The following is a 55,672-nucleotide window of genomic DNA, read 5'->3' on the forward strand; positions in this document are numbered from 1 at the left end:
GGACACCGCCCCGCCCACGCGGGAGATCGACTCGATCGTGCTCCTCCTCGGCGCCGAGGACGTCGGCGCGAGCAAGCGCTTCTACGTCGACCGCGGGCTCTCCGTCGGCAAGAGCTTCGGCAGCTACGTCGACTTCGCCATGCCCTCGAGCCCGATCGGCCTGGGCCTCTACAAGCGCCGTGCCCTCGCCAAGGACGCCGGCGTCGCGCCCGAGGGCAGCGGGTCGCACCGGATCCAGGTGAACGGCGACGGCGGGTCGTTCACCGACCCCGACGGTTTCGTGTGGGGATGACCTGCGGCATCCCTGCGGCCGTTCGAGGCGTCCGTGACTCGGGCTGGGGCGATGCGGCCAGCGGCTGACCGCTCCCTGTCGTAACGTACGGGCATGGGCACCTCAGCGAGCGAGAAGTACGACGTCAAGCGCGACCGGCGCGAGCTGTACGGGGCATCCGCTCGGGACTTCGCGATCGTGGATGTGCCGCCGATGCGGTACCTCGCGGTCGACGGGCGCGGCGACCCCAACACGGCGGCCGAGTACGCCGACGCCATCTCGGCGCTGTACGCCGTCGGGTACGCCGTGAAGTTCCGCAGCAAGCGCGAGCTGGGTCGCGACTTCGTGGTCGGCCCGCTCGAGGGACTCTGGCGGGCCGACGACCCCGAGACGTTCGTGACCCGCGAGAAGGATGCCTGGAGCTGGACCATGCTCATCGTCCAGCCCGACTGGGTCGACGAGGCGATCGTCGCCGACGCCGTCGCCGCCGCGCGCGCGAAGGGCGACCGGCCTGCGCTCGATCGGGTGCGGCTGCGGGAGCTGCACGAGGGGCGGTCCGCGCAGATCCTGCACATCGGCTCGTACGACGACGAGGCGCCGACGCTGGCGAGGCTCCACCACGAGTGGATGCCGCAGCACGGCCTCACCTTCGGCGGCGATCACCACGAGATCTACCTGAGCGACGCCCGCCGCACCGCGCCCGGGAAGCTCCGCACGATCCTGCGGCAGCCGGTTCGGCCGGTGTGAGCGGAGGCGCGTGGGAGGATCGCCGCATGAGCGGCACCGATCCGGCATCCGCACCCGACGCCGGGGTCGTGCCCGCGTGCGTCGTGGTCGACGTCGCCAACGTGGTGGGCTCCCGGCCCGACGGCTGGTGGCGGAATCGCGCCGGGGCGGCGACCCGGCTCTTGGGGGGCCTGGCCGGGTTGCGCGGGCGGGAGGCATCCGTCGACGCCGAGCGCGTGCGCATCGTGCGGATCGTGGCGGTGCTGGAGGGCGCCGCGAAGGCGGCGACCGCACCCGAGGGCGTGACCGTGGTGCGTGCCCCGCATGACGGCGACAGCACGATCGTGTCGACCGCGCACGGGCATCTCGATTCCGGCGAGCGGGTGGTCGTCGTCACCGCCGACCGTGGGCTGCGCGCTCGGCTCGCCGGTGGGGTGCTCGTGACCGGTCCGGGCTGGCTCAACGACCTCCTCGGCCGGTAGGAGCGTGGCCGGGTCCGGCGTCCGCCGGAGCCGAGCCGGCCTGACGTCAGCGTCAGGGAGTTGTTGCCGCTACGGAGAACTGGCCCCACCGCCGTCGCGGCGCGAGTAAGGTCCGAGTGAACGCGGGGCGCGCATCAAGGGGGCAACGAGATGAGACCACTTCGATACTCGATCAATGTCACGCTCGACGGCTGCTGCCATCACGAGGCTGGGCTCCCGCCGGACGAGGAGTCGATGCGCTATTGGACCGCTGAGTTGGAGCGAGCCGATGCCCTGCTCTTCGGCCGGGTGACCTACGAGATGATGGAGTCGGCGTGGCGGAAGCCGGCCACGGGCACGTGGCCCGACTGGATGGATGAGTGGCAGGTCCCGTTCGCCGAGACCATCGACCGGGCGAAGAAGTACGTCGTGTCGAGCACGCTGAGCGGCGTCGATTGGAATGCCGAGCTGGTGCGAGGCGACGTGGGGCCGGCGGTTCAGCGACTCAAGGAGGAGTCGGGCGAGGGCCTGTGGGTGGGTGGCGTGACGCTCCCCCTGGCGCTGGCAGATCTGGGACTGATCGACGAGTACGAGTTCCTTGTGCAGCCGGTCCTTGCCGGACACGGGCCGACGCTGCTCGCCGGTCTGCGCGAGCGCATCCAGCTCGATCTCGTGGACCGCCATGAGTTCCGGTCGGGGGCGGTCGCCCTGGGATACCGGCCCACGCCAGTCACGACGTGACGTGATTCGTCCTGGCACGCCGGCCGTGTCCGCGCCGGCCGTGACCTGCGCCGGCCTGCCTCGCCCACCCCGCTTCCGAGCTGTCAGCCCATCCCCAGCCGCGCGGAGTGACCCGCGGGTACCGTCGGAGTCATGGTCCCGTCGACCCCGAGTGCGACCCCGAGTGCACGCGCGACCGCGCGCGCGACACCGCGGGCGACTCCGCGCTTCCGCGTGCGCGGCCGCTCGACGCAGCCCGACGAGGAGCTGCCCGTCTGGACGCGAAAGCTCGCCGAGGGCGACGACGCCGGGTTCTTCGGCCCGGGCAGCGCCGTATGGGCGGTGAACGGCGCCCTGCCGACGCTCGTCGCGGGCATCCGTGCGCTGCTCCTGCAGACGCTGCATCCGGGCGCGATGGCGGGTGTGCACGATCATTCGCGCTACCGCGACGACCCGCTCGGGCGCCTCGACGGCACCATCCGCTGGGTCGCGACGACCACGTTCGGAGATCGTCGTCAGGCGACCGAGGCATCCGCGTTCGTGAGTCGCCTGCACGAACGGGTGCGGGGCACGTACACGGATGCCGCGGGCGCGACGCGTGCCTACTCGGCCGGCGACCAGGAGTTGCTGCGCTGGGTGCACGATGCGTTCACCGAGGCCTTCCTCGGTGCCCACGAACGGTGGGGGCGTCCGATCCCCGGCGGACCCGACGCCTACGTGCGCGAGTGGGCGCAGGCCGGGCGGCTCATGGGAGTCGTGGATCCGCCGACCAGCGTGGCCGCCCTGCATGCCGAGCTGGCGGAGTTCGTGCGCGACGCGAAGGTCGACGATCGAGTCCGTGCGGCGGTGCGATTCATCCGCCGTCCCGGGCTGCCAGGGCTCACCGGGTGGCTCTACCCGATCCTGTTCGGCGGCGCGGTGGCCTCGCTCGCGCCCGAGTACCGGCGCCTGCTCGGGTTGCGTCGCCCGTGGTGGCCGGCGGTCACGCTCACGCGGATCGTGCTCGCCGTGGGGGAGCGGGTGCTCGGTCGGATGTCGCCGAGCGAGCGTCATGCCCGCATGCGCATCGAGCGGCTCGAGGCCGCCGCGACGACGTCGGGGCGCTGACGGCTGCACGTGCGCGTCCGACGGTCGATGACACCTCGTGACATCCGATACGATCCGCTGGTGCGCATACTCCGTCGTGTGGTCGTCATCGTCGCCGTCCTCGTGTTGCTGGTCATCGCCGCGTTCACCGGTGCCTACCTGTGGCAGCAGCCGATCATCCTCACCGCCACGGGGTACGCGGCGCACAATGCGTGCGCCGTCACCGAAGTCGCCGGCCGCGACGACCCGGAATCCGACCTGCCGCCGAATCCGCTCGTGCCGTACCTGGAGGTCGCCGGACAGGGCGATCCCAGTGTCGGTTCCCTGCTCGGCGCGCTCGCGCGGCAGCGGGCGTGGTACACCGAGGGCTACGGCTGCACGCTCGCGACGGATCGCCCCGACTTCGGGGAGGCCACGCCGATCGAGAACGGCGCCAATCCCTTCGCGAATGCCCCGGCGCCGACGGCGGCGCCCGACGTCGAGGCGGCGATCGGGCGTGCCTTCGGCGACGATCTCTCCGACGCGGATGCCGCGGCGCTCGGCACGCGTGCCGTGGTGGTCGTGAAGGACGGCGAACTCGTCGCCGAGCGCTACGCCGAGGGGTTCGACGCCGACACCCGCCAGCTCGGCTGGTCGATGTCGAAGAGCGTCGCCGCCCTCCTGACCGGCGTGCTCGTGGAGCAGGGTGTCGTCGCGCTGGACGACGACCACCTCCGGCCGGAGTGGACCGACGACCGTGCCGACATCACCGTCGAGGACCTGCTGCGCATGACGAGCGGTCTCGAGTGGGACGAGACCTACGATCTCGGCACGCCGATCACGCGCATGCTGTACCTCGAGCCCGACATGGGCGGGTACGTCGCGAGTCTGCCGCTCGTACACGAGCCCGGTACCGTGCAGCAGTACTCGAGCGGCAGCACCAACGTGCTCTGCTCGGTGCTCGCCGAGCGGTCGGGCCTGGGTGCGGACCTGCCCCGGCAGGCGTTGCTCGCGCCGCTCGGCCTCAGCTCGGCGAACTTCGAACCGGATGCCGCGGGCACGCCGGTCTGCTCGTCGTACCTCTGGGCGACCCCGCGCGACTGGGCCGCGATCGGGCAGTTCGCCCTGCAGAACGGGGAGTGGAACGGCGAACAGCTGTTGCCCGAGGACTGGATGGCGCAGAGCCTGACGGTGCGCGACGTCGACGAGACCGACGACCCCGGCGCCGGAATGGCCTGGCGCGTCAATCCGCTGCCCGACGGCGAGCTGCGCTGGCCCGAGCTGCCCGAGGACACGTTCTACGCGGCCGGCCACGACGGCCAGAAGGTGCTGATCGTGCCGTCGGAAGGCCTCGTGGTCGTCCGCATGGGGTTCACGCCCGAGGTCGATGCAGACCCGTCGATCGTGCAGCTCGTCGACGAGGTCATCGCCGCGCTCGACTGATGCGTTGGCGTCCCGTTCGGCTAGGCGTGCTCGACCGCGCACTGGAGTCGCCGCCTCCACCGCTCTGAGTGGCGGCGCAGCGATGTTCCCTCCCGGGATCTCGGTGCCGTGGTGCCGCAGTGATGAAGTTGCGAAGTGCCGAGGTGCCGAGGTGCCGAGGTGCCGAGGTGCCGAGGTGCCGAGGTGCCGAGGTGCCGAGGTGCCGAGGTGCCGAGGTGCCGAGGTGCCGTGGTGCCGTGGTGCCGTGGCGCCGAAGTGCTGAAGTTGCGAAGTGCCGAAGTGGCGAAGTGCCGAAGTGCCGAAGTGGCGAAGTGGCGAAGTGCCGGAGTGCCGAAGTGCCGAAGTGCCGAAGTGCCGCAGTGCCGTAGTGGCGAAGTGGCGAAGTGGCGAAGTGCCGAGGTGCCGAGGTGCCGCGGTGCCGTGGCGCCGAAGTGCTGAAGTTGCGAAGTGCCGAAGTGGCGAAGTGCCGAAGTGCCGAAGTGGCGAAGTGGCGAAGTGCCGAAGTGCCGAAGTGCCGAAGTGCCGAAGTGGCGAAGTGGCGAAGTGGCGAAGTGCCGAGGTGCCGAGGTGCCGAGGTGCCGAGGTGCCGAGGTGCCGAGGTGCCGAGGTGCCGAGGTGCCGAGGTGCCGCGACGTCACGAAACTGAAACATCGTTCGGCCCAGAATGGTCGGGTGACGACCGCGACCGACATCCAGCTGGGCAACCTCGCCGACGAGCGGGTCATCCGCCTGCTCACCGACCACCTGAACGACATGTTCGCGACGTCGCCCGCCGAGAGCGTGCACGCGCTCGACGTGTCGGGGCTGTCGGTGCCCGAGGTCACGTTCTGGACCATCGGCGACGGCGACGCGCTGCACGGCTGCGTCGCCCTGAAGGAACTCGACCCCCAGCACGGCGAACTGAAGTCGATGCGCACGGACGCCGCCGCGCGCGGCCGCGGCCTCGGTGCGCGCCTGCTCGAGCACGTGCTCGCCGAGTCCGCACGCCGCGGGTACCGGCGGGTCAGCCTCGAGACCGGGTCGCAGGACTTCTTCCGTCCCGCCCGTACTCTCTACGCGAAGTACGGATTCCGCGAGTGCGGCCCGTTCGGCGACTACTCGCTCGACCCGAACAGCGTCTTCATGACCCTCGAACTCGAGCCGGCAGCGTCCTCCCGGACCGCGTGACGATCACGAGCGCGCCCGGCCCGCGCGACAGCGGACCGGGCACGCGCACGACGGGAACGCGAACGCCGGGGTCACGTACACCGGGCGTCACCGAGGGCGGCGATCACGCCGCCTCCGCGACCTCCTCGACCTCCTCGACCGGCGACGCGACGACCGGGACGACCCGCCCCGTTTGCGCGGAGACGGGGGAGGGGCCGCGGCGGCGGCCGAGGAACGGCACGATGCCGCCGACGACCGCGAGCACCGCGCCGAGCACGAATGCCGCGACGTAGCCCGACTCGGCCGGCAGGCCCGTCGCCCCGAGAGATGCGCCGATCGCGGCCGCGAACACGGTGGTGCCGATCGCCCCGCCGATGGTGCGGATGTTCGCGTTCATTCCCGTGGCGATGCCCACCTGGTCGGCCGGCACGCTGCGCACGATGAGGTTCGGTGTCGACGAGACGACGAGTCCGGTGCCGAGTCCGAGCGCGGCGGCCGCGACGGCGAGCTGCCAGACCTCGCCGTGGAACAGCGCGATCGAGAGCGACGAGGCCCCCGAGACGAACGCGCCCGTGGTGAGCTGCGCGGCGAACGGCACCACCCGGCTCAGGGGGCCGGCGACGAATCCGACCGACGCCATGACCACGAGCATCGGCAGCATCATGAGGCCCGCGGTGCTCGCGTCGATGCCGAGGCCGTAGCCGCTGCCGACCGGCGTCTCGGCGAGCCTCGGCAGGTAGCCCCACACGCCGAACATCGCGGCGCCGGTCAGCAATGCGGTGACGTTCGTGGTCCACACCGCGGGTAGCCGCATCATCCGCATGTCGACGAGCGGCGCGCGTGAGCGCACCTCCACGATGATCCAGGCGGTGGCGAGCACCACGGACGCCGCGAAGAGGCCGATCACGATCGGCGAACCCCAGCCCCACTGGTTGCCGGCGCTGAGCGGCAGGAGCAGGGCGACCAGCCAACTCGAGAGCAGCACGGCCGCGAGCACGTTGATGCGTCCGGTCGCGCGGGCGGGCGAACGGTCCAGGCTGAGAGAGCCGACCACGAGACCGGTGGCCGCGAGCGCGAACGGCAGCGCGAACAGGCCGCGCCACCCGATGGCGGATGCCACGGGCCCGGCGATCACCGTGCCGAGCCCGCCGCCGACCGCCATGATCGCCGACAACGCGCCGATCGCGCCGGCGATGCGGGCAGCCGGGAACGCGTCGCGGACGAGCCCGAAGCCGAGCGGGAACACGGCTCCGCCGAGTCCCTGCAGCACCCGGGCGATGAGCATCACGGTGAGGTTCGGGGCGAACGCGGCGAGCACGGAACCGAGGGCGACGGCGCCGAGCGCCACGAGGTACATCCGACGTCTGCCGACCAGGTCGCCGGCGCGGCCGAGCAGGGGTGTGGCCACCGCCGCCGAGATGAGCCACGCGGTGAGCATCCAGGTCTGGCCCACGGCGTCGGCGCCGATATCGGCGCCGATGGTGGAGAGCACGGGGATGATGAGCGACTGGAGGCTGGACACCGCGGTGAAGCTCGTGGCCACCGCGATGAAGGTGATGCGTGTGATGGACATCGATCGCCTTTCACGCCGGGATAGACCGGGATAGACTGGAGGGAGTCTCCGATCGGAGGCTGCCTCCGGTTACGTTATCGGAGGGTGCCTCCACTTCGCAAGTGAGGTGTTCTCCGTGACCGACCCCACGCTGAGCGCACTGCTCGAAGCGCGTCGCCCCACGCGCGCCGACGCGCGACGCAACTTCGACGCACTCGTCGAGTCCGGGCGCGAGGCGTTCGCCGAGCATGGCGTCGATGCGTCCCTCGAGGACATCGCCCGGCGCGCGGGCGTCGGCATCGGCACCCTCTACCGCAACTTCCCGACCCGCGACGCCCTCGTCGAGGCGGTGTACCTCGACGAGGTCGCCGGCGTCGCGTCGCTCGCCGACGAGCTCGGCGAACTGCCGCCCTTCGACGCACTGGCCGCCTGGCTGCGCCGGTTCGCCGACTACGCCAGCCGGAAGCGCGTGCTGATCGAGGGGCTGAACCGCGACTCCGAGCTGCTGCAGACCTGCCGCAACCTGATGTTCGAGTCCGGCGAGCCGCTGCTCCGACGCGCACAGGAGAACGGCGAGGTGCGAACCGGCATCGGCATCGACGACGCGGTGCGTCTGGTCGCGGGCGTCGCGAGTGTCGCGTTCCCCACGCCCGGGCAACGCGAGCGGGTCCTCGAGATGGCCCTCGACGGGCTGCGCACCCGCCCGAACCACGGCGGACCGTCGGTGTAACCGGCCGGACCGGTGCGCGCCATCGTCGGCGTGCGACGAGCGCTCAGCCGCGGCGACGGATCTGCAGCGCGCCGCGCCAGCCCGCCTCGAACCCGATGCGCTCCACGTCGACGCGACCGGTGCGCGCGAACTCCGCCCATGCCGCGCGCAGCGGCGTCCCGGCCGCGACGAGCGAGTCGGCGCCGTGCGGCGCCACGAGCGCCGCGCGCGACCAGGCCTGCTCGTTGGGGAACAGCAACGGCACCTCGATCGCATGGGCGGCGCCGAGGCCGCTGCCCTCGGGTCGCGCGTCGAACACGCCCTCGTGCACCGACGCACCGGCGCCGGCCATGAGTCGGGCGAACCGCCGGGCTCCGGAACGATAGACGCCGTTCGTCGTCGCCGCCACGATGACGCGACGCGCGATCGGCCCGATGACGGGACGGCCGAACAGTGCCTGCATCCGCGGCATCTGATCGAGGTAGAACATGGTCTCCTCGGTCGTGCGGGTGACGAGGAGCTCGAGACCGGGGGCGCGCCGGCGCCAGACGTCGACGATCTCCGGCTCGGCGGGCAGGGGTGCGTGACCGTACTGCGTGCAGAACGGCATGCCCGATCGCAGCCCGAACCCGGCGCTCGCCGCCCTCGCGCGGGCCTGCGCCGCGAACAGGTCGTCGATCGGGGCATCCGCGTCGAGGTCGCCGACGGCTCGGAGCATCCGCTCGTGCATGGCGTCGCGTCGCTCGCGGATGCCGAACGGCGCGCTCTGGATGATCGCGCGGGTCACGAGCCCTTCGGTGCCGTCGGCGGCGAGCACGTGCGCGATCGCGTCGGCGCCCGCGGACTGGCCGAACACCGTGACCCGGTCGGGGTCGCCGCCGAATCCGCCGATGCGTTCGCGCACCCAGCGAAGTGCCTCGATGATGTCGAGGAGGCCGAGGTTCGCGCCGCGTCGGGCGCCGTCGCCGACCCAGCCGAGCAGGCCCAGCCGGTACGTCACGGTGACCACGATCACCCGCTGCTCGCGCGCGAGTGCGGACCCATCGGTCCCGGGGATGTCGCCGGCGTTCGACGCGTAGGCGCCGCCGTGGATCCACACCATGACGGGCAGCGGTTCGTCGGCGTCGGCGGGACGGGTGATCGAGACGCGCAGGCAGTCCTCGTCGAACACCGCCCCGTCGAGCGGATCGCCCAGCACCGCCGCGGCGAGGCTCGGAGGCTGCGGGCAGGCGATGGTCGTGAACTGGAGGTCGGCGGACTCGTCGGCGTCGGGCTCGACCGGCTGCGGCGGCGCGAACCGGTCGGCGCGTGCGTAGCGGATGTTGCGGATACGCACGACGCCGTCGGATTCGACGGCGGGGAACGCGCCCCATGGCGTCGCGACGCGAAGGACGGCGGGCTCGTGCTGGGTGAGGTCGGTCACAGGACGATTGTGCACCCGAATGTCGTGCGTCGCCTCGGAGGGGCCCCGAGTCGGGCGATGGTCGATCCCGCCCGTACGCTGGAACCGAGGAGAGGGGCAGGGCATGCGCATCGCGGTTCTCGACGACTACCAGGGCGTCGCACTGGATGCCGCGGACTGGTCGGTGCTCGACGCCGACATCGAGGTCTTCCGGCAGCACCTCGGCGACGCCGACGCGGTCGTCGCGGCGCTCGCGGGGTTCGACGTCGTCGTCGCGATGCGCGAGCGCACGCCGTTCCCGCGCGGCGTGCTCAGCCGGTTGCCCGGGCTCCGGCTGCTCGTGACCACCGGCATGCGCAACGCCTCGATCGACCTCGCCGCGGCGACCGAGCTCGGCATCGTCGTCTGCGGGACGCGCAGCGGTGCCGCACCCACCGTCGAGCTCGCCTGGGCGCTCATCATGGGGCTCGTGCGCGACGTGGCATCCGACGATGCCGTCGTGCGCGCCGGGGGGTGGCAGACCACGGTGCCGGGCGACCTCGAGGGATCGACGCTCGGCGTCGTCGGCCTCGGCCGGCTGGGGCAGCGCGTCGCGACGATCGGCCGGGCCTTCGGCATGGACGTCATCGCGTGGAGCCCCCATCTCACCGAGGAACGCGCCGCGGCCGCCGGCGCGACCGCCGTGACGAAGGCCGAGCTGTTCGAGCGCGCCGACGTCGTCACGATCCACATGGTGCTCGGCGAGGCCACGCGCGGGCTCATCGGCGCCGACGACCTGCGCCGGATGCGACGCACCGCCGTGCTGGTCAACACGTCTCGCGCGCCCATCATCGACCAGTCCGCGCTGCTGCAGGCGGTCGCCGAGCGCTGGATCGCCGGGCTCGGCCTCGACGTCTACGAGACCGAGCCGCTCCCCGCCGACCACTGGATCCGGCACCCCGATGCGGCGGGCGGCACGCGCGTGCTGCGTTCGCCGCACATGGGCTACGTGACGCGTGCGAGCTACCGCACGTTCTACGGCGACGCGGTGGAGGATGTCGCCGCGTTCGCGGCCGGCACCCCGGTGCGGCAGCTCACGGGCTGAGCGCGTCCTACGCCTTCGCGGCGTTGGCCGGGTTCGTGGCGGCGCCGTCGAGCCACAGCATGTCCGACGGATCGCTGTGCGTGCCGTCGGTGCCGACGTGCTTGGTGCCGATCTGCGGGCCCTTGGTGATGACGTGCACGAGGGCCATGGCGTGGCCATGGCCGAGCCCGTACTCCTCCTTGAGCCAGGTGGCGATGGGCGTCGCCTTGGTCGTCTCGTCGAAGCCGCGCTCGTGGGCGAGTTCGACGAACTGCCGCGGGGTGAGTCCGGTCTTCTTCTCGATGTTGTCGAGGTATGCCTGGAATGACATGCGATGGTCCCTTCGGTGGCTTCGGTGATGGATGCCGCGGCGGCGTCCGATTGGGTTCAGCCTTCACCCCGAGGCGTCCGCTCGCCCACTCTTTCGACGTGGATCGAAACGTCACGGCGAGCGGCGAGCCGGCTCAGGCGTTCCAGAGCCGCAGCTTCTCGGGGTTGCGCGTGATCCAGAGGTGCGTGATGCGGTCGTGCCGCACGTCGACGATCGCGACGGTGTCGTGCGGGGGACCGGTCGTTTCGGTCTCGCTGCCCCTGAAGCAGTTCGCCGCGGCTAGGTTTCCGTCGCGTCGCCGGTGCCGAACGCCGCCTCGAGCACGCGGCGGCGCAGCGCGTTCGACCGCTCGGCGAACGCGCGCTGCCGGCGCACGTACTCGGCCTTGCCCTCGGGGGTCTCGATGCGCACGGGCTCGCCACCCCACGGCCGAACGTCGTACGGCGAGGCCTGCATGTCGAGGTAGCGGATGTCGCGGGCCAGCTCGAACGCGTCGAGCAGCACGTCGCCCGGCACGAGCGGGCCGAGCTTCACCGCCCACTTGTACACGTCCATGCCGGCGTGCAGGCACCCGGGCTGCTCGAGCTCGGGCTGCGTCTCGCGGGTGGGGGCGAAGCGGTTGCGGGGCGCGGCATCCGGCGTGAAGAACCGGTAGGCGTCGATGTGGGTGCAGCGCAGCTCGTGCGTCTCGACGACGGCGTCGGTCGCCGCCTGCCCGAGTCGCAGCGGCACGGCGTGCCGGTGCTCGGCCTGCCGGTACACCATCGCCCACTCGTGCAGCCCGAAGCAGCCGAACTGCGCCGGCCGCGCGGCCGTGCTGCGGAGGATGCGCTCGATCGCCCGGAGCATCGGCGCCTTCTCGCGCTCCATGGCGGCTCGGTCGACCCTGAGACCGTCGGGCGTGGCACCGCGCGCATACCAGCGCCAGGCCGCGCGTGGCGTGGCCGCGGCATCCGCCAGCTCGACGCCGGCGCCCGGATGCCACCGCCGCAGGAGGCCCGGCGAGTACGAGTAGTACGTGAACAGGAAGTCCTCGATCGGATGCTTCTCGCCGCGTGCCGCCCGCGCGCGGTGCCCGGCCGTGAGGGCGTCGGCGCGCTCGGCATGCGCCTGCTCACGGGCGTGCCAGTCGCCGGCGTCGAGGACGACGGCCGGGGCGGCGACGGTGGAGGCCGGATTCACGCAACGAGGATACGCCGTCGGGTCCGGCCTGGGCTCACGACGCGGGTGCGGCGAGCGGTCAGCCGTCGTCGCGTGGCGTCGCGGCGACCGCCTCGGCGATGTCCTCCTCGACGAGGTCGCCGTTGATGCCGCTGCCCGCGAGGTTCCCGGCCGCCATCGCTACCGGCACCGACGACTGGGCGGTCGCGATGTTGCCCGCGGCCCAGAGCCCGCGCACGTTGGTGCGGCCCGACGGGTCGACGAGCACCCAATCGACGCCGTTCTGACGGATGGTGCGTGCGCGCAGCTCGCGGAGCAGCCGGTCGTTCGGCACCTGACGCGGGGCGACGAAGATCGAGTCGGCCTCGTGCTCGGTTCCGTCGACGAGGCGGATGCCGCGGAGTCCACCCGTCTCGTCGTCGCCGACGATCTCGACGACCGTGCGCGACTCGATCGCGATGCCGCGGGCCTCGAGTCCGGTGCGTGCCGCGGCGGGGAGGTTCAGGCCCTGGCTGTAGAACGTGACCTGCGGCGAGAGCTGACGCATGAGCTGCGCCTGGTGGGCGTTCGTCGCGTCCGTGGCGATGACGGCGATCCGGCGATCGCGCACCTCCCAACCGTCGCAGTACGGGCACAGTGCGGCGTTGCGGCCCCACTGCCCGGCGAGGCCGGGGATGTCGGGGAGTTCGTCGCGCAGGCCGGTGGCCAGGAGCAGCCGTCGGGCCGTGTGGCGCTCGCCGGACTCGAGCACGACCTCGAAGCCGATGGCGTCGGTGTCGAGCGGGGTCGCCGAGACGACCGTGCCCGATTCGATGACGATGTCGTCGTAGCGCGTGAGCTCGGCGCGACCGGCGGCGAGCAGGTCGAGCGGCGACGAGTGGTCGTGACCCAGTACGCCGTGCATGTGCGTGGCGGAGCGGTTGCGCGGCTCGCCCGCGTCGACGACGAGCACGCGGCGGCGCGACCGGCCGAGCATCAGCGCGGCGCTGAGGCCCGCGCTCCCGCCGCCCACGATGATGACGTCCCATTCGGTTCGCTGCATGCGACCACTCTGCCAAGAATCGGGCTCGGGTGGGCAGTGCGTCGCCCGGGGCATCCGCTCAGTGGTACCGCCCGCTGTAGGCGTTGATCGCGGGCTGCCCGCCGAGGTGCGCGTAGAGCACGTTCGAGTCCTTCGGGATGTCGCCGCGCGAGACCAGGTCGATGAGCCCCGCCATCGACTTGCCCTCGTAGACGGGGTCGATGATCACGCCCTCGAGCCGCCCGGTGAGCCGCATCGCCTCGTCGGTCGACTCGACCGGGATGCCGTACTCGTCGCCCGCCCAGCCCTCGAGCACCGTGATCTCGTCGTCGCGCAGTTCGCGGCCGACCCCGATCAGCGACGCGGTGCGGCGGGCGATGCGCGCGACCTGGTCGCGGGTCTCGTCGATCTTCGCCGACGCGTCGATGCCGATCACGCGGCGCGGGCGTCCGCCGAAGTTGTGCTCGAGGTCGGCGAACCCGGCGATCATGCCCGCGTGCGTCGACCCAGTGACCGAGCACACGACGATCGTGTCGAAGAACACGCCGAGCTCGCGCTCCTGCGCGGCGACCTCGTGCGCCCAGTTCGCGAATCCGAGTCCGCCGAGCGGGTGGTCGGATGCCCCGGCCGGGATCGGGTACGGGGTGCCGCCCGCCTCCTCGACATCGGCGATCGCCTGCCGCCAGGACTCCTTGAAGCCGATGCCGAACCCGGCGGGGGAGAGCCGCACGTCGGCGCCCATGAGTCGCGACAGCAGGATGTTGCCGACCCGGTCGTTCACCGCGTCGGGCCAGTCGACCCAGTGCTCCTGCACGAGCACGGCCTTCATGCCGAGGTGGGCGGCGACCGCCGCGACCTGGCGCGTGTGGTTCGACTGCACGCCGCCGATCGACACGAGCGTGTCGGCGCCGTTGGCGAGGGCATCGGGCACGAGGTACTCGAGCTTGCGCGTCTTGTTGCCGCCGAACGCGAGGCCGGAGTTGACGTCCTCGCGCTTCATCCAGACCCGGGCGCCGCCGAGGTGCGCGCTCAGGCGGTCGACGGGGTGGATCGGGCTCGGCCCGAACGTCAGCTGATGACGCGGGAAGTCGGCGAGGGACGCGGGGTGCTCGGCGTGCGAGTCAGAGTGCAACATGCAATATATTGCACTGGGTTCGATCACTTCTGTCAAGGTCGCGAGGGACGAATGATCTACGCCGTGATCGAGTCGACGAACGCATGCGCGTCGTCGGTGATCGCGCGCCAGCGCCCCACGTCGTCGGTCAGGGGCACGCGCGCCCACTCGCGCATCGTGCGCCCGCCCATGACCATGCGGTCGAGCCCGAGCTCGTCGATGCGCTCGGTGGGCAGCTTCACGGCCAGGCTTCCGTCGTGGGCGGCGAAGGCGAAGACCTTGCCGCGCACCGAGAGCCCTTCGGTGCCGAACATGCGCTTCCAGGCGACGTCGGGTCTCGCGAGCAGGTCGGGTGCGAGCTCGTCGAGCCGCTCCCGACCGCGGGTGCGGTCGTCCATGCGGCCGACGATACTCCCGGCCGCCGACATCCGACGGCGACGGATGCCGCGTCGCCGACGTTCCCGCCCGGGACTCGGGACACCTGCCTCTCGTGTCCGGGCCCCAGGCGGGGGTGATACTGAACCGGTGACGAACGATGACCCGGCGCCGCCGGCCGAGGCCGAGCGGCGCCGCGCCGACCTCACGCCGGGGTTCTGGGCGGGCGTGGTGATCGTGGTGCTCGCGTGGCTGCCCGTCGTGGTCACGGTGATCGTCGTCACCGCCGCCGACCTCTCCTGGGACGTGCCGCTGCGGCTGGTCGTGGCCGCGCTGGTGTATGCGCCGGTAGCCGCCGTCGTGGTCACGCGGCGACATCCGTTGATCGCCGTCATCCTCGGAGCGCTCGCGATCAACAGCGGCTGGCTGGCGCTCGCCGTGGCGGCCGGGGCGGCCGGCCTCGGAGACCTGGAGGCGGCGCTCGACCTCGCGATCGCCTGGCCGCGTGCCGCCGAGACCGCGGCGCTCGCCGTGCTGCCCTGGCTTCTCGCGCGTCGGCGCGACCGCGTCTGGCGGATCGGCGTGCTGCTCGGGGCGGCGACGGTGGCGGCGGATGTCGCGATCTCCACCGTGTTCGCCATCTCGGGAGCGATGCCGCGCCCGCTGCTCGCGTCCACGTTCTACGCGTCGATCGTGCTCTTCGTCGCGGGCGCCGCGTACCTCGTCGGCGAATGGCGCCGCGGCACCGCGCGCGAGCGGGCGGCGCTCACGTGGCTCGGCGTCGGCGGCATGCTCCTCATGGTCGGGTACGTCCGCGTCGTGGTCGACCTGCCCGGTCCGCTCGCCACGCTCGGTGACGCCGCGTTCGTGCTCGCCCAGGGCGTGCTGCCGACGGCCGTCCTCGCGGTCGTGCTCGGCGGGGAGGAGCTCGGCACCGACCGCAGGCTCGCCGCCGGCGCCGTGTGGGCGCAGTCGATCGCGGTGGCGGTGAGCCTGTACCTCGTCGTCTTCGAGGCCGCCGGGTTGCTCGGGCTCGAGCCGGCCGTCGCCGGTGCGCTCGCTGCCGGCGCGCTCGCCCTCGCGTTCTCGTCGGTGAGTCGCGTGGTGCGCGCGCAGACCGAGCGCCTCATCGTCGGCGAGGCTCCCGACGCCCGCGAGGTGCTGGGCCGACTGGGCGAGCACCTCGCCGACACGCGGGAGGCGACGTCGGGCCTCCTGAGCCTCGCCGAGGGCCTGCGCGCCACCTGGGGCCTCGCGTCGGTCGAGATCGTCCCGGCCTCCGGCGGCGGTGCGGCCCGTGCGGGGTCGCCCGCGCCGGAGTGCGTGAGCGCGGACCTGCAGGCGGGCGGACGCACGGTCGGCACGATCGAGCTCACGAGCGCCGACGCGATCGTGCTCCGCGAGTCGGTTCGCCCGCTCCTGCACGAGATCGCCGGCCTCATCGCGGTCGCCGTGATCCTCGCCGACCTCAACCAGGAGGTGGCGGAGACGCGCCGGCGCATGCTCGGGGTGCGTCGCGAGGAGCGACGGATGCTCCACCACGAACTGCACGACGAACTGGCGCCGTCGCTCGCCGGCATCGGGTTCGGCATGGCGGCCGCGCAGCGCCTGGTCGCGAGCGGCTCGCCGGGTGCGCGGCCGGCGGTGGCGGCGTTGCGGCAGAACCTGGCGGAGCGCACCGACGACGTTCGCCGGCTCGCCCGGATCCTGCTCCCCGCGGCGCTCGACGAGGGGGATCTGGATGCCGCGCTCGGCGAGCTCGCGCAGCGGTTCGGCGCCGACGGCACGAGCGTCTCCGTCCGCGCCGCCGGCTCCGACGTGCTCGACCCCCGGGTGCAGCTCGCCGTGTACCTCGTGGTCGCCGAGGCGGTGCTCGGGCATCGCCGCGCCGTGGCCACCACGCGGATCGACATCGAGGTGACGATCGACGACGACGAGGTCGCCGTGCGCGTCGGTGCCGACGGCGAACCCCCCGCCCCGGCCGTCACCCCCCGCATGCTCGAGGCGGTCGGGCGCCGGGCGAGCGACGTCGGCGGAGTCGTGCGGATCGCCGAGGCTCCGCGGGGCCGGCGCGCACTCGAGGTGGTGATCCCGCGGTGAGCCGGGCGAGTCGGGGTCGGCGAGTCGCCGCGAACTCGGTGTGGGTCGTCTCGTGGGGGCTCGCGATCGCCTCGCTCGCCATCGCCTGGCGCGCAGGGCTCCCCGCGGAGCCCCTGCCCGGTGTCTTCCTCTCGCAGGCTCCCGTCGCGATGCAGTCCCGCTTCGACGACATCGGCGTGGCCGTCGCGCTCGTCTACGGCCCCGTCAGCGCGCTGATCCTCGCCCGCCGGCCGCACCCCGTGGGGGTCATCCTCGCGGTGCACGCCGTCGGCTCCGGCCTCGCGGCATTCGGCGTGCAGTACGGACTGCTCGGCGCACAGGTCCCCGACCTGCCGGCGTGGGGGTTCTTCGCCTTCGCCGCGGGCTGGGGCTTCGTGCCGGGCACGTTCATGACGGCGGCGCTGCCGCTGCTCGTCACGCGCGAGCGCGTGCCGGGCCGGCAACGCGTCATCGTCGTCGTCTGCGCCGTCGTGGCATCCGTCGCCTTCTTCCTCAGCCTCACGCAGCAGAGCGTGGCCGAACCGCGGAATCCGCTCGCCATCGACGACCCCGCCTACCAGGCGGCCGCCTCGGACGTGTACACGATGCTGTCGTTCGTCGCGGTGGCCATCTCGGTCACCTCGAGCGTGATCCTCGTCGTGCGCTGGGCGCGGGCGGCGCCGGGGGTGCGCGCCGGGCTCGCCTGGCTCACGCTCGGCCACGTGTTCCTCACCGCGTCGTACCTCTCGCTGGTCCTGCCCGACGGGGTCGACCTGCCGCCGTGGGTCATCGGCTTCGGGATGGTGGCACCGGTGCTCGGGCAGGTGCTCTATCCCGCTGCGATCCTGGTCGTGGTGCTGGGCCAGCGGCTCTGGGGCGTCGAGCTCGTCGTCAGCCGGCTCATCCTCTGGTCGCTGCTCACCGTCAGCGGCGTGTTCCTCTTCCTCCTGCTCGTCGTGCTCGTGCCCTCGATCGTGCCCGGTGGCGGCAGCGGGCCGATGCTGCTCACGCCGGTGCTCATCGCCCTCGCCGTGCAGCCGCTGCGGCGCTGGCTCCAGCGGCGAATCGATGCGCTCGTCTACGGCGAGGGCGCCGACCCCGCGCGGCTGCTCGCGCGCCTGGGCGACCGGATCGGTGAACTCGAACCGGGCGCCGCCGGGCTGCAGCAACTGTGCGAGGCGCTCCGCCGCGTGCTCCGCCTCGGCGCCGTCGAGGTGACCTCGGCCGTCGTGCCGACGCTCGCCGCGAGCTCGGGCCGGGCCGACGGCGTTCCGGTGCGGCATCCGCTGCTCGCCGGCGACCGCGTGATCGGCGAGCTCGTGGTGCGCGCCCGTGATGGGCAGCGCCTCGACCGGCGGACGCTCCGGGTGCTCGACGACATCGTGGGTCTCGTGGCGGCGGCGCTGCAGCTCGTCGAGGCCGGCCACGTGCTCGAGCAGGCGCGCGGCGACCTCGTCGCCCTGCGTGGCGAGGAACGCCGTGCCGTGCGTCGCGAGCTGCATGACGGGCTGGGTCCGTCGCTCGCCGGCATCGGGTTCGGGCTCGCCGCCGTCGAGAACCTCCTGCCCGCGCAGCCGGGCCGGGCCGAGCGGATGCTGCGCGAACTCGCCGACGACCTCAATCGCCGCGTCCGCGCCGTGCGCGACCTGGCGAACGAGGTGACCCCGTCACCGCTCGACGGCGCCACGCTCGGCGAGGCGCTCGACGAGCTCGCCGCGAGATTCGACTCGGCGCACCTGCGCGTCGGCGCCGTCGTGGACGAGGCATCCGTGCTCCCGGTCGCCCTGCAGGACGCGATCTACTTCATCGCCGCCGAGGCGCTCGCCAACGCGGCCCGGCACGCCGGTGCCTCCCGCATCGCCCTCCGCGTCGCGCTGCGCGGCGACGAGGCCGAGGTGCGCGTGGTCGACGACGGTGCGGGCATCGACGCGGGCGCCCCGCACGGCGTCGGGCTCCGGACGATGCGCGAGCGCGCCGAAGAGCTCGGCGGCACGCTCGAGGTGGCCTCGGGTCGGACGGGGACCGTCGTGACCGCCCGGATGCCCCTGCGGCCCGCGCCGCCGGCATCGGGACACGTCGCTCTGGCCGCCGGGACGCCGGACCCGTGAGGCTCGAGGCAGGCGCTAGCGTGGAACGACGCCGGGCGGGAACAGGAGAGGCGGCATGACCGAGGAGCGCATCATCACGGTCGCGGTCGTCGACGACCACCCGCTCTTCCGGCGCGGCATCATCTCGCTGCTCGAGACGCTCGACGGGGTCGAGGTCGTCGGGGATGCGGCATCCGTCGACGACGCCATCGACCTGGTCGACCGGGTCGTGCCGCACGTCGTCCTCATGGATCTGGACCTCGGAGGCGGCTCCGGCATCGACGCGACGAAGTCCATCGTGCGGCGGCATCCTTCGGTGGCGGTGCTCGTGCTCACCATGCTCGGCGACGACCAGTCCCTGTTCGCGGCCATGCGCGCCGGGGCCCGCGGCTACCTGCTGAAGGTCGCGTCGCCGCGCGAGGTGGAACGGGCCATCCATGCGGTCGCCGACGGCGAGGTGCTCTTCGGCGCGGATGTCGCGGCGCGCGCGGTGGCCTTCCTCAGCGGGTCCGCCTCCGAGCGTGCGGCCCGGCCGTTCCCCGAGCTCACCGAGCGCGAGACCGAGGTGCTCGAGCTCGTGGCGCGGGGGCTCGACAACGGCTCGATCGCACGCACGCTCGTGCTCACCAACAAGACGGTGCGCAACTACGTGTACGGCATCATCACGAAGCTCGGCGCGGGCGACCGCAGCGCACTCATCGTCATCGCCCGGGATGCCGGCTTCGGCGTGACCGCCTGAGTCGGACTCGGGATGCCCCGGCCCCGCGGTCTCGGGGATGACGCGGGCGCCCGAGTCCCGATCCGCGTCCCGGGCGGATCGAGGACAATCGCACCTGTGCGCCGGGCCGTCGGGCCGTCGAGCCTGAGACGGTGCCGCGACGTGCGGCCGCGCGGCCCACTGCGCCGCGCCCCTGCGAACGAAAGCGAGACCATGTCCTCCGCAGCCCGCTCGACCGCCGCGTCGGCGCTTGCCTCCCACGGTGCCGGCCCCGTGCGACCCACCCGATTCCGCGCCTGGCCGCTCTGGGCGGTGCTCGCCGGCGTCGCCGGCGCCGTCGGCACGATGTTCACCGACCTGCGACCCGACGCCGAACTCGAGGCGGTGGCGCGCGAGTCGTTCTACACCGTGACGCCCGCCGACATGGAGGGCCTCGATCCGACCATGGCCCGGTTCGGCTTCGCCGCCGGTGTCGTGGCCGTCGTCGCCCTGCTCGTCTTCCAGGCCGCGTGGCGGCGCAACGTCGAGACCGTCTTCACGCGCTCCACGGCCGCCCGGGTCGCGAGCGGCGGCATGATCGCGACGGCCGGTGCCGCGATGCTCGGCTACGGCTGGCGCGGTGGCCTCGCCACCTACCTGGGCCCCGAGGGATTCAACTACGACGAGCAGGGCAAGTTCGTCTACTACATGCTCAACGACTTCGGCGCCTGGATGCCGTGGTTCGGCATCGTCGCGGTCGCGGGCGCGCTCGGCTGGATGGCGTGGGTCGAACGCAGCGTCTCCCGCGTGCTCGGAACCTTCTCGGCGATCGTGGCGGTCGGCCTCCTCGGCGCCGTCATCGTGAGCGGCGTGCCCGGCCTGCCCGGCGGCGTCATGCCGATGTGGCTTGCGATCGCGGGCGTCTGGCTCGCCGTCGGACGGAGCCGCATCACGCAGGCGGACGACGTGCGCTGAGTTGCGGCATCCGCTGACGACGGCCGGTGCGGGAACCCCGCACCGGCCGCCGTCGGCATCGGCTGAGGCTCAGCGGTCGAAGCGAGCGCCCGCGGGGTCGGAGGGCAGGAGCACCAGGACCAGGAGGATGATCGAGCCGACGAACGGGATGAGGCCGAGGAAGAAGAACCCGCCCGACTTGTTGGTGTCGTGCAGGCGCCGCCAGTAGAGCGCGAGCGCCGGCACCAGCGTGGCGAGGCCCCAGAGCGCGATGAGCCCGTATCCGATCCAGTAGGCCGCGCCGAAGACGACCTGCCCGTCCGCCGTCAGCGTGGCGCCTGAGACGCCGAACGAGGCGATCACCGAGCCGACGATGCTGACCAAGACGCTCGCCAGCATCCACCACCAGAACTCGCTTCGGCTCGCTCGACCCGAGAAGTCCGCGTACTTCGTGAAGAAGCGCGACACGGCCTGGCCGAAGGACGCGCCGTACAGCGGCTGGGAGAGGGCGGCACGGTCGGTGGGCTTCGACTCGACGGACGGGGTTTCGATGGACACAGGACTCCTCTGATTCGGGTGCGATGGGCGTGGATCGAATGTGATCCGCGGGACATCCTGTCGGCCGCACCGCCCCCGGGGCAAGGGGTCTTCGAGCGTTCACCCCACGTCGGGGGGTGGTGGCAGACTGGCCCCGTGCTGCTCGACGAGCTCGTGACCACGGCCGAGGCCGTCACCGCCACCCGCTCGCGGCTGGCGAAGGTCGACGCGCTCGCGGCCCTCCTGGCGCGCCTCGACTCCGACGAGATCGCCCCCGCCGTCGGGTTCCTCGTCGGCAAGCCGCGGCAGGGCCGGGTCGGGGTCGGGTGGCGCGGGGTCGCCGCGGCGATGGGGGAGCACGCCACGGCCCCCACGCTGACCGTGGGCGAGCTCGACCACCTGCTCGACCGACTCGCCACGACGGCGGGCGCCGGGTCGGCGAGCGAGCGCGGCCGCGTGCTGCTCGAGTTCACGGCCCGGGCCACCGAGCGCGAGCAGGACTTCATCCGTCGTGTGCTCCTCGGCGAGATGCGCACCGGCGCGCTCGAGGGCGTGGTCACCGACGCGATCGCGCGGGCCGCGGGGCGCCCCGGCGAGGTGGTGCGCCGCGCCGCGATGCTCTCGGGCGACCTCGGCGAGACGGCACGCCTCGCCCTCACCGGCACCGAGGCCGAACTCGAGGGCGTCGGGCTCGTGGTGGGTCGACCCGTGTTGCCGATGCTCGCCGCGACCGCCGCCACCCCCACCGCCGCGATCGAGGCCGTGGGCGAGGCATCCGTCGAATACAAGCTCGACGGTGCGCGCATCCAGGTGCACCGCGCCGGCGACGACGTGCGCGTGTTCACCCGCAACCTCGCCGACATCACGCACCGCCTGCCCGAGGTCGTCGAGGTCGTGCGACGCATGCCGGTGCGCGACGTGATCCTCGACGGCGAGACGCTCTCGCTCGACGAAGACGGCGCGCCGCGCCCGTTCCAAGAGACGATGTCGCGATTCGGTGCGGATGCCGCGCGCGAGACGCTGCTGCATCCGTGGTTCTTCGACGTGCTGCACGTCGACGGCCGCGACCTGCTCGACGAGCCGCTGTCGACCCGGCTCGGCGAGCTCGAGCGCATCGCCTCGGCCCACCGCATCCCGGGCGAGGTCACGGCCGATCCCGAGGTCGCCGAACGGGTCTCGCGCGACGCGCTCGCCGCCGGACAGGAGGGCGTCGTCGTCAAGGCGATCGGCTCGCCGTACGCGGCCGGCCGGCGCGGGTCGAGCTGGATCAAGGTGAAGCCCGTGCACACGTACGACCTCGTCGTGCTCGCGTGCGAGTGGGGGTCGGGCCGTCGCACCGGATGGCTCTCGAACCTGCACCTCGGCGCGCTCGACCCGACGGGCGAGTTCGGCGAGCCCGGCGGCTACGTGATGGTGGGCAAGACGTTCAAGGGGCTCACCGACGCGCTGTTGCGGTGGCAGACCGAGTACTTCCCGCAGATCGAGGTGCGCCGCACCGCCAACACGGTGTGGGTGGCGCCCACGACCGTCGTCGAGATCGCGATCGACGGCGTGCAGCGGTCGACTCGCTACCCGGGCGGCATCGCGCTGCGCTTCGCGCGGGTCAAGCGCTACCGCGACGACAAGCGCCCCGAAGACGCCGACACCATCCAGACGTTGCGCGCGCTGCTGCGCGGGTGACGATGACCGGTGACCGCCTCGGGAACCGCCCTAGCGTGCCTCGCGGCGTGGTCGGTGCCGGCCACGTCCCAGGCGCGCGACCACCTCGTCGGTCGTCGTCATGAGGAAGTCACCCGATTCCTCGGCCAGCCAGCGCTCTGCCACGAGCTTCAACGGATAGAGGAGCGTCTGCCGTCGGGGCGCGTAGAGCGCGAGCTCGGTACCGTGCTCGTCCTCGGCGAGCATCCACGCGAGCGGGGTGCTGCGCGCCAGGTGTTCCCCGAACGCGGTCGCGATCGCGTTGATCAGCACCCTCGGGTCGGCACGCTCGGGCGGATTGATGCGGCGCCACCGCCCGGCCGCCTGATCGTAGAAGGCCCGGAGCTGGTGAATGTCGTCGAGATGCGCGCCCGTTCGCGTGACGATCTCGGTGTGGGCGTCGATCCACTCGCGCTCGGGGTCGCCGATGTCGCTCAGGCGCGGCAGCCGCGATCCCGCCCCGCCGGCGGATCGCTTGGAGAGGATTCCCACCCGGACATTCTCACCTGTCGGAGGGACGGTCGCGCGCGCTCGTGACCGAGTTCGCGCCCCCCGAACTGGTGCACGCGTGCGACCCACTCGGGCCTCGCCGGGTCACCCGTGCCGCACCGGCTCGGTCGACAGCGGCAGTCGCGATCGCCGCCAGACCGGCACGAACGCCACGGCGGCCATGACGGCGACGACGCTCGCCGCGGTCAACGCGGCGCCGACGCCCGCGAGCGTCGCGACGAGTCCCGCGAGCGCCGAGCCGAGGGGGAGCGCACCCCACCCGATCACACGAGAAGCGGCGTAGACCCGCCCGAGCAGCTCGGGCGGAGTGGCCCGCTGCCGGATCACGGCGACGAGGATGCGCCAGACGCTCGACCCGGCGCCCGCGATCACGAGGCCCGCGGCCACCACCCAGAGGTCGGCGCCGAGCGCCGAGGGCAGCACGAGAGCGACGGTGCCCAGGCAGTCGACGAACAGCAGCGCGCCCGTGCCGAACCGTTGCTGCAGCGCGCTCGTCACGAGCGAGGCGGCGACGCCGCCCGCGGCCATCGCCGTGAGGAGCCAGCCGTAGCCCGCCGGCGTGAGCGCCAGCGGACCGGGGGTCACGGCGTGCACGACGAAGACGGCTGCCCAGGCGCTCCACACAAGATTCATCGCCGCCGTCAGCAGCGTGAGGTCGCGCTGCAGCGGATGCCGCCAGAGGAACGCGAGCCCCTCGCGCACGCGTGCGCGGGGTGCCTCAGGCGCGCGGACGCGGGCCGGGACCCGGCGCACGAGTACGAGTGCGGCGAGCGCGGCGAGCGCGTAGAGCCCGCTGCCGGTGGCGGCCGCGGCCACGGCGGAGACGCCCACGAGGAGCCCCGCGAGCGGCGGCCCGGCCAACTGGTTCGCCACGTTCACGGTGGCCTCCATGCGAGCGTTCGCCGCCGTGAGCGACGACGGGCGAACGACCGCGGGGATGACCGCGATGAGCGACGTGTCGACGAGGGTCTCGGCGACGCCGTAGACGAGCGCGGCCGCGAGCACGAGCGGCACGACCGGACCGTCGAGGGCGATTCCGACGGCGAGTGTCGCGACCGCCGCGACGCGTCCGAGATTCGCGAGCACGAGGAGTCGCGGCACCGGGATGCGGTCGACGATCCACCCGGCGTGCAGGCCGAACACGGGCCAGGCGAGCGTCATGAGCGTCGTCACGAGTGCGATCTCGCCGGGCGACGCCTGCCCCGAGTGCGATGAGGGGGAGGGCGGTGAGCACGAGTCCATCGCCGAGATTCGCCGCTCCCGCGCCGAGCCAGAGCCAGCGGAAGGCCGCGCTCAATGGTGAGACTTTACCGGTCATCGTCATGTCACTGGTGAGGCTATCTTCGCGCGGTGTAACCTGTCAACTGTCGTTCAGTGGTAAAGGGAGGAGCGCATGATGTTCGAGCACGTCGCCAACGCGTGGTGCCTGGAACTCACGAACTCGGTGCCCGACCGACACGTCGCCGATCGCGACTGGCTCGCCGATGCCGAGACCGCCTGCGCCTGGGCGGACTCGCTCGGGTTCGAGCTCGCCGATCCGCTTCCCGATGCCGGGCGCACGGCGCTCATCGACCTGCGCGAGACGATCTTCGCCATCTTCGAGGCGCACGTAGCGGGGGCATCCGTCGACCAGCGCGCCCTGCACGCCCTGACCCGCGAACACGCACGCGGACTCGAGCGCCACGGCTACGTCGCCGACGGCAACGCGTTCCGGCGCGACTGGCCGTCGGCCTGGGACGCGCCGACCCTGCGTGCGGCGTTCGCGAGCTCCGCCGTCGAACTCCTGACCGACCCCCGGCTCGATCGGGTCAAGCAGTGCCCGGGGTGCGGGTGGCTCTTCGTCGACACCAGCAGGAACCGCAGCCGGCGCTGGTGCTCGATGGAGATGTGCGGCGGGCGCGACAAGGCGCTCCGGCACTACCGACGGCAGCGGGACCAGGCGCGCGGGTGAGCCGGGCCGGCGACCGTCAGCGGTTCCACGCCTCGAGCTTGTCGGGGTTCATCACGATCCACACGTCGCGAATGCGCCCGGCGTCGGTGCCGAGCGCCACGATGCCGACCACGTCACCGCCCCTGCCGACCACGAGCCCCGGCTCGCCGTTCACCTCGTGCTCCTCGACCGTGATGTCGGTCGCCTTCTGCAGGATGCCGAGGATGAACCGGGCCACGTTGTCGGCGCCCACCACCGGACGGAGCGCGGCCCGCACCTTGCCGCCGCCGTCGCTCACCGACGTGGCCTCGGGGTCGAGGATGCCCACGAGCGTGTCCAGGTCGCCGCTCTCGCACGCGAGCCGGAACGCGGTGACGAGACGTGCGTGCTCCGAGGCATCCGTCGGCCGTGAACGCAGGTCGCGGATGTGCCGACGCGCCGACGACGCCAACTGACGCGTCGCCTCCGGGGAGCGGCCGACGATCTCGGCGATCTCGGCGAACGGCACGCCGAACACCTCGTGCAGCACGAACGCGACGCGCTCGGCCGGCGTGAGCGACTCGAGCACGACGAGCAGTGCCATGCTCACCGAGTCGTCGAGCGTGATGCGGTCGAGCGGGTCGACGGCCGGGGCCGAGGCGCTCGCGGCATCCGTCGTCATCGACGGCAGCGGTTCGGGCAGCCACTCGCCCACGTAGCGTTCGCGACGCACCCGCGCCGAATCGAGGATGTTGAGGCAGATGCGCGACGCCACGGTCGTGAGCCATGCGCGCGGTCGCTCGATCGCCGCTCGGTCCACGTCGCTCAGCTGGAACCAGCGCACGTAGGTCTGCTGCACCACGTCCTCGGCGTCGTTCCTCGATCCGAGCATGCGGAACGCGAGGTTGATGAGGTGGTCGCGTTCGTCCAGCAGCTCGCCGAGCGCCTCGGACCGGTGCTCGGGCATGGTTCCTCCAAGTGGGTCGGCGGCGGGGCATCCGTCGTCGGCGGCCCCTCACCATTCAAGACCAGACGGCGGCGCGGAACGTGAGGTCGGATGCCGCGTTCCGCGACTCGCTCACATTTCGGATGGCTGCCCGGTCGTAATGGGTGTGAACACCACATCGAGACGCATCATCCTCTGGATACTGAACGCCACGGCCGCGTTCGTCGGCATCTGGGCGCTCGTCTTCCCACGCGGATTCTCCGACGCCTTCCCCGGCTTCGGGTTCGCCGCATGGGTCGGGCACGACGGGCCGTACAACGAGCACCTCATCCGCGACGTCGGTGCCCTCTACCTCGCCCTGCTCGCCGCGGGCGTGGTCGCGGCCCTGCAACGGCGAGTGGATGCCGCGATCGCCGTCGGCGCCGCCTGGCTCGTGTTCTCCGTGCCGCACCTCGGCTACCACGTCGCGCACCTGGAGGACCTCTCGGTGCTCGACGCCGTCGCCCAATCGGTCGCCCTCGCGGCGCCGATCGTCCTGAGCATCCCGTTGCTCGTCCCGGCTCGAGCCGCTCGAACCACCACCGCAGGAACCACGACAGAACTGGAGCACACCCGATGAAGATCGCCGTCGCCGGAGGAACCGGCACCGTTGGACGCCACGTCGTCGACGTCGTTCGCGAACGCGGCCACCACGCCGTCGTCCTCAGCCGCTCGACCGGGGTCGACCTCGTCGCCGGCGCCGGACTCGCCGAAGCGCTCGCAGGCATCGACGCCGTGATCGACGTCTCGTCGACGCAGACCCTGTCGGATGCCGAGTCCCGCGCGTTCTTCGGAGCGGTCACGCGGCACCTGCTCGACGCCGAGGCGGCCGCGGGCGTCGGCCACCACGTGGCGCTCTCGATCGTCGGCGTCGACCTCGCGCCCTACGGCTACTACGCCGGCAAGGTGCTGCAGGAGCAGCTCGTGGAGGCAGGGCCCGTGCCGTGGACGATCCTGCGTGCCGCCCAATTCCACGAGTTCTCGTCGCAGCTGCTGCAGCGCATGCGATTCGGCCCGCTCGTGGTGGTGCCCCGGATGCAGTCGCAGCCGGTGGCCGCGCGCGAGGTCGCCGAGCGGCTCGTCGAGCTCGCCGAGGGTTCGCCCGCCGGCCGTGTGCGCGACCTCGCCGGGCCGCGCGTCGAGCGCATGCACGACATGGTGCGTCGGAGCGCGGCGATCGCGGGCGTACGCGGGCTCATCGTCGAGGTGCCGATTCCCGGCGCGTATGGCAAGGCCATGCGCGATGGCACGATGCTCGCGCGCCCCGGCGCCGACATCGGCAGGCAGTCGTTCGACGAGTGGGTCGACGCCGCCCAGGCACGAACCGCGGCCTGATGGGTTCCCGCGGGTCGGGGAACGCCGCGCGCGGCGCCACGTTCCTCGACCCGCAGACGCTCACGATCGGGGTGTGAGCGCGGCGGCCTCGGCTGCCGCGAGAGCCGTCTGGATCTCCTCCTCGATGAGATCGGCGTTGATCGTCGCTCCGGCGACGTTGCCGGCTCCGGATGCCACGGGCACCGACGCCGAGGGATTCACGACGTTGCCCACGGCCCAGACACCGTCGACGCTCGTTCGCCCGGTCTCGTCGACCTCGACCCACGGTGCGCCGCCGTGGCCCGGCACGGTGGCGGCGCCGAGGCTCAGGAGGAGCCCGTCGTTCGGCACGACGCGCGGGTGCAGGAAGATCACGTCGATCGTCGCGGTGTCGCCGTCGGAGAGGCGGATGCCGCTGAGCCGGCCGTCGTCGTCGTTGCTCGTGCCGGCGATGGCGCGCCGTTCGACGGCGATGCCGCGCGCGGTCAGCTCGGCGACCGTGTCATCGGGCAGCTCGGCGCCGTTCGTGAAGTAGGCGACGTCGGGCGACCACTGCCGGAGCATCTGCGCCTGGTGGGCCGACATCGGTCCGGTCGCGAGCACGCCGATGCGCCGGTCGCGCCACTCCCAGCCGTCGCAGTAGGGGCACACGAATGCGCCGCGGCCCCACTGCTCGGCGAGGCCGGGGATGTCGGGCAGTTCGTCGTGCAGTCCGGTCGCGATGAGCAGGCGACGTGCGCGGTGGCGGTCGCCGGTGCCGAGCTCGACGTCGAAGCCCGAGTCGTCGTGTGCGACGGCGACGACCTCGGCGGGCGTCACGACGCCGCCGTAGCGCTCGATCTCGGTGCGACCGGTGGCGAGCAGGTCGAGCGGCGACCAGCCGTCGCGACCGAGCACGCCGTGCATGTGCGCGGCGAACCGGTTGCGGGGCGCACCGGAGTCGACCACGAGCACGCGGCGCCGGGCGCGCACGAGCATGAGGGCGGCGCTGAGCCCGCCGCTGCCGCCGCCGATGATGATGGCATCCCAGGTTTCGTGGTGCATGCGCCCACTCTCGTCGGAGTCTGCGAGAATCGCAACGAACATTGCTGGAACGGCAAAGGGAGTTCGGAATGGCAGATGACCTCGGAACCGTGCTCGATGCCGTCGCCCCGCGACTGCGAGCCCTGCGGAATCGTCGCGGCTACACGCTCGCCGAGCTCTCGGCCGAGACCGGCATCTCGGTCTCGACGCTGTCGCGGCTCGAGTCGGGCCTGCGCAAGCCCACGCTCGACCTGCTGATCCGGCTCGCCGGTGCGTACCGCGCGAGCCTCGACGACCTCGTGGGGGCGCCGCAGATCGCCGACCCGCGCATCCACCCGAAGCCGTTCTACCGCAACGGTCGCGCGATCATCCCGCTCACTCGGCAGAACCCCGACCTGCACGCGTACAAGATCGTGCTGCCGGGGCATCCGCCCGACGCCCCGCTCGAGCGAGGCGCCCACGAGGGGTACGACTGGGTCTACGTGCTGAGCGGCCGGATTCGGCTGGCCCTCGGCGACGAGGAGACCGTGCTCGAGACCGGCGAGGCCGCCGAGTTCGACACCCGGATGCCGCATGGGTTCGCGAGCGCATCGGAAGAGCCCGCCGAGGTGATCAACCTGCTGAGCACCCAGGGCGAGCGCATGCACCTGCGGAACGGGTAGGCCCGCCGCCCTGCGGTGTGCTTCGGCCCGCAGGTCGCGGAGACGCGCCGCTCAGGCGCGCGCGACCTCGAGGCCGAGCCACTGCGTGAGGTCGGCGATCTCGTCGTCGACCTCGCGACGCACCACCGGCGTGAACGGCACGTCCTCGTGCACGGCGGTGACGACGAGCACCCCGGCCTTGCGGTCGGCCTTCGCGTCGAGCTTGCCGACGAGGCGGTCGCCGTGCAGGATCGTCGGGGTAGACGCGCTCGGCGAGGTCCCAGATGCGCTCGCGCCTGCGGCGGCCGGCGATCGCGACCTCGCCGCGCATCATGAGGAACTCGAGCATCTGCGTGACGTTGCGATTGGCGGTCCATCCCGACGACGGCCACGGCACGACGCTCGTGTCGGGGATGTCGCGCGAGATGAGCGGGCCGGCGTCGCGGAGCCGGTCGAGCACGTCCCTGCGGAACGAGTCGTTGTCTCGCAGCCACGCGGCGCTGCGCTCCCACGTCGGCCAGGTCGCCATCTCGGGGCGGTAGAGGGCGAGATCCTCGATGGGCCGGATGAGCGCGTCGAGCTCGAACAGGTCGCGGTCTTCCTCGAGGGCGCGCACGAGAGCGGCGGGCTCGTACGATCGGCCGAGGCGGCTCCACGCGACGAGGTCGGCGTTCGGGGCGATCGCCGCGGTCGGGTCGACCTGCAGGAAGGTCAGCCGCCGCACGGTCTCGACGAGGTCGGTGGGTCGCCGTGCGTCGAGCAGCTGCGCCCGGATCGCGATGCGCCTGGCGTCGGCCCGGGAGAGTCGGTGCGGTTCCACGCGGGCCACGTTAGCGCGAGGGTCCGACGCCGCGCCGCGCCCGCGGCGGCCCTCGCTCGCCGCGGCGGCCCGACTTGGCGCCGCCGTCGAGAGGATCGGCCGCCGCAGGCCCCGCTCACGGCGCGCGCTCGTACACGGCCACCACGTCCGACTCGAGTGCCACCCGCTCCGTCGGCTCGAACCCCTCGCGCCGAAGGGTCGCGACGTCGTCATCGACGCCGCGGACGCTCCGCGACACGACCACGACGCGATCGATCCCGACGAGGCGCTCGCTCACCTCGGCGAGGGGCGCCGTGACATCCCACAGCCCGTCGGTCTGGTCGTAGGGCCGTACCAGCCCGAGGTCGACGAGGCCGACGAACCCGTGCGGGTACGTGTGCATCGCGAGTCGGGGCCGACGCGACGGGCGCACGCTCTCGTCGAAGACGATGCCGTCGCCGGGCTCGGCGACCTCCGAGACGACCTCGGCGACGTCCTGCCAGTCGGTGCCGCCGTTCTTCCAGTACGGCGTCCGCTGGTCGAGATAGGCGGGAGCCGCGAGTGCCGCGATGACCGCGACCGAGACGACCTGCATCCACCGGCGCGGCAGCGACGCGACGGCGACCGCGATCATGATCGCCGCGCCCGGCGCGCTGAAGGCCAGGTAGCGCGGCGTGTATCCGAGCCCGGCGATCGCGGACACGAGGATCAGCGCGACCGTCGGAACGGCCAGCCACGTTCCGCCGAGGAGGAGCAGCTGTCGTTCCCCGCGCGCCGCACGATCGCGAAGGCCGACGGCGACCGCGATCGACACGACGATGAACGCGGATGCCACGAGCGCGAGCACCTCGAGCATGAACCACTGGTCGACGAGCACCCCCTCGGCCGTGACGACGCGCCACCGCCGCCGGAAGTCGATCTGGTCGCGCTGGCGCACCGCGACGACGCCGATCGGCGCGGCGAGGAGCACGGCTCCGGCCCAGGCAACGAGGAATCGACGCATCCGGATGCCGTGCAGCCCACCCGAGGCGCGAAGCGCCACGGCGGCGACGATGGCGTGCACCGGGATGAGCAGCGCCAGGTAGAGGTGGAGGTGCACGGCGACCCCGAGCCCGAGCGCGTAGGCCCACCACCAGCCCCGGCGCATCCGATCATCGACCAGCCGCAGCATGAGGAGCGTGAGCCACACGGCCGCGGCGGTCGCGAGCGACAGCGACCTGGCCTCCACCGCGAGGAACGTGGTCCGCGGCAGCACCGTGAACACGGCCGCCGCGATCAGCGCCGTCGCCTGTGGCGCGCGTCGCCGGACGAGCAGGAAGAGACCCGCGGATGCCGCACCCACGGCGATCCCCGACGGCAGGCGCACGGCGAACGGGGAGTCGCCGACGAGGTCGATCCACACGTGCAGGACTGCGTAGTAGAGCCCGTGAACCGCATCGATGTCGCCGAGGAGCGCCCAGAGCGAACCCCAGTCCCGACGAGCCGACATGATGCTCGCGGCCTCGTCACCCCACAGCGACGGAATCCACGATCCGGCCACGACGAGCACGGTGGATGCGACGCCGACCACGATGGCGACACGCCGATCGGTCCAGCGCGTCGTCGACGCGTCGGCGATGTCGGAGCCGGCGCGTCCGGCTCCGCCGGTCAGGACCATCTCGGTCAGCATGCGCCCCTCGGACGAGATCCGCGAGGGGGTTGCGGCCGTGGCGGCGCCCGCGCGTCGGCCCGTCGTCAGCGCGGCGGTGCCGCCGTGCTCGCGCGCACCACGAGCTCGGTGTCGACGAGCGTCGTGCCGCGCGGCCGGCCACCCTCCACCTCGTGCAGCAGCGTCTCGACCGAGCGTCGTCCGACCTCGCCGAAGAACTGGCGCACCGTCGTGAGCGTCGGCCAGAAGCTCGCCGACTCGGCCATGTCGTCGAAGCCCACGACGCTGACCTCGGCCGGCACGGCTCGGCCGGCCTCGTGCAGCGCACGGAGCACGCCGAGTGCCATCTGGTCGTTCGCCGCGAAGATCGCCGTGACCTCGGGATCGCGGGCGAGCTCGACGCCGAGGGCGTGGCCCGACTCGCTCGTCCAGTCGCCGACCTGCACGGGCGGCACCTCGGCACCGTGCTCGTGGAGCGTCCGCGCCCACGACTCGCGCCGACGCGTCGCCGAGTACGAGCGCTCGGGACCGGCGACGTGCCACACGGTGCGGTGCCCGAGGCCGAGCAGGTGCTCCGTCGCGAGCCGCGCGCCGTGCGCCTGGTCGGTGTCGACCACCGGGTACGCCTACAACCTCTCGTTCTCGGGGCAGCAGTACAACGCGTCGGCCACGGTGGCGATCGTGATGGGCGTCATCACCGCCGTCATCGCCTACCTCGTGCAACTCCGTGGTTCGCGGAAGGAGGAGCGATGACGACGACCGCCGTCCGCGGCATCCGCCCGGCTCTCGAAGACGAGCGAACGGATGCCGCGAGCCGACGTCGTCGGCACCGCTCGCCCCTGCGGCCCCGCAAGTCGGTCGCGTTCACCCTGCTCATGGGCATCTTCGTGATCTACAGCCTCGTGCCGATCGCGTGGCTCGTGATCAACGCCACGAAGACGCAGAGCGGGCTGTTCTCGAGCTTCGGCCTGTGGTTCGGCGACGAGTTCGTGCTGTTCCAGAACGTCTGGGAGACGCTCACCTATCGCGACGGCATCTTCCTGCGCTGGCTCGGCAACACGCTGCTCTACGTCGTGCTCGGCGCCGGCGGCGCGACCCTGCTCGCCACGCTCGCCGGCTACGGGCTCGCCAAGTTCCGCTTCACCGGGCGACGCGCCGTGTTCGCCGTCGTGCTCGGCGCGATCGCGGTGCCCGGCACCGCCCTCGCCGTGCCGACGTTCCTCATGTTCAGCCAGCTCGGCCTCACGAACACGCCGTGGGCGATCATCATCCCATCGCTCATCAGCCCGTTCGGGCTCTACCTCATCTGGGTCTACGCCGTCGACTCCGTGCCGACCGAGATCCTCGAGGCCGCCCGCATGGACGGCGCGGGGGAGTTCCGCACGTTCTTCACCATCTCCATCCGGCTGCTCGCACCGGGCATCGTCACGGTGCTGCTGTTCACCGTCGTGGCGACGTGGAACAACTACTTCCTGCCCCTCATCATGCTGAGCGACCCCACCTGGTACCCGCTCACCGTGGGCCTCAACCAGTGGAACGCGCAGGCGACCGGCGTCGGCGCCCAGCCCATCTACAACCTCGTGATCACGGGGTCGCTCCTCACGATCATCCCCATCGTCGTCGCGTTCCTCGGCCTGCAGCGGTTCTGGCAGTCGGGACTCAGCGCCGGAAGCGTCAAGCAGTGACCGGGCGGCACCGCGTGACGAACACCACCAACGCCCGACCGGAGCGTCCTGCCCCGGACCACACGGCACAACGAAGTGAAGGGACACATCACATGGCCATCTCCCGGACCGCCCTCCGGCGGACCACGACGATCGTCGCGGCGGCCGCGCTCACGGGCCTGCTCGCCGCCTGCGCGTCCGGCGCCGGCTCGGCCGACGACGGCGGCGGCTCGGCCGACGACCTCGACGCCGCGCTCGAGGCCGGCGGCGAGCTCACCTACTGGAGCTGGACCCCGAGCGCCGAGGCGCAGGTCGCCGCCTTCGAGGAGGCCTACCCGAACGTCGACGTCGAGCTCGTGAACGCCGGCACCAACACCGAGGAGTACACGAAACTCCAGAACGCGATCAAGGCGGGCTCGGGCGCGCCCGACGTCGTGCAGATCGAGTACTACGCGATCCCGCAGTTCGCGCTCTCGGACGCGCTCGTCGACCTCGGCGAGTACGGCCTCGACGAGCTCGAGGACCAGTACTCCGCGTCGACGTGGGGTGCCGTGAACGTCGACGGCAAGCTCGTCGGCCTGCCGCAGGACTCCGGCCCCATGGCGCTCTTCTACAACAAGGCGGTCTTCGACCAGTACGGCATCGAGGTGCCGGCGACGTGGGACGAGTACGTGCAGGCCGCCCGCGACCTGCACGCGGCCGACCCCACGAAGTACATCACCTCCGACACCGGCGACGCCGGGTTCGCGACGAGCATGATCTGGCAGGCGGGCGGTCGCCCGTTCGCGATCGACGGCACCGACATCACCGTGGACCTCGCCGACGAGGGCACGCAGCAGTGGACGGGCGTGTGGAACCAGCTCATCCAGGAGGAGCTGCTCGCGACCACTCCCGGGTGGAGCGATGAGTGGTTCAAGGGCCTCGCCGACGGCTCGATCGCCACGCTCGTGATCGGCGCCTGGATGCCGGGGGTGCTGGAGTCGAGCGTCGCGGATGCCGCGGGCGACTGGCGCGTGGCGCCCATGCCGACGTACGACGGCACCCCGGTCGCGGCCGAGAACGGCGGCGGCGGCCAGTCGGTCACCAAGCAGTCGAAGAACCCGGCGCTCGCCGCGGCGTTCCTGCGCTGGCTGAACAGCGACCCCGCGTCGATCGAGGTGTTCCTCGAAAGCGGCGGCTTCCCGTCGACCACGGCCGACCTCGAGGACCCCGACTTCGTCGGCCTCGAGTCCGAGTACTTCGGCGGCCAGAAGATCAACGAGGTGCTCACGCAGGCGTCGAAGGACGTGGCATCCGGCTGGTCGTACCTGCCCTACCAGGTGTACGCGAACAGCATCTTCGGCGACACCGTCGGACAGTCCTACGCGAACCGGGCCGACCTCGGGGAGGGACTCGCCGCCTGGCAGGCCCAGCTCGTCGAGTACGGCAACGAGCAGGGCTTCACGGTCGGCGAGTAGCCGCCGTCGAACGCGGGGCCGGCCGGGTGCGCTCGGCCGGCCTCGCTCCGTCCAGACGACCCGGAACCACCAGAACGGATGCCAGTGACCGCCCCTTCCCGCTTCGCCATCGGCGCGACCGACTTCGAGCTCGACGGCCACCCGCACCGCATCCTCGCCGGCGCGCTGCACTACTTCCGCGTGCACCCCGACCTCTGGGCGGACCGCATCCGCAAGGCTCGGCTCATGGGCCTCAACGCGATCGAGACGTACGTCGCGTGGAACGCCCACGAGCGACGCCCCGGCGAATGGCGTGCCGACGGCGGGGTCGACCTCGGGCGGTTCCTCGACCTCGTCGCGGCCGAGGGCATGCACGCCATCGTGCGGCCGGGCCCGTACATCTGCGCCGAATGGGACAACGGCGGCCTGCCCGCGTGGCTGTTCCGTGATCCGGCGGTCGGCATGCGCCGGTCGGAGCCGACCTACCTCGACGCCGTGGGTGGGTATCTCCGCCAGGTGTACGAGATCATCGCGCCGCGCCAGATCGACGCCGGCGGGCCGGTCGTCCTCGTGCAGATCGAGAACGAGTACGGCGCCTACGGATCCGACAAGGCCTACCTCGCCGAGCTTGTCAGGGTGACCCGTGAGGCGGGGATCACCGTGCCCCTCACGACGATCGACCAGCCGACGCCGCGGATGCTCGCCGACGGCAGCCTCCCCGGCCTGCACCTCACCGCGTCGTTCGGGTCGCGCGCCGCCGACCGGCTCGCGACCCTGCGCGAGTTCCAGCCCACGGGCCCGCTCATGTGCATGGAGTTCTGGTGCGGCTGGTTCGACGACTGGGGGTCGCATCATCACACCACGGATGCCGCGGCATCCGCCGCCGAACTCGACGTGCTGCTCGCGGCCGGCGGGTCCGTGAACATCTACATGTTCCACGGCGGCACGAACTTCGGGCTGACGAACGGCGCGAACGACAAGGGACGCTACGCGCCCATCACCACGAGCTACGACTACGACGCACCGCTCGACGAGTCGGGGCATCCGACCGAGAAGTTCCGGGCGTTCCGCGAGGTGATCGCGAAGTACGCGCCGGTTCCCGACGAATGGCCGGCGCCGCGCCCGCCGGCACCCGAACTCGTCGCGCCGCTCGCCGTCGGGCCGTCGTTGCTCGAGGTCGCCGCGCGCCTCGGCGACGAGACCCGGCACGCCACCGTGCCGACCTTCGACGAACTCGGCCACGACCGAGGCGTCGCGCTGTTCGCCACCCGACTCGGCCGTGGCGGCCCGGGCGTACTCACGGTCGGCGAGGAGGTGCGCGACCGCGCGTGGGTGCTGCTCGACGGGGTGCCGGTCGGCGTCATGTCGCGCGACGCCCACGAGCGCTCGGTCGTGCTGCCCGACACTCGCGGCGAGCTCGTGATCGTGGTCGAGGACCAGGGGCGCGTGGACTACGGGGCTCGCCTCGGCGAGCACAAGGGCCTCATCGGCGGCGTCGCCATCGACGGCAGGGAGGTCACCGACTGGTGCGTGCGTCCCGTCGACCTCGACCGCGTGCCGGAGCTCGCATCGCGCGGGCGTGCCGCGGGGTTCGGCGCCGGCCCGACGCTGGCGCGCGGGGAGATCGAGCTCGCCGCGCCGGCCGACCTGTTCCTCGACACCCTGCACTGGGGGAAGGGGCTGGCGTGGGTGAACGGATTCCTGCTCGGCCGGTACTGGCGCCACGGGCCGCAGCGTACCCTCGTCGTGCCCGCGCCGGTCACGCGATCGGGCGCGAACGAGGTCGCGGTGCTGGAGTTCGAGTCGTTGGCCGTGCCGGAGATCCGCACGGTGGCCGCGCCGCGGCTCGGGCACACCGAGATCTGAGCCGGCGTGGAACGCGGGCGGCGCTGGATGCCCTGCGCGGCCGGGCGTAGCCTGAGCGGGATCGAACCTGAGGGGGCATCGTGGCGAACCTCGTCGTGCACTTCGAGATCCATGCATCGGAGCCGCAGCGGCTCATCGACTTCTACGCGGCGCTGTTCGGCTGGCGATTCACGCGGGCAGGCGAGATGGAGTACTGGCTCATCGAGACCGGCGAGGGCGCGGTCGGAGTCGACGAGCCGGGGCGCGGCATCAACGGCGGTCTCACGCAACGCGAGGGCCCGAGTCCCGAGCCCGGAGCGCCCGTGAACGGCTGACATCGTCGTCGGCATCGACGGCGACGTCGACGCGATGTTCGCGCGGGCGCTCGAACTCGGTGCGACGGAGTCGATGGCACCATACGACATGACGGGAGTCGGTCGTGGCGCCTACCTGCATGACCCCGACGGGAACCTTTTCGGCATCCTGTCGCCGGTGCTGTCCGACGGCACGAACGTGATGGACACGCCGGGCGCACTCGACACCTGACGGGCAGGAGATCGAATCGAGGACTGAACGATGAAGCTCACGAAGTACGGCCATGCCTGTGTTCTTCTGGAGAAGGACGGACGTTCGCTCGTCATCGACCCGGGCGTGTTCTCCGATGCACCATTGCTCGATGAAGTGGCGGCCGTGCTCATCACGCACGGGCACGCCGACCATCTCGATATCGAACGGCTCGCGGCATCCGGCCCCCTCGAGGTCTGGACGTGCGCTGCCGTGGCCGAGGCACTCGCCGAGACTCCGGCGAGCGTGCACGTCGTGGCCGATGGAGACCGCTTCGAGGCCGCCGGATTCGCCGTGCAGGTGTTCGGCGAGCGGCACGCCCAGGGTCACCCCGACGTCTCGATCGCATCGAATGTCGGCTTCCTCATCGACGAGGAGGTGTTCTATCCGGGCGATGCGCTGACGGTGCCCGAGGTCCCGGTGCCGACCCTCCTGCTCCCCACCCACGCACCGTGGATGCGCGGCCGAGAGATGATCGACTACCTGCGGACCGTGCGCCCGGTCCGGGCCTACTCGACTCACGACGGCATGCTCAACGAGCACGGACTGGCATCCGTCGACGCGTGGCTGGGACTCGAAGCCCAGCGCGCCGGCGACGGCGCCGACATCCGTCGCCTCGCCATGGGCGAATCGATCACGCTGGGCTGACGGCGTGCGCCCGCGATGAGGCGACCAAGGGCGGCCACCTCCGCCCGGGCGACGGCACCTGGACGCGGGACGGCCGGCCCGAGTACCTGAAGGAGGCCGCGAAGGCGTCGGCCCGGCGCCTCGGCGTCGACGCCATCGGGCTCTACCAGTTCCACCGCCCCGACCCCGACGTGCCCTACGCCGACTCGGTCGGCGCCATCCGCGACCTGCTCGACGACGGCGTCATCGAGCTGGCCGGCATCTCGAACGCGAACATCGCCCAGATCGACGAGGCCAACGAGATCCTCGGCGGACGGCTCGTCTCGGTGCAGAACCGGCATCAGCCGTGCCGGCGACATGGGCCGACAGCACGTCGCGTTCCGGGACGTCGCCGACGCCCACGGCGTGAGCGCGCAGCAGGTCGCGCTCGCGTGGGAGCTCGCGCTCGCCCCCGTGGTGATCCCGATCCCGGGCGCCTCGCGGCCCGAGAGCATCCGGGACTCGGTGCGTGCGGCGGAGTTGGTGCTCGCCGCCGACGAGGTCGATGCACTCTCGGGCGTCTCGCGGGCAGCCTGACCCACGCGGGAGGCGGCGGACCATCCTAGCAATGGTCCGCCGCCTCCTCGCACCCGTTGACAGGGCCGTACGGCGGGGGGCACCGTCGGCACATGAGAGTCGTCTTCACGTCGTGGCTCGCGGTGATCGCGGCGGGCTTGGCCTACATGCTCGCCATCGGACTGATGGGGAGGTGAACGACATGCGGATCCGGCAGCACGCGCTCAGCATCGCCTTCGGGGCGCTCTTCGCGCTGGCCCTGATCGGCCAGTCCGTCGCCGGACTCTTCCGCGTCAACGAGGAGCAGGCGTCGCACGGATCGCCGCCCTACACCTGGGCCGAGTTCGTCACGTCGTCGGAGTTCGTGGTCGACGTGGCCGAGAACTGGCAGTCCGAGTACCTGCAGTTCTTCCTGTTCATCCTCGCCACGATCTGGCTCGTGCAGAAGGGCTCGCCCGAGTCCAAGAAGCCGGGCGAGGAGGGCATCGGCACCGACGAGGAGCAGCTTGTCGGCGAGCACGCGCGGCGCGATTCCCCGATGTGGGCGAAGGCCGCCGACTGGCGCCGCACGGTCTTCTCGAACTCGCTGCTCCTCGTGATGGGCGCGATCTTCCTGCTCTCGTGGCTGGCCCAGTCGCTCTCCGGGATGGTCGTGTTCAACTCGGAGCAGGTCGAGCACGGCCAGGCGATCGTCTCCTGGACCGAGTACCTCGTCTCGGCCGACTTCTGGAACCGCACCCTGCAGAACTGGCAATCCGAGTTCCTCGCCGTCGGCAGCATGATCGCGTTGTCGATCTACCTGCGCCAGCGGGGATCGTCGGAGTCGAAGCCGGTCGGCGCGCCCCACCACGAGAGCGCCGTCTCAGGCTGAGGACTCAGGACTGAGGGCCGTGGACTGAGGACTCAGGACTGAGGGCCGTGCGCGGCTGGGCCGGGCCCAGCCGCGCCCATCAGGCCCCGACCTCGTCGGCGTTCTCCTGGATGATCGTGTCCGACGGGTGGATGCCGAGCACCTTGAGGCGCCCGGTCCCGGCATTCTTGAACCCATGCCACAGGCCCGCGGCGCAGGTCGCGGTGTCGCCCGCGGTGGCGATGAACTGCTCGCCGCCGACGGTGAAGCGCGCCTCGCCCTCGAACACGATCCAGGTCTCGGGGTACGGGTGCCGGTGCAGGTCGGGTCCCTGCCCGGGCTCGGCATTGACGAGGAAGTACGAGATCGCCGAGCCGTGGTCGCGGCCCTCGAACCGCAGGGTTCCTCTCGTGCCGACGCGGATCGCCTCGGCCGGCACGACCCCGGCGAGGTTCGGGGCGGCGTCCGGCGCACCGGTGGTGTCGAGGTCTGCGAGCGTCATGGTGCTGGTCCTTTCGTGTCGCGGATGACCTGCCGTCATCCATCGCCCACAGGCTCCCGCCGAGGCATCCGTCGCCGATACCATTTCGACGTGGATCGAAAGTACGTGGACTTCCGGCTCGCGCCAGACGACATCTCGGCGATTCGTTTCGGGGTCTCGCCCGGCCATGAGCTGTGCAATGCCCTGCGCGTGCTGCAGCGGCCCGAGGACCAGCCCATGCAGTGGGGCTGGCTGCGTTCGGTTCGCGCTCGCGTGCCGCGGGAACCGTTCGACCTGATATCGACGGTCATCGGCGCCGACGGCTACTTCCCCGACTTCTTCACGGCCACTCCGAGCTGGGACATGGCGCCCGCCGACGAGGCCGAGCGGCTGCGGGCCGTGCCGCCCGAGCTGTTCCGCGCGGATCTCACGAAGATGCTCGCGAGGTCGAGCGGACGCCGGCACCAGGCCATCGCCCGCATGATGGAGCATCCGGAACGCTCGCGCGAGCTGATCGCCGACGCGTGGACCGAGCTCTGGGACGCGCTGCTCGCACCGGTGTGGACGCAGCTCGACCGCATCCTGCGCGCCGACATCGCCGTGCGGGCGAGGCGGGTGACGACCGATGGCATCGCCTCGATGGTGCGGGCGTTGCACGAATCGGTGACCTGGCACGGCGACGGGGTGCGGGTGCGACTGCGCCGGCACAGCGAGCTCGTCGACTGCCGGGGCAGCGGGCTCGTGCTGGTGCCCTCGGTCATGAGCTCGCACCGGTGCGCCGTGCTCACCGAGCCGCCCGCGCAGCCCACGCTGTTCTACCCGGCGCAGGGCGTGACCGAGACGTGGGCCCGCGACCCCGAGGCGGCGTCGCGCTCGCTCGGCGCGCTGTTGAGCCCCGCGCGTGCCGAGATCCTGCTCAGCGCCCACGACCCGCGCACGACCTCGCAGGTGGCCCACGACTGCGGCATGGCGGTGTCGACCGCGTCGCACCACCTGACGGTGCTCCGCAACAGCGGCCTCGTCGCGAGCGTGCGCGACGGAGCCCGGGTACTGCATTCGCGCACGCCCCTCGGCGAGGCGCTCGTCGGCGCCACGATCTGACGGGTGTGCGCGGGTCGTTGGGGTTCGAGCCGGCTCAGCGGGCGGCGACCAGGCGCGCACCGGCGACGGCCAGCGGCGCGTAGCAGACGAGACCTGCGAGCACGCCGACGGGACCGGGGACGAGCCCGGGCGCGATCCAGGGCAGGAAGCCGAGCGGCGCGATCCACCACGAGACCGCCTCGGCGCGCGCCAGGGCGAGCGACATCAGTCCCATGCCGAGCAGCCCACCGCCCATGCCGGTGTACTGCCAGATGGCCGAGGTCCACTCCTTCGCGTTGGCGTCCATGAGCACGGCGTCCTCGATGGCGAGCGTGTTCCCGGCGCTGATCAGGAACCAATCCGACAGCAGCAGGCCCGACATCTGGATGGCTCCGAAGGCGACGAGCAGCGCCGTGATCGGCAGGAAGATGCGGCCGCGGCGGCCACGAAGCAGGCCGATGGAGGCGATCGCGCCGAGCGCGAGGGCGACCCATCCGTAGTGCAGCAGGTTCGCCGACCAGAGGCTGAGCGCCGGGTCGGCGGCCAGCGACTCGATGTAGCCGGCGGTGCCGGGCGAGGTCTGCTGCGGCGATGTGAGCATGCCGGCGGTGAACAGCAGCGGTGCGGCGATGAGCCCGGCGCCGGCGATGCGCTGCAGGCGGTTCGCGCGCACGGGGCCGAGGGCGGCGGTCGCCTCGGGCGTGCGCCCCGTCTCCGCCCGCTGCGCCGCTTCAGCCGGCGCATCGGGCGCGGAGGTGGCGCGGTCGGTGGCGGTGGCGAAGAGATCCATGTGATTGCGCCTTTCGTGGGTTCCGGGTTGGTGATCCCAGATTCCCGGGGGCGCGACCCGGGCCCACAGGGAGCGGTGTCCCGCGGATGTCTCGACCTGCGCCCGGGACCGCGCGAATCCGAGACCGCCGGCGAGCTGGGACCCCGACCTCACCGAGCTCGAGACGCGCGCTCCCAGAGGGCTTCGAGTGCGCTCACCAGCCGCTCGGGCTCGATGCGGTGCGGCGGATCGAAGTGATGTCGTTCCGGGAACACCTCGAGGGTGAAGTCCGAGAAGATGGACCGGCACCGCTCGGCCATCTCGCCGAAGAAATCGGCGTTGCTCCGACCGCCGAGTGCGTAATACACGGGTACATCGATGGCTCGCAGCACGTCGACATCGACGTGGGTTCGGGCGAATGCACGCATGATCGCCGCGATGCCGGCGGGCCTCGTCCGCATCCACTCGGGAGCGGGTCCGTCGGGGCGGGGAGGCGGTTCGACGCCGGGTGCCAACTGGATCCTGGTGAACTCGGCGAGCCTGGCGTCGGGCGGCAGCTTCGCCGCCTCGTCGAGTTCCGCCCTGGTGCGCAGTTCGCCGGGACCCATGTCGTCGTTGCCCAGCCAGGCGGGCTCGAGGAGGGCCAGGCTCTCGATGCGCTCGGGGTGGGCCGCCGTGAACGCGAAGGCGACCGCGCCACCGCCCGAGTACCCCATCAGGTGGAAGCGCTCGAAGCGGGCCTCGTCGGCTGCCCGCAGCACGCCCTCGATCTCGAGGTCGAGCCCGTAGTCGGCGGGCGGCTCACCGTGGGCGTAGATCTCGAGGTCCTTGACGACCGGATCGACCCAGGCGGGGAGTTCCTCGCGCAGGACGGCGAAGGCGAGGTCCGCCGGGAGGATGATGCCCGGTAGGAAGATCACCGACGCTCGCATGGCCGACCTCCCGGATGCCGCGGGACGAAGTGCACGATTGTTCGGAACCAACGGTACCGCGCCGGCGTCCCGGCCGTCAGTCCGCCGACGCTACCCGCGCCCGAGCCCGGCGTCGCGGGCGCGCACGATCGCCTCGGCGCGGTCGGCGACCTGCAGCTTCGCGAAGATGTTCGACACGTTGTTGCGCACGGTCTTCGGCGAGAGGAAGAGCGCCTGCGCGATCTGCGGGTTCGACCGGCCGGCGGCGAGCAGGTCGAGCACCTCCCGCTCGCGCGCCGTGAGCTGCGGGAACACCTCGGCGACCGGCGCCGACGCCGGCCCAGCCGCGAAGAACTCCGCGACGCGCCGCGCGATCGCCGCCCCGAACACGAGCTCCCCGGCCGCGGCGCTGCGGATCGCCCGAAGGATCTCATGCTGGCTCGCGCCCTTCACGAGGTAGCCGCGGGCGCCGGCGCGCATCGCCGCGAAGACGGTCTCGTCGTCCTCCGACATGGTGAGCACCACGACGGCGAGGTGCGGATGCCGCGACACCAGCTCGCGGGTCGCGGCGATGCCGTCGAGGCGCGGCATCTGCACGTCCATCACGACGACGTCGGGGTCGGCGGCCTCGACGACCGAGAGCGCCTCCCGGCCGTCGGCGGCGGTCGCGGCGACGTCGACGCCGTCCATCGATTCGAGGAGCATCGACAGGCCCTCGCGGTACACGGGGTGGTCGTCGACGAGCACGACGCGGATCGGGTCCTCAGGCATCGGCGGTGGCCTCCATGGGGGTCTCGGCTTCGGGTTCGGGCTGCCCATCGGGCGGAGCGACCGGATGCCCCAGCGGCAGCGCCGCTCGGACGACGGTGCCGCGCCCATCGGCGGGTCCGATCTCGAGCGTGCCGCCGAGTTCCGCCGCCCGCTCGCGCAGCGACCGCAGGCCGACACCGCCGACCGCGTCGACCGGGATGCCGGCACCGTCGTCGCGCACCTCGGCGCGGAGCATCCGCTCGTCGAGCTCGAGGCGCACGACCACGTGCGCGGCGCCCGAGTGCCGGCGCGCGTTGGTGAGCGCCTCGGAGACGATGCGGTAGGCGGCGACCTCCACGGCCGGCGGCAACTCGCGGGGCAGGTCGCCCGACACCTCCACGGCGAGGCCGCCGCCCGTGAGACGCGTCGCCTGCTGTTCGAGTGCGCGCACGAGCCCGAGGTCGTCGAGGGCCGGCGGCCGCAGGTCGTGCACGATGCGGCGGATCTCGTCGATCACCTCCGACTGGTCGTCGATGGCCGCGTCGAGCAGGGCGAGCGAGCGCTCGGGGTCGCGTTCGGCGAGGTTCCGGGCGGTCTCGAGGCGCAGCTTCACGCCGCCGAGGAGCGGGCCGAGGCCGTCGTGCAGCTCGCGGCGCAGGCGCGAGCGTTCCTCCTCGCGGGCGACGACGAGTCGCTCGCGGATCGCCTGCAGCTCGCGGCCCAGCTCGGCGTTGCGCATCGCGGCCACGGCGAGCCGGACGAGGTCGCCGAGGAGGCGCTGGTCGCGCTCCGACACGACCGGCCGTCGTCCCGGTTCCATCAGGATGCGACCCACGACGGCGCCGCCGTAGTCGATCGGGATCTCCTCAAGCGCCGCCGTGGGGGTGCCCTGCTCGGCGACGATCGGGTCGGCGTCGGGCCGGTCGAGCTCGACGCGCACGTACGGCGACGCGAACGCCTCGGCGATGGCGGCGGCGAGGTCGCCGAGCCGGGTGGGCGTGTCGGTGGCCCGGTCGAGGCGATCGCCGAGCGACGACACCACGCCGTAGGGGTCGCTGCGCCGGCCGTTCACGATCAGGCTCGCGAGGGCGAACAGCCGACCGCGAAGCGGCGCGTAGGCGAGCATCACCACCACCACGGCCACGAGCATCGCGGCGCGATCGTCGATCGCGCTCCCGACGGCGAGCACCACGAGCACGTCGACCGCCACGATCGCGGCGATGAGCACCGCGTACACGAGCGTCCACGACAGCAGGCGGTCGATGGCGTAGAGCCGGTGGCGCGTCACCGCGACCACGACCGACGCAGACATGAGCGCGATGGTCACCGCGACCAGCACATCGACGAGCACGGCCGGCAGCAGCGGAGCGATCGCGAGTGACGCGACGAACACCACACCCGACCAGACCAGCCACCGCAGCTGCGCGCGCTCCTCGGCCGTCGCGCCGAATCGGCGGCTCACCGCGACGACCAGCGCGAGCAGGAGGCTCGCGATGAGGCACGGCAGTGCGGCGGCGAGGATTGCGACCCACGCGACATCCGGCAGCGGGATCGTCGGCAGCGGCGGCTCGAACGCGGCGAGCAGCTCGGTGCGCAGAGGGTCGTCGGAGGCGAGCACGTCGTAGGGCACGAACAGGAACGCGAACGGCATCACGAGCCCGAGTACGATCGCGACGATCGACACGGCGCGCCAGCCGCGGCCGCGCCGCAGCCGGCCGTCGGGGAACAGCAGCAGGAGCAGCACGATCGGCAGGATCAGCACCGACCCGAGTCGCGTGAACATCCAGAACGCCGGCACCGCCCACCACGCGTCGCGATCCTCGTACCAGGCGAGGTTCACCGCAGCGGAGGCGAGGCCGTCGATCACCCACAGCGTGCCGAACCCGGCGAGCACCACGGCGATCGGATGCCACGGCAACCGCCAGAGCAGGAGGCACCCGGGCACCAGCATCGCGACCCCCGGCAGCACCCCCGACCAGCCTGAGGACATCGGCGCGTCGGGGTGCTCGGGCAGCACGCGCAGGTCGAACGCGATCGCGCCGACGGCCGCCACGAGCGACACGCACAGCGCGACGATCGTCGCGATGCGGCTCGTGGCGAGGGCGCGGGTCATCCGATCATGGTGGCAGCCGGGGTGTCCCGCTGTCACGGGACACGTGTCCCGTTCATCGGCGCGGCTGCGCGCGGTCAGCCGGCGACACGGGCGCCGGCGAGCTCGGGCGGGCACGCGCGGGCCGCGGCATCCGCTCCGGCGACCGATTCGAGGCGGTCGAGGGCGGCGAGCGTCGCGACGCGGTCGCCCCGCCTCCAGTGCGCGCGGACCAGTCGGGTGAGCGCGGTGGTCTGGTGGGTGACGTCACCGGCGCTCCGTGCCGCACCGAGGGCCTCTTCGAGGAGGGCGACGCGCTCGTCGGATCCGGCCAGCCGTGCCCGGAGCAGGAGGCTGCGGGTCACGCAGCGCAGGTCGCCGAGGCGCCGGAACGTCGCCGTGAGCTCGGCGAGGTCGTCGGGCGCGGCGAGTCCCTCCCGTTCGTCGGCGTCGGGCGAGCGCCGACTCGGTTCATCGGATGCCGCGGGGCTCGCGGCATCCGTTCGAAGCATGGCCTGCACGAGGTGGGCGTGGGCGAGCTCGTGCTGGTTCCCGGTCCGCAGGGCGTAGTCGGCGCACTCGGCCGCCCACAGGGCCGCCTGCTCGAGCCCGAGCCGATCCTCCGCCGCAGAGAACGCCATCATGAAGCGCGCGTTGTTGGCGTGCATGGCATCGCCGGCGAGCGCGTAGCCGCGCATGGCGGCCTCGAACGCGGCGACGGCGCGGACCGAATCCGGAGGCGAGGCGTGGCAGTACGCGACGCCCCGCATCTGGCGGATCGCGGCGAGTTCCCACGCCTGGTCGAGCTCGATGGCGAGCCGCTCGGCCTCGTCGAGGTGCGCCTGCGCCTCGGGGACGCGGTCGTGGTACGCGTCGGCGAGGCCCGCGAGGTGGTTGGCCGCGAGGCGCGACCGGGGGTCGTCGGCGCGGGCGAGCGCCAGCCGCGCGAGCTCGTCGACGAGGTTCACGTCGACGAAGGCGAGCCCGATGCCGAGATCGAGCAGTTGCCGGGCGGAGGCCCCGGCACGCACCCGCTCGTCGTTCGCCGCCATGGCGAGCGTTCGCACGCTGTCGACGTCGGAGCCGTACTGCTCGACGCCCACGGCCAACGATGCGGCGAGGGAGATGGCCGACGGATGCCCCGCCGCGAGCGCCCATCGAATGGCCGCATTGACCTCGGGGCACAGGGTCTCCGACGTGCGCACGGCCTCGGCGCTGTCGTCGATGCGTGCGTGGCGCACGAACTCGGTCACGACCTCGTCGATGTACTCCGCGTGCCGTCGCAGCACCTCGCGGATGACGGCGGGATCGGTGCGTGCCCGCACGAACTCGCGCATGACGGCGAGGAGCCGGAATCGACGTGGACGCCCACCGGCCGGAACGACCATGGAGTGGTCGAGGAGGCGCAGCAGCACGCCCTCCGCGCCCTGATGGGTGACCGCGACGGCGAGGTCGACGTCGAACGTGCGGGGCAGGGCGGCGAGTCGGCAGAGCACCTCGCGTTCCTCGTCGGTGAGCAGGTCCCACGTCCATTCGAACGCGGTCTCGAGGGTGCGGTGACGGCCCTCGGGCACGGCCCGGTCGAGTGTGGCGAAGTCGCGGTCGAGGCGCACCGCGAGCTCGTCGAGGGAGAGGTGGCGGGCGACCGCGGCGGCGAGTTCCAGGGCGAGCGGCAACCCGTCGAGCCGACGGCAGACCCGCGCCGCCACCTCGTAGTCGGCGGGCGCGGGCCGGGCGGCCGACAGCGCCATCGGCGCCGCGGTCGCACGACCGGCGACGCCCAGCCGGTCGAGGAACATGGCGACGGCCGCGGCATCCGGACCCTCCGTCGCGAGCGGCGCGAGCGGATACACCGACTCGGCGGCGTCGCCGATGGGGGTGCGCGAGGTCGTGAGCACGCGCAGGTCGGGGGCGGCGGATTGCGCGCGCGCCACGATCTCGCCGGCGGCGGGACCGACCCGGTCGGCGTTGTCGAGCACGAGCAGGTACGGGTTCGCCGCGAGCGCCACGGCGATCGAGGCGGAGGCATCCGTGCTCGACCCCGCCTCGAGGTCGAGTGCCCGGGCGATGCGGGCGACGACGTCCCCGGGCTCGGCGTGCTCGAGCTCGACCACCACGGGCACGCGTTCGCTGCGGCCCGCGAACTCGAGGGCGAGGCGCGTCTTGCCGACGCCGCCCGGCCCGACCACGGTGACCCATCGGTGCGTCTCGAGCAGGTCGGCGAGGGCGGCGAGCTCGGCGTCGCGGCCGACGAACGCGTTGCGGGGCAGTCGCACGGATGCCGCGCGCTCGCGCCGCGCGCCGGCCGCCGCGATGAGGTCGGCGCGCGATTCGGCGCCGAGCTTGCGCTTCAGGCTCGCGATGTGGCTCTCGACGGTGCGCACGGAGATGAACAACTCCGCCGCGATCTCGGGGTTGCTGAGGCGCCGTTCGATGGCGGTGAGCACCGCGCTCTCACGGGGGGTCAATCGCTGGCCCGGCACGGCGCCAGTCTAGATCCGGCGGTGCCCGGCCGCACCGGTGCGACCCCTGAAGACGGGGTCAGGGCCGACGGCCCGTCTCGTGCGCCCAGATCGCGAGTTCCACGCGGTTGCGGGCGCCGATCTTCGCCATGAGGTTCCCGAGGTGGGTCTTCACGGTGCTGACCGAGAGGTGCAGCTCGTCGGCGATCTCGAGGTTGCCGAGGCCCCGCGCGACGGCGGCGAGCACGTGCTCCTCGCGTTCGGTGAGCGGCTCGACGGGCTGCGCGGGTGCGGCGGCGGGTGCGGAGCCGGCGAACGCCTCGAGCAGACGCACCGTGACGTTCGGGTCGATGAGCGCGTCACCGCGCGCAGCGGCGTGCACGGCCTGCGTGAGCAGGGCCGGGCCGGCGTTCTTCAGGAGGAACCCGCGAGCGCCCGCCCGCAACGCCTCGTACACGACCTCGTCGAGATCGAACGTGGTGATGACGACCACCGGCAGCGGGTCCTCCACGCCCGGCCCGGCGAGGGTTCGCGTCGCCTCGATGCCGTCGACCACCGGCATCCGGATGTCGAAGAGGCACACGTCGGGCCGCAGGCTGAGCGCCAGCGCTACCGCCTCGGCGCCGTCGGCGGACTCGCCGACCACCTCGAGGTCGGGCTGGGCGTCGAGGATCATGCGCAGACCGGTGCGCACGAGCTCCTGGTCGTCGGCGATCAGCACGCGCACGGTCATGCCGACCAACCCGTCCGGGGAAGCACGGCCGTCACGGCCCAGCCGCCATCGTGCGCCGGGCCTGCCTCGCAGGTGCCGCCGAGCAGGGCCGCGCGCTCGGCCATGCCGATGAGACCGTAGCCGAGGGCAGCGGATGCCGCGGGGTCGCCGTCGTCGCGCACGTCGAGCCGCACGCCGTGCTCGTCGGCCCGCACGAGCACGTCGACGTGCGTCGCGTTGCGCGCGTGCCGCCGCGCGTTCGTCACGGACTCCTGCGCCATCCGGTACACCGCGGCGGCGACGGTCGACGGCACCGCGTCGACGTCCCCCACGAGCCGCACGTCGACGTCGGGGCCGCCCGGGTGCGCGCCGTCGAGACGCCGCAGGTCGGCGATGGCCGGACCGGGCGCGTGCTCGGGCCGCGTCGAGGCGCCGGCGGCGGTCGCGCCGGCCGCGCCCTGCGCGCCGCCCGCGCCGTCGCGCCGGAGCATCCGCACGATCGAGCGCATCTCGTCGAGCGTGCGCGACGCCTCGTCCTCGATCACGTGCAGCACGCGGGCCGCGGCATCCGGATCGGTCGCCGCCACCGCGGTACCGGCCTGGGCCTGGATCGCGATCGCGGAGACGTGGTGGGCGACGGTGTCGTGCAGGTCGCGCGCGAGCTGTTCGCGCTCGACGAGGCGGATGCGGTCGACCTCCCGCGCGCGGGCCGCGGCACGCCAGCGGAACGCGACGCCCAACGTGACTGTCGCGCTGAGGACGGCGAGCGCGCCGATGACGTCGGCGAGCTCGATGGTCTGGCCGGCGAACGACTGGAGTGCGAAGGAGAGGAGGGAGCTGGCCGCCACGAGGCCCGCAGCGGCCAGCATCGCGCGCCCCGTGCCCCAGCGCACCACCGCGTAGATCAGGATGAGGAAGTAGGCCGTCGAGACGAGCTGCGGGTCGCCGCCGGTGGCGAGCGTGCCGAGCGCGCCGGCTCCGAAGGCGATCGCGAGCATGAGCCCCGGGCGGGTGCGACGCCAGAGCAGCGTGGGGACGAGCGCGATGAGCGTGATCGCCCACAGGACCCGCCCCGGCGCCTCGGGCCGCGCCACCGCTTCGAGCGCGACGAGGGGTGGGAGCGCGGCGACGAGCACCCAGTCGCGCCAGACGCGCCGGGGCGGCGGTGGGGTGGCGGCCGGAGCATCCCACACCGAACGGAGGGGGCTCGTCATGACCCTCATGATAGGCGCGCGGGCAACGCCCCGGATCGACGGGAGCGGTGGGCCACCGGGCCCGACCCGGCCGCGCGCCGGCGGATGACCGCCTCGGCGACGGCCAGGTTGATCACCCAGCCCGCGCCCATGGCCACGGCCCGACCGGCTTCGTCGGGCGTTCCGCCGAGCAGCAGCCACGGCAGGTGCGTGAACACCTGGGTGCCGGCGCCCAGCCCGATGGCGTACGCACGGGTCGTCCACGCACTGTGTGCGCGCACGTCGCCCTGCCGGATCGCCAAGATCGCCACGACGAGGCTCGCCGCCATGGCCGTGCCGAACAGCAGCCGGAGCACGAGGAGTGCTTCCCCGTCGACGGCGGGCAGCGCGGGGGACAGGCTCAGCCAGAGCCCCGAGAGCGCGGCGATCAGCCCGGCCGGCAACACCGCGCGCCCGGCGATCCGGTGCCAGCGCCGGCGTCGCAGCGACGGCACGAACTGGAACGCGCCGAGCACGCTGAACACGCTCGCGCCCACGATATGCAGCACCACGGGCACCGGCGCGTCGAAGAACCGCGCGTTGCCGGGCGTGATGGCCGCCGCGCTCGCCAGCTCGGTGAGCCGGGCCGCCCCGGCCACGATCGGCACGAGGCTCAGCAGCAGGAGCCCGGTGACGGCCCACGCCGCCCGCTTCCGGTTCGCCGGTCGACCGCGGGCCGTGCGGGCAATGGGTGACGGGCGGGTGACGGATGATTCGCTCATGCCTCGATGCTGGCGAGGCGGGCCCGCCCGCGGATCGGCCGATCGGCTCGAATCACCTCGTCCGATCGGCTCGACCCGGGCCCGGCCCCCGAGAGATGCGGCCGGATTCGGGTCCGGCCCCCAGGAGGAGAGGCCGGACCCGGTCGGCGCAGTGCGTCGTCAGCATTCCGCCGGGCGCGGCGGCCTCAGCGGGCGGAGGCGCCGGGGAAGCAGGGCACGGATGCCCCGGCGCGGGCGCGCGGCATCCGTCACCCCCGCCTCGGGGTCCACGGTCTCGGCCAGCCGCTCGGCGGCGACGCGCTGTCGCTCGAGCTCGTGGAGCATCCGCTGCTCGCCCAGCCGGTGGAGCTCGGCGGCGACGTAGTCTGCGCTGTGGTGCACGATGGATCTTCCGTTCGGGCCCTCTCAGCGCACGCGGGCGGTCAGCAGCAGGTATTCCCACTGCATGGCGCCCGAGGCGTCGAGGGCATCGTTTCCGAGGGCGGCCAGCGCCGCGTCGAGCGCGGCGACCTGGTCGGGGTCGTCGGCGATGCGGTTGTACACCGCGATCGTGGGGCCGTAGTGCTGCTTGAAGTAGTCGCGGAACGCCTCGCCGGTCGGGAATCGGATCTCGACGGTCTGGCGCTCGGCCGTCACGTCGGCGATCCGGTCGCCGAACAGGTCGCGCACGTGCTGCTCGTCACCCCACAGCGGCGCGGGCTGCGCGCCCTCGGGCAGGGGAGCGGCGAACGGCTTCATGACCTTGAACATCCGACCGATGAAGCCCTCGGGCGTCCAGCTGATCAGGCCGATCCGGCCGCCGGGCGCCGTGACGCGCACGAGCTGGTGGGCGGCCTCCCGGTGGTGCGGGGCGAACATGATGCCCACGCAGGAGAGGGCCACGTCGAACGAGTCGTCGGCGAACGGCAGCGCCTCCGCGTCGGCTTCGCGCCACTCGAGCTCGGCTCCCGCCTCGGCCGCGAGCCGGCGACCCGTCTCGAAGAGCTCGGGCGTCAGGTCGCTCGCGACGACCGTGGCGCCGTGCAGGGCGGCCGGGATGGCGACGTTCCCGCTGCCGGCCGCGATGTCGAGCACGCGCTCGCCGGGGCGCACGTCGGTGGCGGCGACGAGCCGCGGGCCGAGCTCCCAGATGAGGTCGGAGGCGAGGGTCGGGTAGTCGCCCGACGCCCACATGGCGCGGTGCTTGGTCTTCAGCGCACGGTCGGCTTCGGAACGGGTCGGGACTGCGGTGTCGGTCATGGTCGTCTCCTCGACGGGTCGGTTGGATCGGGATACCGGTACAGCGTGCGCTCATGCGACCGCGGGCACATCCGTGCCCTGCACGGAGATTTCCTCGGGGTTCACCCCGAGCGCCCAGGAACCTGCGGCACCGGGCACCCGGCGACCGTCGGGTCGCCGCCCAGCTCGGCTCCCGTAGGCTGGAGGCCATGCTGCTCGCCCTCATCCGCCACGGACAGACCGACTGGAACCTCGCGGGGCGCATGCAGGGGCGCACCGACATCCCGCTCAACGACACGGGGCGTGAGCAGGCGCTCGTCGCGGCATCCGCACTCGCGGCCGAGCCGTGGGACGCCGTCGTGAGCTCGCCGCTCACGCGGGCGCGCGAGACCGCCGAGATCATCGCGACGACGATCGGCGCATCGCTCGGCGGCACCTACGACGAACTCGTCGAGCAGGACTTCGGTGTCGCCGAGGGCACGCTCGTGTCCGAGCTCGACGCGCGGTGGCCCGACCGCGACTTCGCCGACAAGGAGCCCGACCACGAGGTCGGGCCCCGCGGCATCCGGGCCCTCGAGCGCATCGCCCGCGATCATGGTCGCGCCCGCGTGCTCGCGGTGGCGCACGGCACCCTCATCCGGCACACGCTCGCCGCCATCACGGGCCACGATGCGCGTCACTACCCGCGTCTCGACAACGCGTCGTCGTCGATGCTCCGCTTCACGGATGCCGCGTGGAGCGTGCTCACCGTCGGCGGCGCGGAGTTCGCCGACGTGCTGCCGCGGCTCGACCTCGCGGCCGACGCGCCGGCCGTGCGGGTCGCCGGCGACACGGGGCTGCACCAGGCTGCGGCCCGCTGACGCGAAGCTTGCGCAGGAGATCCGGCTGAATCAGACCAGATCCGCGGGCATGGGGCCCATTCTCCTGCGCAAGCCGGGGTCAGCGGCCCAGTGCGCGCCGCTCGATCCCGTCGAGGATGAGGTCGAGCCCGAACTCGAACTCGACGCGATCATCGCACCAGCCGAGGGTGGAGTCGGGGTCGTCGTGCGCGACCACTGCGAGCATGGCGGCGAGGTGCGGCACGTGCTCGGCCATCTGCTCGAGCACCTCGGGATCGGGTGCCGTGCCGTCGTCGGTCGCGCCGAGCTCCTGCGAGAACCCGTACATGCGGCTGCCGAGTGCGTGCAGCGAGTGGTGGATGAGGTCGAACGAGAGCCCGCCGGAGCGCAGGATGCCCACGACGGCGTCGACGTAGCGCGCGTTCGCGAGGCCGAGCTCGGCGCGCGTGTCCATGACGCCGGGGGCCCACGGGTGCCGCAGCATCACCTCGCGGGCGGCGAGGATGCGCGTGCGCAGGGTCGTCTTCCACGCGGCATCCGCCTCGGCGACGGCGAACCCGCCCACCGCCTGTTCGATCTCGCGGAAGACGCGGTCGACGATGCCGTCGAGGATCGCCTCCTTGTTGGGCACGTGGTAGTAGAGCGACATCGGCTCCACCCCGAGTTCGACGGCCAGACGGCGGATCGTGAGCCCATCGATGCCGGCCGTGTCGGCGAGCTCCACCGCCGCCTCGAGCACGCGGTCGCGCGTCAACGGCGCGCGGCGGCCGGCGCGCGGTTCGGTCGTCGATGACATCCGGTGGAACCTCCCGTCCCCAACGGTACAAGTGCGAGGCATCCGGAGCCGTCGAACCCTCGACAGATCCTCGGATCCACGCTACCTTACGTTGTAAGTCGTACAACGTAAGGTAGAGGAGGCTCGAGATGAGCGAGACACAGGTGAAGGCCGCCACGAGGATGCGAGCCGCGGTGGCCCGCCGCTTCGGCGGCCCCGAGGTGGTGCAGGTCGAGGACATGCCGAAGCCCGTGCCGCGGGCCGATGAACTGCTGATCCGCGTGCACGCGAGCACGGTGAGCATCGCCGACCACCGCACTCGCGCCCGCGACCTGCCGAAGGGGCTCTGGTTCTACATCCCGCTCTCGCTCGGCGTGTTCCGACCGCGCCACCCGATCCTGGGCATGGATGTCGCGGGCACGGTCGAGGCCGTCGGCAGCGAGGTCACCCGCTTCGCACCGGGTGACGAGGTCATGGTCATGCTCGGTGCCGAGTACGGCGGGCACGCCGAGTACGTGACGGTGACGCACGACGGCGCGATCGCGCCGAAGCCGCGGAACCTCACGTGGGAGGAGACCGCCGCGCTCGTGTTCGGCGGGCACACGGCCCTCGCGTACCTCGGCATGGCCGAGATCGGGCCGGGCACCGAGGTGCTCGTGAACGGGGCATCCGGGGCCGTCGGCACGGCGGCCGTGCAGCTCGCGAAGCACCGCGGCGCCCGGGTCACCGCGGTGTGCAGCGGGCGGAACGCCGAGCTGGTACGTTCGCTCGGCGCCGACCGCGTCATCGACCACACCGTGCAGGACTTCGCGGCCGAGGGCCGCCGATACGACGTGATCGTGGAGTGCGTCGGCAACGCGCCGTTCGAGCGGGTCGAGCACGCCCTTGTGCCAGGCGGTGCGCTGCTCCTCGTCATCGCCGATCTGAGGGGCGCCCTCACGGCGTCCCGTCACACGAAGCGGAGCGGCCGGCTCGTGACGATGCGCGGCGCGACCATCGGCGGCGCCGAGTTCGCCGAGCTCACCGCCCTCGCCGAGGCGGGGGAGCTCCGCCCGGTGATCGACCGCACCTACGACCTGGCCGACGTCGTCGAGGCGCACCGCTACGTCGACACGGGCCGCAAGCGCGGCAACGTGGTGCTCCGCATCGCCTGACCGCGCGTCAGTCGTCCATTTCTGCGGATATACGATCGGGCGCGCCGAGTTCGGCCGCCCTGCGGCGGCGCGCCCGATCGTATATCCGCAGAACGCGACATCGACGGCGGACGCGCGCGGCGGGCGAGTCCGGCCGCACCCCCGGCGAAGCGACGTACAATTCGAAAATGGAGGCACCGACAAGCACCACACTGGTCGTCGTCGGCGACGAGTCGACGTCGGCCATCCACGCCCTCGAGGGCTTCGCGAACGTCCGGGCGGCGACCTTCGACGACGCCCCCGACGACGCGGTGGCCCGCTGGTCCGCCGCGGTCGACGCGCCCTATGTCGTGCACGACCACGATCCGCTCGCCCACGTCGCGGCCGCCTGGGTGGAGTTCTTCGACGACCAGTCCACCTACGGCGTGCTCGAGCTCGAGATCGAGCGCACCGTCGAGGCCGCCGAGCGCCACGCCATCGCCGTGCCCGACTACTACGTCGTGCTGCACCCCGAAGAGCTGCCGGTGACCTGGAAGCACTGGTGGCTCGGCGTGCTCGCGAGCGCCTCGCCGACCCGCGTCATCCCGTGGCCCGACGCCGACGACTCGCTCGCCCGACTGCTGCGACGACTGCCCACCGGCCGGGCCTGGCCCGATGTCGAGGAGTGGCTGCCGAGCGTCGTCGGCGCCGTGCCCGATCGCGTCGGGCTGCCGCGCTCGGCGTAGCGGCGCCGCCGCCGCCGCGCCGGCTCCGTACCGGGCCCCGCGCCGCTCAGCCCGCCGGCCGCACCGCCACGGGCACCGGATCGAACCCGACGTCGACGCGCTCGCCGAACTCCAGCCGCTCGCGAGCCGGGTGCTGCATGCGGATGAGCGCGCCGTCCTCGGTGCGCAGCAGCGTGCGACGCATGCTGCCGAGGAACGTGCTCTCCTGCACGACGGCCGCGACCGGCCCGCCCACGTGCACGTTCTCGGGACGCACGAACACCTCGGCGGGCCCGTCGGGCACCTCGCCGATCAGTGGCATGGTCACGCCGAGCACGGATGCCTCCCCGCCCGCGACGACCGCCGGCAGCACGCTCGACAGGCCCACGAACTCGGCCACGTGTGCGGTGGCGGGTCGGAGGTAGAGTTCCTCGGGCGTGCCGACCTGGTCGATGCGGCCCGCCTGCATGACGGCGATCCGGTCGGAGACGGCGAGCGCCTCCTCCTGGTCGTGGGTCACGAAGAGCGTGGTGATGCCGAGGCGCAGCTGGATGCGCCGGATCTCGTCGCGCAGCTGCACGCGCACCTTCGCGTCGAGCGCCGACAGCGGCTCGTCGAGCAGCAGCACGCGCGGCTCGGTGACGAGGGCGCGCGCGAGGGCCACGCGCTGCTGCTGGCCGCCCGACAGCTCGTGCGGGTAGCGGTCGGCGAGGTGCGCGAGCCCCACGAGCGCGAGGGCGTCGCGCACCCGGTCGGATGCCTCCGTCTTCGGCACCTTGCGCATCCGCAGGCCGAAGGCCGTGTTCGCGGCGA

Annotated in this window: 58 protein-coding genes and 2 pseudogenes (2 of these 60 running past the window's edge); 32 read left to right on the forward strand and 28 right to left on the reverse strand. The window is 72.5% G+C overall.

Translation table 11 applies throughout. The features are described 5' to 3' along the window. The 7 genes from EZM51_RS01095 to EZM51_RS01140 all read left to right on the forward strand — a co-directional run. Positions 1–292 carry the 3' end of a glyoxalase gene (locus EZM51_RS01095; protein ID WP_136706236.1) on the forward strand. The gene continues 332 nt to the left of window position 1, outside the view, so the window shows 292 of its 624 coding nt (coding positions 333–624); its start codon lies off the left edge, out of view; it ends in the stop codon at positions 290–292. A gap of 93 nt (positions 293–385) precedes the next feature. Then, positions 386–1,018 carry a GyrI-like domain-containing protein gene (locus tag EZM51_RS01100; RefSeq protein WP_136706238.1) on the forward strand — a complete coding sequence of 211 codons (633 nt, stop codon included), beginning with the start codon at positions 386–388 and terminating at the stop codon, positions 1,016–1,018. A 26-nt stretch (positions 1,019–1,044) separates the two neighbouring features. Next, positions 1,045–1,479, forward strand: a complete 435-nt coding sequence (locus tag EZM51_RS01105) for a hypothetical protein (RefSeq protein WP_136706239.1) — start codon at positions 1,045–1,047, stop codon at positions 1,477–1,479. Positions 1,480–1,629: 150 nt separating this feature from the next. Then, the gene (locus EZM51_RS01110; protein WP_136706241.1) at positions 1,630–2,199 is read left to right on the forward strand and encodes a dihydrofolate reductase family protein; all 570 of its coding nucleotides are present in this window, start codon (positions 1,630–1,632) and stop codon (positions 2,197–2,199) included. A 132-nt stretch (positions 2,200–2,331) separates the two neighbouring features. Next, complete coding sequence (locus tag EZM51_RS01115; RefSeq protein ID WP_136706243.1) at positions 2,332–3,285, forward strand: oxygenase MpaB family protein; 954 nt, start codon at positions 2,332–2,334, stop codon at positions 3,283–3,285. A gap of 60 nt (positions 3,286–3,345) precedes the next feature. After that, on the forward strand, positions 3,346–4,686 hold the full coding sequence (locus EZM51_RS01120) for a serine hydrolase (protein ID WP_248305397.1): 1,341 nt from the start codon (positions 3,346–3,348) through the stop codon (positions 4,684–4,686). A gap of 672 nt (positions 4,687–5,358) precedes the next feature. Further along, positions 5,359–5,853: a GNAT family N-acetyltransferase gene (locus EZM51_RS01140; RefSeq protein ID WP_248305398.1), complete on the forward strand. Its 495-nt coding sequence runs from the start codon at positions 5,359–5,361 to the stop codon at positions 5,851–5,853. A gap of 103 nt (positions 5,854–5,956) precedes the next feature. On the opposite strand, the gene EZM51_RS01145 is transcribed toward EZM51_RS01140, so the two are convergent. Then, positions 5,957–7,405 carry an MFS transporter gene (locus EZM51_RS01145; protein WP_136706247.1) on the reverse strand — a complete coding sequence of 483 codons (1,449 nt, stop codon included), beginning with the start codon at positions 7,403–7,405 and terminating at the stop codon, positions 5,957–5,959. Positions 7,406–7,520: 115 nt separating this feature from the next. On the opposite strand from EZM51_RS01145, the gene EZM51_RS01150 reads away from it, so the two are divergent. Then, on the forward strand, positions 7,521–8,114 hold the full coding sequence (locus tag EZM51_RS01150) for a TetR/AcrR family transcriptional regulator (RefSeq protein WP_211195774.1): 594 nt from the start codon (positions 7,521–7,523) through the stop codon (positions 8,112–8,114). A gap of 43 nt (positions 8,115–8,157) precedes the next feature. Here the strand turns inward: EZM51_RS01150 and EZM51_RS01155 are convergent, their stop codons facing one another. Further along, a complete protein-coding gene (locus EZM51_RS01155) occupies positions 8,158–9,516 on the reverse strand; it encodes a carboxylesterase family protein (protein ID WP_248305399.1) in 1,359 nt (452 codons plus the stop codon). A gap of 103 nt (positions 9,517–9,619) precedes the next feature. On the opposite strand from EZM51_RS01155, the gene EZM51_RS01160 reads away from it, so the two are divergent. Further along, on the forward strand, positions 9,620–10,579 hold the full coding sequence (locus EZM51_RS01160) for a D-2-hydroxyacid dehydrogenase family protein (RefSeq protein WP_136706249.1): 960 nt from the start codon (positions 9,620–9,622) through the stop codon (positions 10,577–10,579). Positions 10,580–10,586: 7 nt separating this feature from the next. Here EZM51_RS01160 and EZM51_RS01165 read toward each other — a convergent pair whose 3' ends face one another. From EZM51_RS01165 to EZM51_RS01185, 5 genes are all read right to left on the reverse strand, one after another. Next, a complete protein-coding gene (locus EZM51_RS01165) occupies positions 10,587–10,889 on the reverse strand; it encodes a DUF4287 domain-containing protein (RefSeq protein ID WP_136706250.1) in 303 nt (100 codons plus the stop codon). A 279-nt stretch (positions 10,890–11,168) separates the two neighbouring features. Continuing rightward, positions 11,169–12,071 carry a 3-methyladenine DNA glycosylase gene (locus EZM51_RS01170; protein ID WP_136706252.1) on the reverse strand — a complete coding sequence of 301 codons (903 nt, stop codon included), beginning with the start codon at positions 12,069–12,071 and terminating at the stop codon, positions 11,169–11,171. 58 nt (positions 12,072–12,129) lie between these two features. After that, positions 12,130–13,092 carry an NAD(P)/FAD-dependent oxidoreductase gene (locus EZM51_RS01175; RefSeq protein WP_169053737.1) on the reverse strand — a complete coding sequence of 321 codons (963 nt, stop codon included), beginning with the start codon at positions 13,090–13,092 and terminating at the stop codon, positions 12,130–12,132. Positions 13,093–13,150: 58 nt separating this feature from the next. After that, positions 13,151–14,206, reverse strand: a complete 1,056-nt coding sequence (locus EZM51_RS01180) for a 1-aminocyclopropane-1-carboxylate deaminase (protein WP_136706256.1) — start codon at positions 14,204–14,206, stop codon at positions 13,151–13,153. A 56-nt stretch (positions 14,207–14,262) separates the two neighbouring features. Then, positions 14,263–14,583, reverse strand: a complete 321-nt coding sequence (locus EZM51_RS01185) for a TfoX/Sxy family protein (protein WP_136706258.1) — start codon at positions 14,581–14,583, stop codon at positions 14,263–14,265. A gap of 127 nt (positions 14,584–14,710) precedes the next feature. Between EZM51_RS01185 and EZM51_RS01190 the strand changes: the two genes are divergently transcribed. From EZM51_RS01190 to EZM51_RS01205, 4 genes are all read left to right on the forward strand, one after another. Further along, on the forward strand, positions 14,711–16,660 hold the full coding sequence (locus EZM51_RS01190; protein WP_136706260.1) for a histidine kinase: 1,950 nt from the start codon (positions 14,711–14,713) through the stop codon (positions 16,658–16,660). Further along, positions 16,657–18,747 (forward strand): ATP-binding protein, encoded by a 2,091-nt coding sequence (locus EZM51_RS01195; protein WP_136706262.1) that lies wholly within the window; start codon positions 16,657–16,659, stop codon positions 18,745–18,747. The genes EZM51_RS01190 and EZM51_RS01195 overlap by 4 nt, the downstream gene beginning before the upstream one ends. 55 nt (positions 18,748–18,802) lie before the next feature. Further along, positions 18,803–19,465: a response regulator transcription factor gene (locus EZM51_RS01200; RefSeq protein ID WP_136706264.1), complete on the forward strand. Its 663-nt coding sequence runs from the start codon at positions 18,803–18,805 to the stop codon at positions 19,463–19,465. 192 nt (positions 19,466–19,657) lie between these two features. Continuing rightward, positions 19,658–20,398, forward strand: a complete 741-nt coding sequence (locus EZM51_RS01205; RefSeq protein WP_211195775.1) for a hypothetical protein — start codon at positions 19,658–19,660, stop codon at positions 20,396–20,398. A 69-nt stretch (positions 20,399–20,467) separates the two neighbouring features. Here EZM51_RS01205 and EZM51_RS01210 read toward each other — a convergent pair whose 3' ends face one another. Further along, positions 20,468–20,935, reverse strand: a complete 468-nt coding sequence (locus tag EZM51_RS01210) for a DUF805 domain-containing protein (RefSeq protein ID WP_136706265.1) — start codon at positions 20,933–20,935, stop codon at positions 20,468–20,470. A 135-nt stretch (positions 20,936–21,070) separates the two neighbouring features. Between EZM51_RS01210 and EZM51_RS01215 the strand changes: the two genes are divergently transcribed. Then, a complete protein-coding gene (locus EZM51_RS01215) occupies positions 21,071–22,594 on the forward strand; it encodes an ATP-dependent DNA ligase (RefSeq protein ID WP_136706268.1) in 1,524 nt (507 codons plus the stop codon). Between the two features lie 30 nt (positions 22,595–22,624). On the opposite strand, the gene EZM51_RS01220 is transcribed toward EZM51_RS01215, so the two are convergent. Beyond that, the gene (locus EZM51_RS01220) at positions 22,625–23,104 is read right to left on the reverse strand and encodes a DUF3806 domain-containing protein (protein WP_169053738.1); all 480 of its coding nucleotides are present in this window, start codon (positions 23,102–23,104) and stop codon (positions 22,625–22,627) included. A gap of 102 nt (positions 23,105–23,206) precedes the next feature. Further along, positions 23,207–24,364, reverse strand: a complete 1,158-nt coding sequence (locus EZM51_RS01225) for an MFS transporter (protein ID WP_211195776.1) — start codon at positions 24,362–24,364, stop codon at positions 23,207–23,209. Between the two features lie 154 nt (positions 24,365–24,518). Between EZM51_RS01225 and EZM51_RS01230 the strand changes: the two genes are divergently transcribed. Beyond that, on the forward strand, positions 24,519–25,073 hold the full coding sequence (locus EZM51_RS01230; RefSeq protein ID WP_211195777.1) for a CGNR zinc finger domain-containing protein: 555 nt from the start codon (positions 24,519–24,521) through the stop codon (positions 25,071–25,073). A 16-nt stretch (positions 25,074–25,089) separates the two neighbouring features. On the opposite strand, the gene sigJ is transcribed toward EZM51_RS01230, so the two are convergent. Beyond that, entirely contained in the window at positions 25,090–25,998 is a 909-nt protein-coding gene (gene sigJ / locus EZM51_RS01235; protein ID WP_136706273.1) for an RNA polymerase sigma factor SigJ, read from the reverse strand. A gap of 145 nt (positions 25,999–26,143) precedes the next feature. Here sigJ and EZM51_RS01240 point away from each other — a divergent pair, with 145 nt between their 5' ends. Together EZM51_RS01240 and EZM51_RS01245 are read left to right on the forward strand one after the other, a co-directional pair. Continuing rightward, positions 26,144–26,596, forward strand: a complete 453-nt coding sequence (locus EZM51_RS01240) for a hypothetical protein (RefSeq protein ID WP_136706275.1) — start codon at positions 26,144–26,146, stop codon at positions 26,594–26,596. Then, positions 26,593–27,351 carry an SDR family oxidoreductase gene (locus EZM51_RS01245; RefSeq protein WP_136706277.1) on the forward strand — a complete coding sequence of 253 codons (759 nt, stop codon included), beginning with the start codon at positions 26,593–26,595 and terminating at the stop codon, positions 27,349–27,351. The genes EZM51_RS01240 and EZM51_RS01245 overlap by 4 nt, the downstream gene beginning before the upstream one ends. 60 nt (positions 27,352–27,411) lie before the next feature. Here EZM51_RS01245 and EZM51_RS01250 read toward each other — a convergent pair whose 3' ends face one another. After that, entirely contained in the window at positions 27,412–28,374 is a 963-nt protein-coding gene (locus EZM51_RS01250) for an NAD(P)/FAD-dependent oxidoreductase (RefSeq protein WP_248305400.1), read from the reverse strand. A 68-nt stretch (positions 28,375–28,442) separates the two neighbouring features. On the opposite strand from EZM51_RS01250, the gene EZM51_RS01255 reads away from it, so the two are divergent. Continuing rightward, positions 28,443–29,015 carry an XRE family transcriptional regulator gene (locus EZM51_RS01255; protein WP_136706281.1) on the forward strand — a complete coding sequence of 191 codons (573 nt, stop codon included), beginning with the start codon at positions 28,443–28,445 and terminating at the stop codon, positions 29,013–29,015. 51 nt (positions 29,016–29,066) lie between these two features. On the opposite strand, the gene EZM51_RS21300 is transcribed toward EZM51_RS01255, so the two are convergent. Further along, entirely contained in the window at positions 29,067–29,246 is a 180-nt protein-coding gene (locus EZM51_RS21300; RefSeq protein WP_349236055.1) for a crosslink repair DNA glycosylase YcaQ family protein, read from the reverse strand. 101 nt (positions 29,247–29,347) lie between these two features. Here EZM51_RS21300 and EZM51_RS21305 point away from each other — a divergent pair, with 101 nt between their 5' ends. After that, the gene (locus tag EZM51_RS21305) at positions 29,348–29,536 is read left to right on the forward strand and encodes a hypothetical protein (protein WP_349236051.1); all 189 of its coding nucleotides are present in this window, start codon (positions 29,348–29,350) and stop codon (positions 29,534–29,536) included. Positions 29,537–29,929: 393 nt separating this feature from the next. Here the strand turns inward: EZM51_RS21305 and EZM51_RS01265 are convergent, their stop codons facing one another. After that, a complete protein-coding gene (locus EZM51_RS01265) occupies positions 29,930–31,462 on the reverse strand; it encodes a glycosyltransferase family 39 protein (RefSeq protein ID WP_136706283.1) in 1,533 nt (510 codons plus the stop codon). A gap of 65 nt (positions 31,463–31,527) precedes the next feature. Continuing rightward, the gene (locus tag EZM51_RS01270; protein WP_136706284.1) at positions 31,528–32,058 is read right to left on the reverse strand and encodes a substrate-binding domain-containing protein; all 531 of its coding nucleotides are present in this window, start codon (positions 32,056–32,058) and stop codon (positions 31,528–31,530) included. 4 nt (positions 32,059–32,062) lie between these two features. Between EZM51_RS01270 and EZM51_RS01275 the strand changes: the two are divergent. From EZM51_RS01275 to EZM51_RS01310, 9 genes and pseudogenes are all read left to right on the forward strand, one after another. Beyond that, positions 32,063–32,194: pseudogene (locus tag EZM51_RS01275) on the forward strand (sugar ABC transporter permease); the annotation flags it as partial. A 122-nt stretch (positions 32,195–32,316) separates the two neighbouring features. After that, positions 32,317–33,126 (forward strand): carbohydrate ABC transporter permease, encoded by an 810-nt coding sequence (locus EZM51_RS01280; RefSeq protein ID WP_248305440.1) that lies wholly within the window; start codon positions 32,317–32,319, stop codon positions 33,124–33,126. A 92-nt stretch (positions 33,127–33,218) separates the two neighbouring features. Next, complete coding sequence (locus tag EZM51_RS01285; protein WP_136706288.1) at positions 33,219–34,562, forward strand: sugar ABC transporter substrate-binding protein; 1,344 nt, start codon at positions 33,219–33,221, stop codon at positions 34,560–34,562. Positions 34,563–34,640: 78 nt separating this feature from the next. After that, positions 34,641–36,407 carry a beta-galactosidase gene (locus tag EZM51_RS01290; protein ID WP_136706290.1) on the forward strand — a complete coding sequence of 589 codons (1,767 nt, stop codon included), beginning with the start codon at positions 34,641–34,643 and terminating at the stop codon, positions 36,405–36,407. 80 nt (positions 36,408–36,487) lie between these two features. Further along, complete coding sequence (locus tag EZM51_RS20975) at positions 36,488–36,721, forward strand: hypothetical protein (protein ID WP_248305401.1); 234 nt, start codon at positions 36,488–36,490, stop codon at positions 36,719–36,721. A 73-nt stretch (positions 36,722–36,794) separates the two neighbouring features. Further along, complete coding sequence (locus EZM51_RS20980) at positions 36,795–36,932, forward strand: hypothetical protein (protein WP_248305402.1); 138 nt, start codon at positions 36,795–36,797, stop codon at positions 36,930–36,932. Between the two features lie 30 nt (positions 36,933–36,962). Continuing rightward, positions 36,963–37,598, forward strand: a complete 636-nt coding sequence (locus EZM51_RS01300) for an MBL fold metallo-hydrolase (RefSeq protein WP_136706292.1) — start codon at positions 36,963–36,965, stop codon at positions 37,596–37,598. Between the two features lie 20 nt (positions 37,599–37,618). Next, positions 37,619–38,153: pseudogene (locus EZM51_RS01305) on the forward strand (aldo/keto reductase); the annotation flags it as partial. Between the two features lie 181 nt (positions 38,154–38,334). Beyond that, positions 38,335–39,003: a DUF6766 family protein gene (locus tag EZM51_RS01310; protein WP_136706293.1), complete on the forward strand. Its 669-nt coding sequence runs from the start codon at positions 38,335–38,337 to the stop codon at positions 39,001–39,003. Between the two features lie 79 nt (positions 39,004–39,082). On the opposite strand, the gene EZM51_RS01315 is transcribed toward EZM51_RS01310, so the two are convergent. Beyond that, positions 39,083–39,484 (reverse strand): cupin domain-containing protein, encoded by a 402-nt coding sequence (locus EZM51_RS01315; protein ID WP_136706295.1) that lies wholly within the window; start codon positions 39,482–39,484, stop codon positions 39,083–39,085. 90 nt (positions 39,485–39,574) lie between these two features. Here EZM51_RS01315 and EZM51_RS01320 point away from each other — a divergent pair, with 90 nt between their 5' ends. Then, positions 39,575–40,564, forward strand: a complete 990-nt coding sequence (locus EZM51_RS01320) for a DUF5937 family protein (protein ID WP_136706296.1) — start codon at positions 39,575–39,577, stop codon at positions 40,562–40,564. Positions 40,565–40,598: 34 nt separating this feature from the next. Here EZM51_RS01320 and EZM51_RS01325 read toward each other — a convergent pair whose 3' ends face one another. The 10 genes from EZM51_RS01325 to EZM51_RS01370 all read right to left on the reverse strand — a co-directional run bounded on the left by EZM51_RS01325 (position 40,599) and on the right by EZM51_RS01370 (position 51,429). Then, positions 40,599–41,333 carry a hypothetical protein gene (locus tag EZM51_RS01325; protein WP_136706298.1) on the reverse strand — a complete coding sequence of 245 codons (735 nt, stop codon included), beginning with the start codon at positions 41,331–41,333 and terminating at the stop codon, positions 40,599–40,601. 149 nt (positions 41,334–41,482) lie between these two features. Continuing rightward, positions 41,483–42,244 (reverse strand): alpha/beta hydrolase, encoded by a 762-nt coding sequence (locus EZM51_RS01330; RefSeq protein ID WP_136706300.1) that lies wholly within the window; start codon positions 42,242–42,244, stop codon positions 41,483–41,485. A gap of 90 nt (positions 42,245–42,334) precedes the next feature. Then, on the reverse strand, positions 42,335–42,994 hold the full coding sequence (locus EZM51_RS01335) for a response regulator transcription factor (RefSeq protein WP_211195779.1): 660 nt from the start codon (positions 42,992–42,994) through the stop codon (positions 42,335–42,337). Further along, positions 42,987–45,086, reverse strand: a complete 2,100-nt coding sequence (locus EZM51_RS01340) for a sensor histidine kinase (protein WP_136706302.1) — start codon at positions 45,084–45,086, stop codon at positions 42,987–42,989. Before EZM51_RS01340 ends, EZM51_RS01335 begins: the two co-directional genes overlap by 8 nt. Before the next feature lie 74 nt (positions 45,087–45,160). Next, positions 45,161–47,545, reverse strand: coding sequence for a LuxR C-terminal-related transcriptional regulator (locus EZM51_RS01345; RefSeq protein ID WP_136706303.1), 2,385 nt, complete (start codon positions 47,543–47,545; stop codon positions 45,161–45,163). Positions 47,546–47,603: 58 nt separating this feature from the next. Then, complete coding sequence (locus EZM51_RS01350; protein WP_136706305.1) at positions 47,604–48,257, reverse strand: response regulator transcription factor; 654 nt, start codon at positions 48,255–48,257, stop codon at positions 47,604–47,606. Then, positions 48,254–49,450: a histidine kinase gene (locus tag EZM51_RS01355; RefSeq protein ID WP_136706307.1), complete on the reverse strand. Its 1,197-nt coding sequence runs from the start codon at positions 49,448–49,450 to the stop codon at positions 48,254–48,256. The genes EZM51_RS01350 and EZM51_RS01355 overlap by 4 nt, the downstream gene beginning before the upstream one ends. Positions 49,451–49,455: 5 nt before the next feature. After that, positions 49,456–50,190: a DUF2306 domain-containing protein gene (locus tag EZM51_RS01360; RefSeq protein ID WP_136706309.1), complete on the reverse strand. Its 735-nt coding sequence runs from the start codon at positions 50,188–50,190 to the stop codon at positions 49,456–49,458. Between the two features lie 159 nt (positions 50,191–50,349). Beyond that, positions 50,350–50,571 (reverse strand): hypothetical protein, encoded by a 222-nt coding sequence (locus tag EZM51_RS01365; RefSeq protein ID WP_136706311.1) that lies wholly within the window; start codon positions 50,569–50,571, stop codon positions 50,350–50,352. 24 nt (positions 50,572–50,595) lie between these two features. After that, positions 50,596–51,429, reverse strand: coding sequence for a class I SAM-dependent methyltransferase (locus tag EZM51_RS01370; RefSeq protein ID WP_136706313.1), 834 nt, complete (start codon positions 51,427–51,429; stop codon positions 50,596–50,598). A 188-nt stretch (positions 51,430–51,617) separates the two neighbouring features. Between EZM51_RS01370 and EZM51_RS01375 the strand changes: the two genes are divergently transcribed. Further along, entirely contained in the window at positions 51,618–52,268 is a 651-nt protein-coding gene (locus tag EZM51_RS01375) for a histidine phosphatase family protein (RefSeq protein ID WP_136706315.1), read from the forward strand. Between the two features lie 79 nt (positions 52,269–52,347). On the opposite strand, the gene EZM51_RS01380 is transcribed toward EZM51_RS01375, so the two are convergent. Next, complete coding sequence (locus EZM51_RS01380) at positions 52,348–53,043, reverse strand: TetR/AcrR family transcriptional regulator C-terminal domain-containing protein (protein ID WP_136706317.1); 696 nt, start codon at positions 53,041–53,043, stop codon at positions 52,348–52,350. Between the two features lie 128 nt (positions 53,044–53,171). Between EZM51_RS01380 and EZM51_RS01385 the strand changes: the two genes are divergently transcribed. Both EZM51_RS01385 and EZM51_RS01390 read left to right on the forward strand, forming a co-directional pair. Beyond that, positions 53,172–54,176, forward strand: coding sequence for an NAD(P)-dependent alcohol dehydrogenase (locus tag EZM51_RS01385; protein WP_211195780.1), 1,005 nt, complete (start codon positions 53,172–53,174; stop codon positions 54,174–54,176). Positions 54,177–54,343: 167 nt separating this feature from the next. Further along, entirely contained in the window at positions 54,344–54,880 is a 537-nt protein-coding gene (locus tag EZM51_RS01390; protein ID WP_136706318.1) for a hypothetical protein, read from the forward strand. A 46-nt stretch (positions 54,881–54,926) separates the two neighbouring features. On the opposite strand, the gene EZM51_RS01395 is transcribed toward EZM51_RS01390, so the two are convergent. Next, positions 54,927–55,672: the 3' portion of an ABC transporter ATP-binding protein gene (locus EZM51_RS01395; RefSeq protein WP_136706320.1), read on the reverse strand. The gene runs 337 nt beyond the window's last position; 746 of the gene's 1,083 nt are visible here — the last part of the coding sequence; its start codon lies off the right edge, out of view; the stop codon is at positions 54,927–54,929.

This window comes from Agromyces sp. H66 (assembly GCF_004959775.1).
Lineage (GTDB): Bacteria > Actinomycetota > Actinomycetes > Actinomycetales > Microbacteriaceae > Agromyces.

Coding starts and splice junctions, on each gene's coding strand:
- EZM51_RS01100 (WP_136706238.1), top strand. CDS start 386: ATGGGCACCTCAGCGAGCGAGAAGTACGACGTCAAGCGCGACCGGCGC.
- EZM51_RS01315 (WP_136706295.1), bottom strand. CDS start 39,484: ATGACGCTCGCAGACCTCGACACCACCGGTGCGCCGGACGCCGCCCCG.
- EZM51_RS01380 (WP_136706317.1), bottom strand. CDS start 53,043: ATGTCATCGACGACCGAACCGCGCGCCGGCCGCCGCGCGCCGTTGACG.
- EZM51_RS01115 (WP_136706243.1), top strand. CDS start 2,332: ATGGTCCCGTCGACCCCGAGTGCGACCCCGAGTGCACGCGCGACCGCG.
- EZM51_RS20980 (WP_248305402.1), top strand. CDS start 36,795: ATGGCACCATACGACATGACGGGAGTCGGTCGTGGCGCCTACCTGCAT.
- EZM51_RS01205 (WP_211195775.1), top strand. CDS start 19,658: ATGTCCTCCGCAGCCCGCTCGACCGCCGCGTCGGCGCTTGCCTCCCAC.
- EZM51_RS01280 (WP_248305440.1), top strand. CDS start 32,317: ATGGGCATCTTCGTGATCTACAGCCTCGTGCCGATCGCGTGGCTCGTG.
- EZM51_RS01360 (WP_136706309.1), bottom strand. CDS start 50,190: ATGAGCGAATCATCCGTCACCCGCCCGTCACCCATTGCCCGCACGGCC.
- EZM51_RS01300 (WP_136706292.1), top strand. CDS start 36,963: ATGAAGCTCACGAAGTACGGCCATGCCTGTGTTCTTCTGGAGAAGGAC.
- EZM51_RS01250 (WP_248305400.1), bottom strand. CDS start 28,374: ATGCACCACGAAACCTGGGATGCCATCATCATCGGCGGCGGCAGCGGC.
- EZM51_RS01375 (WP_136706315.1), top strand. CDS start 51,618: ATGCTGCTCGCCCTCATCCGCCACGGACAGACCGACTGGAACCTCGCG.
- EZM51_RS01350 (WP_136706305.1), bottom strand. CDS start 48,257: ATGACCGTGCGCGTGCTGATCGCCGACGACCAGGAGCTCGTGCGCACC.
- EZM51_RS01340 (WP_136706302.1), bottom strand. CDS start 45,086: ATGACCCGCGCCCTCGCCACGAGCCGCATCGCGACGATCGTCGCGCTG.
- EZM51_RS01225 (WP_211195776.1), bottom strand. CDS start 24,364: ATGGACTCGTGCTCACCGCCCTCCCCCTCATCGCACTCGGGGCAGGCG.
- EZM51_RS01180 (WP_136706256.1), bottom strand. CDS start 14,206: ATGTTGCACTCTGACTCGCACGCCGAGCACCCCGCGTCCCTCGCCGAC.
- EZM51_RS01355 (WP_136706307.1), bottom strand. CDS start 49,450: ATGACGAGCCCCCTCCGTTCGGTGTGGGATGCTCCGGCCGCCACCCCA.
- EZM51_RS01265 (WP_136706283.1), bottom strand. CDS start 31,462: ATGCTGACCGAGATGGTCCTGACCGGCGGAGCCGGACGCGCCGGCTCC.
- EZM51_RS01290 (WP_136706290.1), top strand. CDS start 34,641: ATGCCAGTGACCGCCCCTTCCCGCTTCGCCATCGGCGCGACCGACTTC.
- EZM51_RS01185 (WP_136706258.1), bottom strand. CDS start 14,583: ATGGACGACCGCACCCGCGGTCGGGAGCGGCTCGACGAGCTCGCACCC.
- EZM51_RS01330 (WP_136706300.1), bottom strand. CDS start 42,244: ATGCGAGCGTCGGTGATCTTCCTACCGGGCATCATCCTCCCGGCGGAC.
- EZM51_RS01245 (WP_136706277.1), top strand. CDS start 26,593: ATGAAGATCGCCGTCGCCGGAGGAACCGGCACCGTTGGACGCCACGTC.
- sigJ (WP_136706273.1), bottom strand. CDS start 25,998: ATGCCCGAGCACCGGTCCGAGGCGCTCGGCGAGCTGCTGGACGAACGC.
- EZM51_RS01160 (WP_136706249.1), top strand. CDS start 9,620: ATGCGCATCGCGGTTCTCGACGACTACCAGGGCGTCGCACTGGATGCC.
- EZM51_RS01255 (WP_136706281.1), top strand. CDS start 28,443: ATGGCAGATGACCTCGGAACCGTGCTCGATGCCGTCGCCCCGCGACTG.
- EZM51_RS01175 (WP_169053737.1), bottom strand. CDS start 13,092: ATGCAGCGAACCGAATGGGACGTCATCATCGTGGGCGGCGGGAGCGCG.
- EZM51_RS01390 (WP_136706318.1), top strand. CDS start 54,344: ATGGAGGCACCGACAAGCACCACACTGGTCGTCGTCGGCGACGAGTCG.
- EZM51_RS01310 (WP_136706293.1), top strand. CDS start 38,335: ATGCGGATCCGGCAGCACGCGCTCAGCATCGCCTTCGGGGCGCTCTTC.
- EZM51_RS01200 (WP_136706264.1), top strand. CDS start 18,803: ATGACCGAGGAGCGCATCATCACGGTCGCGGTCGTCGACGACCACCCG.
- EZM51_RS01385 (WP_211195780.1), top strand. CDS start 53,172: ATGAGCGAGACACAGGTGAAGGCCGCCACGAGGATGCGAGCCGCGGTG.
- EZM51_RS01370 (WP_136706313.1), bottom strand. CDS start 51,429: ATGACCGACACCGCAGTCCCGACCCGTTCCGAAGCCGACCGTGCGCTG.
- EZM51_RS01110 (WP_136706241.1), top strand. CDS start 1,630: ATGAGACCACTTCGATACTCGATCAATGTCACGCTCGACGGCTGCTGC.
- EZM51_RS01145 (WP_136706247.1), bottom strand. CDS start 7,405: ATGTCCATCACACGCATCACCTTCATCGCGGTGGCCACGAGCTTCACC.
- EZM51_RS01165 (WP_136706250.1), bottom strand. CDS start 10,889: ATGTCATTCCAGGCATACCTCGACAACATCGAGAAGAAGACCGGACTC.
- EZM51_RS01285 (WP_136706288.1), top strand. CDS start 33,219: ATGGCCATCTCCCGGACCGCCCTCCGGCGGACCACGACGATCGTCGCG.
- EZM51_RS01230 (WP_211195777.1), top strand. CDS start 24,519: ATGTTCGAGCACGTCGCCAACGCGTGGTGCCTGGAACTCACGAACTCG.
- EZM51_RS01105 (WP_136706239.1), top strand. CDS start 1,045: ATGAGCGGCACCGATCCGGCATCCGCACCCGACGCCGGGGTCGTGCCC.
- EZM51_RS01335 (WP_211195779.1), bottom strand. CDS start 42,994: ATGCCTGAGGACCCGATCCGCGTCGTGCTCGTCGACGACCACCCCGTG.
- EZM51_RS01325 (WP_136706298.1), bottom strand. CDS start 41,333: ATGGATCTCTTCGCCACCGCCACCGACCGCGCCACCTCCGCGCCCGAT.